Below are 48652 nucleotides of genomic sequence, written 5' to 3'. Positions count from 1 at the left end.
GGTGACGGGCATGGATGCCCGTCACCTCCCTCCGCAAGCCCTCTGCTCGGCCTCCTGAAGTCGCAATCGGCGGCGCCTGAACTATCGCGCGCTTAGAAGCAAAAGCAAAAGCAACGACAGTTGGATGGCTGCCGGGAACCTGGCGAATATCGCCGACCTCTCAGTTCCATAGGCCCTGTTAGGAGGACACCGCCCATGAAACACCTGATGCCTTGGTTATTGGCCGCCAGCCTGACTGCCTGCGGCGAAACCGCGCGGCTGGATGTACTCGATGGCAGTGGCCCAACCCCCCAGTTGCCTGCTCCGGTCAAGACTACCCTCCCCACCGTGAATATCGCTCCAGCAGTGGGCTGGCCCAAGGACGTCAAGCCCGAAGCAGCACCAGGCACCCAGGTGAAAGCGTTCGCCAGCGGGCTCGACCACCCTCGCTGGCTATACCTGCTGCCCAACGGCGACGTGCTGGTAGCCGAAACCAATGCCCCGCCCAAGCCCGAAGATGGCAAGGGCCTGCGCGGTTGGGTGATGAAGAAGGTGATGAAGCGGGCAGGCGCAGGCGTGCCCAGCGCCAACCGGATCACCCTGCTGCGTGACGCCGACCACGACGGCGTGGCTGAAATCCGCACGACCTTCATCGAAGAGCTCAACTCACCGTTCGGCATGGCCCTCGTCGGCAAGGACCTCTTTGTCGCCAACACAGACAGGCTGCTGCGCTTTCACTACGAGCCCGGAGCCTTGCAAATTCGCAATGAAGGCCAGCCGGTGGTCGAGTTGCCCGGCGGACCGCTCAACCACCACTGGACCAAGAACGTGATCGCCAGCCCCGATGGCAAGAAGCTTTTCGTGACGGTCGGCTCCAACAGCAACGTCGGCGAAAACGGCCTGGACAAGGAACAGGGGCGCGCCGCGATCTGGGAAGTGGACCCCACCAGCGGCCAGCACCGCCTGTTCGCCACAGGCCTGCGCAACCCTAACGGCCTGGCCTGGGAGCCAAACAGCGGTGCGTTGTGGACCGCAGTCAACGAGCGTGACGAGATCGGCAGCGATCTGGTACCCGACTACATCACCTCCGTGAAGGACGGCGGTTTCTATGGCTGGCCCTACAGCTACTATGGCAGTCACGTGGATGAGCGCGTGCAACCACCAGCGCCTGAAAAAGTGGCCCAGGCGCTGGTGCCCGACTATGCCGTGGGCCCACACACGGCATCGCTGGGGTTGGCATTCGCCGAACCGAATGGACTACCAGCGCCCTTCGACCAAGGGGCATTCGTGGGCCAGCACGGGTCGTGGAACCGCAAGCCACACAGTGGCTACAAGGTTATTTTCGTGCCGTTCGACCCGTCAGGAAAACCCTCGGGCAAGCCTGTGGACCTGCTTACCGGGTTTCTGGATGAGCATGGCAAGGCCAAGGGTCGCCCGGTCGGCGTAATCAACGATGGGTGTGGTGGCGTGCTGGTGGCCGATGATGTCGGTAATGTGGTCTGGCGAGTGAGCAAGGCGCCATGAGCCCGGCCAGCGCGCGCCCTGTGGGAGCGGGTTTACCCGCGAAGCGGACACCGCGGTGCATGGCACCGGCATTGCCGATGTTCGCGGCTGAAGCCGCTCCCACAGGAATATCCGTCAGGGGTTCTGCGCCAGATGCCCTTGCGGAATCACGCGCTTGGCCTGCAGGTAAGCCTTGGCCCAGTAGCTGTTGGACAGGTAGTCCAGGCGCACCGTGCCACCGCTGGAAGGGGCATGCACGAAGCGCCCTTCCCCGACATAAATGCCGGCGTGGCTGACCTGCGAGCCGCCACTGGTGGCGAAGAACACCAGGTCACCGGACTGCAGCGACTTGGCATCCACGGTCGGCGCGCGCATGACGATCATCTCCCGCGTCGAACGCGGCAGGCTTATGCCGGCAGCATCCCGGTAGACGTACTTGATCAGGCCACTGCAATCGAAACCGGAGTCCGGGGTGTTGCCGCCCCAGCGATAAGGCGTGCCCACCAGGCCGATGGCTCGCATCAACACGTCATCGGCAATCGGTGAAGGGCTGGGCTGGCTATAGGTAACCTGCGGCTGTACCACAGGGGCCGGCGCAGGAGCACGGCTGGAACAGGCAGCCAGCAAGGCTGCCAAGGAGATAAATGCGAAGCGCGCCATCTTTACCATGGCCAGAACATCCTGTCTGAGACCGCTGGGCCGCAGCCGAAAAGAGTTGAGAAATTAGATTAGACGCTTTCTATAAATGCGCACGGCGGCGAGCTTTTTTCAAAGCATCGCCGCCGCGGCAGGATATATCATTTTGCTATTAGTTGCGCGCGATATTGGTGGTCGGCGCCATGGCCAAGGCACGCTTGGCTTCGATGAAGGTCTTGCTCCAGTAACGGTCACCGAGGCTGTCGATGCGCACGCCACCGCTGCGGCGGCTGCTGGAGTGGATGAACTGGTTGTCACCCAGGTAGATGCCGGCATGGCTGACGCGGCCGCGGCCGTTGGTGCTGAAGAACAGCAGGTCACCTGGCTTGAGCTTGTTGCGGGCCACTTTCGGGGCATCGACGTTGATCATTTCACGCGTGGAGCGCGGCAGGGTCACACCCGCCTCTTCGCGGAACAGGTAGCCGATGAAGCCACTGCAGTCAAAGCCGGACTGCTCCGAGGTACCACCGAAGCGGTAGCGGGTGCCGATCAGCGACATGCCGCGCTCGAGAACGCTGTCAGCCAGAGCTGGCAGCTGGTAAGGCTTGCTGCTGGAGAAGGCCTCCAGGTCATCTTCGGTGGCCAGTTCTTCCGGCTCGCCGAATACCGACGAGGACGAGGCTTTGGCCTTGAACGCCGATTGTGCGGCGATGGGGTTGTGATCCTGAGGCTGCTGCTCTGAATGAGAAGCCGGGCCTTGGGCCGCGCAGCCAAAAAGCAGGGTCACGAGTGCGAGTGGCACGAGGGGTGCGAAGCGCTTCAGCATGGGCACGACCGTGTCTGTAATCCTTTAGAAGGGTGAAACTATGCCCTCTATCATGGCCATTTGCAAATTTTATCGAAAAAGATGTGACTTTTTTGTTTTGCCGCTCTGGCCCCGCGTTTTCGGGGTTACCAGCCCAGGGTTTCCTTGAGGAAAGGAATGGTGAGCTTGCGTTGTGCCTGCAGCGAGGCCTGGTCGAGGCGTTCGAGCAGGTCGAACAACGCACTCATGCTGCGTGCACCGCGGGTAAGAATGAAGTGGCCAACTTCGTCGGTGAGGTGCAGGCCACGACGCGAAGCACGCAGTTGCAAGGCACGCAGCTTGTCTTCGTCGGACAGGCCGCGCATCTGGAACACCAGGGCGAGGGTCAGCCGCGACTTCAGGTCCGGCAGCTTGATTGGCAGCTCGCGCGGCGATGCCGAGGCAGCCAGCAGCAAACGCCGGCCGCTGTCACGCAGGCGGTTGAACAGGTGGAACATGGCCTCTTCCCAGTCTGCCTTGCCGGCGATCACATGCAGGTCGTCAATGCACACCAGTTCGTACTGGGCCAGGTAGTCGAGCAGCTCTACGCCACGATCGAGCAACTGCGCCAGTGGCAGGTAGACGGCTGGCTCGCCGCGTTGCTGGAAGCGGTGGGTGGCGGCCTGCAGCAGATGGCTACGGCCAACACCTTGCTTGCCCCACAGGTAGATAAGGCTCTCGGTCCAGCCGGCGTCGGCTTCGCATAGCCGCTCGACGTAGCCCAATGCCGCAGCATTGGCGCCCGGATAGTAGTTGATGAAGGTGGCGTCATCGCGCAGGCGCACACCCAGGGGCAACTGGATCGGTGGTTTCATGCTCGCGGGCGGTCGACAGGACCGCAGGGGGCCTTTGGTGAACAATCTGCAAAGTCTATACCCGCAACGCGGGGTGCACAATCACGGCAGCGGATAGCACAAGTAAAATCAACGAGTTGCGCTTTTTTTGCGCTGTTTTGGGGCTGCTTTGCAGCCCTTCCATCACAACTCCGGGTCGATATCCCCGGCATACATGTCCGATTCCTTGTACAGGTCATGCACATGCCGCAGCAGCACCATGATCACAGCCGCCACCGGCAGCGCCAGCAGCACCCCGGTAAAGCCGAACAGCTCACCGCCGGCCAGGATGGCGAAAATCACCGCCACCGGGTGCAGACCGATGCGGTCTCCCACCAGCAGAGGGGTCAGTACCATGCCCTCCAGTGCCTGCCCGACCATGAACACGGCGATGATGCCCAGCATCGGGTACAGGTCGCCGCCAAACTGGAACAGGCCCGCCACCAAGGCTGCGCCAATGCCGATGATGAAGCCCATGTACGGCACGATGGCAGCCAGCCCGGCGAGCATGCCGATCAGCAGCCCCAGTTCCAGCCCCACCAGCATAAGCCCGGCCGAATAGATGATGCCCAGGGCCACCATCACCATCAGTTGCCCGCGCACGAACGCCCCCAGCACTTCATGGCATTCGCCCGCCAGGCCCATCACCTGCGGCTCACGCTGGCGCGGCAGCAGGCCGCGCAGCTTGGCCATCATCAGGTCCCAGTCACGCAGCAGATAGAAACCCACCACCGGGATCAGCACCATGTTGGCCAGCCAGGCCATCAGCGCCAGGCCCGAAGCGGTGGCATGGGACAGCAGCACACCGACGATATCGGTGGTCTGCCCCATGTGCGTGCCGATGGCGGCCTTGATCTTGTCGAATTTCCAGAAGCCGTCAGCCAGGCCCAGGCGGCTCTGCACCCAGGGCAATGCCACGTGTTCGAGCCAGTCGAGCATCTGCGGCGCCAGCTCGTACAGGCGCACCAGCTGCTTGGCCAGCAGCGGAACGAGCACCAGCAGCAAGGCCAGCAACAGCAAGGTGAACAGGCCGAACACCACCACCACGCCCCAGGTGCGCGAAAGCCCCAGGCGTTCCAGGCGATCCACCAGCGGGTCGGCCAGGTAGGCCAGCAGGATGCCGACCAGGAACGGGGTAAGAATGTTGTGCAGGCTATAAAGAAGCACAGCGACCAGCAGGGCAACACCCAGCCAGATCCAGCGACGTACGTCGGTCACGGTGTGCTCCCCTTACCAGCGAAAACGCAAGCCGTCGAACGGCTTGGGTGCAGGCTGGGCCGGCACTGGTTGCCCGCCCCCGGCAGCGTCTGCCGGAGCTGGCGTGGCCGGCACCGCAGGCACCTGCTCTACCGGTACTTCCTGCAGCTTGGCCAGGCCGAGCTGGGCGCGCAGCTGATCGCGGTTGGCGGTGACACCGTAGGTCAGGGTGCCGCCTTCAGCCATTTGCAGGCGCGGGCCAAAGGGTTCGAGCACGCGGGCAAGCTCGGCGTAGCGCTGCAGGTTCATCCCCTGCACTTGCACCTGCAACTGGCTGCTGGCACCCGGGCGGGTGACGTAGCGCGGCGCCAAGCGGCTGCTGAGCGCCAGCATCACGGCGTCAGCCAGCGCTGCCGGATCGGCGCCTTCGGCAGTGCCTTGCTCACGCTGGTCGCCCAGCCACAGCTGCCAATTGCCCTGCCACTTGCCATCGGCTTCCCGGGCATGCACCGCCAGCAAGGCATCGGCCCCGTAGCGTTCGGAGGCTTCCCGTAACGGGGCCGGGTCGCTGCCGTCGATGTGCTCGGCATTGGCCACCAGTTGCTCCTGCAGGTCGGCCAGCGGCAGGCGCAACGGCAGGCCACGGTGCTGGGCGGCACGGCGCAGGGGTTGGGCGCTGGCCTGGCCGTCACCGACAAGGTTACTGCCCTCGGCACTGTCGTTCAGCCACCAGCCGAGGATCGAGGGGCGGTTGCTGCCCCACAAGGCCAGGCCGGCCTTGCGCAAGGCCCGCTCGGTACTGCCAGGGTCGAACTCGACCAGCACCGACTCGGGTGGCCCGGCTTCGCTGCCAACCTGGTTGATGATTTGCTGCGGGTCCTTGCGCAACCCGGCCAATGCCGGGCTTTGCGCCGCCCTGGGGTCGCCGGTCAGGCGCGTTACCAGGGTATCGAGGGCCTTGGCGGTGGCCTCGGCACGGGCTTCGGCGCCCTGCCCGGTGACCGGCTCGCGCACCTGGTAAAGGCCGGAGACACTTTCAGCCTGGGCAGTGGCCGAGATCAGGGCCAGGCAACCGACCGCCAGAATATTGAAGAGACGCATGGAGGATTCCTGTCCACTTACCGCAATGCCTATACCTTATACACGGGGGCGCAAGGTAACCAGTCGCGAGGATGAAAGATTGGTTGCGGAGATTGCCGGGAAGTTGTGATGGATCTGGCAGGTGTCGCCTGCATGACGCAGCCCTTGTAGCGAGCACTCCCAACTTTTTACCCATTTTCATGCCCTGCCCGTCGGCCTGAGGATGGCCGCTGCCCGGCAACCCTGATAAAATCGCGCGCCTTCACAGACCACTGACGTTTCAGGCAGCCGCCGCTTACCAGCCGGCCTTGGCCGTCATGGTCGTTTTTTAAGAATCCCTCCCTCCTAAAGGCCTGGATCAATGAGCAAGCAACCCTCCCTGAGCTACAAGGACGCCGGTGTAGACATCGACGCCGGCGAAGCACTGGTCGAACGCATCAAGGGCGTGGCAAAACGCACCGCACGCCCTGAAGTCATGGGTGGCCTGGGCGGCTTCGGCGCCCTCTGCGAGATCCCGGCCGGCTACAAGCAGCCGGTGCTGGTCTCCGGCACCGACGGCGTCGGCACCAAGCTGCGCCTGGCACTGAACCTGAACAAGCACGACAGCATCGGCCAGGACCTGGTCGCCATGTGCGTCAACGACCTGGTCGTGTGCGGCGCCGAGCCGCTGTTCTTCCTCGACTACTATGCCACCGGCAAACTGAACGTCGACGTGGCCGCCACCGTGGTCACCGGTATCGGTGCCGGTTGCGAACTGGCCGGCTGCTCGCTGGTCGGTGGTGAAACCGCCGAAATGCCAGGCATGTACGAAGGCGAAGACTACGACCTGGCCGGCTTCTGCGTCGGCGTGGTGGAAAAGGCCGAGATCATCGATGGCTCCAAGGTTGCCACCGGTGACGCACTGATCGCCCTGCCGTCCTCGGGCCCGCACTCCAACGGCTACTCGCTGATCCGCAAGATCCTCGAAGTGTCCGCCACCGACATCGAGAACACCCAGCTGGACGGCAAGCCACTGACCGACCTGCTGATGGCGCCGACCCGCATCTACGTCAAGCCGCTGCTGCAGCTGATCAAGAACACCGGCGCGGTCAAGGCCATGGCCCACATCACTGGTGGCGGCCTGCTGGACAACATCCCGCGCGTACTGCCGGCCAACGCCCAGGCGGTCATCGACGTGGCCAGCTGGCAGCGCCCGGCGGTGTTCGACTTCCTGCAGGAAAAAGGCAACGTCGACGAGCATGAAATGCACCGCGTGCTGAACTGCGGCGTCGGCATGGTCATCTGCGTGGCCCAGGATCAGGTAGAAGCCGCCCTGAACGAACTGCGCGCCGCTGGCGAGCAGCCATGGGTGATCGGCCACATCGCCGAAGCCGCCGAGGGCGCTGCCCAGGTCGAGCTGCAGAACCTCAAGGCACACTGATGCCAAGCAAGACCTGCAATGTAGTGGTACTGCTGTCGGGCTCCGGCAGCAACCTGCAAGCGCTGATCGACAGCTGCCAAGGCCAGGACAGCCAGGTGCGCATCCGTGCGGTGGTTTCCAACCGTGCCGATGCCTACGGCCTGCAACGCGCCGCGGCGGCCGGCATCGACAGCGTCGTGCTCGAGCACACCCAGTTCGACGGCCGTGAAGCCTTCGATGCCGCGCTGATGGCGCGCATCGACGGTTTTGCCCCGGACCTGGTGGTGCTGGCCGGTTTCATGCGCATCCTCAGTGGCGACTTCGTGCGCCACTACCAGGGCCGCCTGCTCAACATCCACCCGTCGCTGCTGCCCAAATACAAGGGCCTGCATACCCACCGCCGGGCACTGGAGGCAGGCGACGCCGAGCATGGCTGCAGCGTACACTTCGTGACTGAGGAACTCGATGGCGGCCCACTGGTCGTACAGGCTGTGGTACCGGTGGCGTCTGACGACACCATCGAAAGCCTGGCACAGCGGGTACACCGCCAGGAGCACCTGATTTACCCGCTGGCGGTGCGCTGGTTCGCTGAAGGGCGCTTGCGTCTTGGCGAACAGGGTGCATTACTGGATGGCCAACCCCTGGCGGCCAGCGGTCACTTGATTCGATCCTAGGAGAATTTATGCGTCGCGCCCTGCTCTTGGCTCTCGCCGTGCTCGCCCTGCCCCTCCAGGCAGCTGATCTGAAGCCTTTCTCGGCCAGCTATACCGCCGACTGGAAGCAGCTGCCCATGAGCGGCACCGCCGAACGCAGCCTGGTCAAGAATGCCAACGGTACCTGGGACCTTAACTTCAAGGCCTCCATGATGATCGCCAGCCTGACCGAGCAAAGCTCCCTGCGCATGGACAACGACACCCTGCTGCCGCAGAAGTACCACTTCGAGCGTGGCGGCCTGGGCAAGGCCAAGAAGGTCGATCTGACCTTCGACTGGAACAGCAAGAAGGTCACCGGCAGCGACCGTGGCGACGCCGTCAGCCTGCCGCTGAACCGCGGCGTGCTGGACAAGTCGTCCTACCAGCTGGCCCTGCAGCATGACGTGGCCGCCGGCAAGAAGAGCATGACCTACCAGGTGGTCGACGGTGACGAGATCGACACCTACGACTTCCGCGTGCTGGGCACGGAGAAAGTCACCACCAAGACCGGCCAGGTCGATGCGGTGAAGGTCGAGCGCGTGCGCGACCCAAGCCAGAGCAAGCGCATTACCGAGCTGTGGTTCGCCAAGAACTGGGACTACCTGCTGGTGCAACTGCGCCAGGTCGAGACCGATGGCAAGGAGTACGTGATCGTGCTGCAGGATGGCACGGTCGATGGCAAGCCGGTGAAGGGCAACTGAGCCAGCGCTGCCAGCAGTACCCGAAGCCCCGCCTGGTGCGGGGCTTTTTTCTGCACTGGAGAAGGCGCACTCCCACATTTGACTGCGCTCCGGCTTCCATGAAACTTGTTTCATGCCCGTTTTATTTACTTAGCCTGCTAACAAACTCTATAAAGAGGTTGTGCGACACAGTGTCGCAGCCAACTGAAGCAGTGGAGTTTAGCGATGACAGTCCAAGTAACCGAACGCGACGAATCGAAAATGTCCCACGAAGGCCTGGCCGCTGGCGTGCGGATCTGGGATGTGCATCAACAAGGCCAGCTGGTAGGGATGTTCCACAACGAACACGAAGCGCACCAGTACCGTATAGAGCTGGAAAACCTGGAAAACCAGCGCGCCACGCAATAACTCGATCTTCAAATGAAAAACCCCGCCAAAGCGGGGTTTTTCGTGTTTACCACATCAGATCATCAGGGATCTTGTAGGCCGCGTACGGGTCGTCCTCGTCCGCTTCCTCGACATGGGTATTCAGCAGCAGGATACGGTTAGGGTCGCGCTCCTGGATCTTCAGCGCCGCCTCACGAGGGATCACCTCGTAGCCACCGGCAAACGACACCACGGCCAGCGCGCCATTGCTCAGCTTGGTGCGCATCAGGGCATTGACGGCAATGCGCTTGACCTTCTTGTCGTCGACGAAGTTGTAGTAGTCCTCGGTGCTCAGCTTCGGCAGGCGAGTCGCTTCGATCAGTTGCTTGATCTGCGCGGCCCGCGCCTTCTGTTCGGCTTTTTCCTGCTGTTGGCGGTTCAGTTCCTGGTCACGCTTGGCTTTCTCGGCCATGGCTTCCTTGGCCATGCGCTGCTGGCTGTCGTCCACCTCGACCTGGCCTTTGTGTTCCAGGCGTTTCTGTTTCTTCTCGGCCTTGTTGGCCTGGGAAACCTGTTTCTGGTTGACCAGACCGGCTTTGAGCAATTGGTCGCGAAGGGAAAGGCTCATGAATGTTCACTCACTTATGCAACAGCTCAGCCGCAGCTGGGCAGGTTCTTTTCCTGACGTTTGGCTTCCCCCCAAAGGGCATCCAGTTCGTCAAGGTTACAATCTTCGATGGGTCGGCCACTGTCGCGCAATGCCTGTTCGATGAAGCGGAAACGCCGCTCGAACTTGCGATTGGCACGGCGCAGGGCATGTTCCGGATCATGCTTGAGGTGGCGGGCCAGGTTGACGGTGGCGAACAACAGGTCGCCGATTTCATCCTCGAGCGCATCGGCATCGCCGTCGGCCATGGCCTGCAGCACTTCATCCAGCTCTTCGCGGATCTTGTCCAGCACCGGCAATGCCGCAGGCCAGTCGAAACCGACCGTGGCCGCGCGCTTTTGCAGTTTGGCTGCCCGCGACAACGCCGGCAATGCTGCCGGCACGTCGTCGAGCAGCGACAGCTGTTCGGGCTGGCTCTTTTCCGCGCGCTCTTCGGCCTTGATCTCTTCCCAGCGTGACTTGACCTGGGCCTCACTCAGGCTGGGGGTGTCTACCGGCGCGTACAGCTCGCCGGTGGGGAACACGTGCGGGTGACGGCGAATGAGCTTGCGGGTGATGCTGTCGACCACGCCATCGAACTCGAAACGCCCCTCCTCGCGGGCCAGCTGGCTGTAGTAGACCACCTGGAACAGCAGGTCGCCCAGTTCACCTTGCAAGTGCTCGAAATCGCCGCGCTCGATGGTGTCGGCAACCTCGTAGGCCTCTTCGATGGTGTGCGGGACGATGCTCGCGTAGTTCTGCTTCAGGTCCCACGGGCAGCCGTACTGCGGGTCGCGCAGGCGGGCCATGAGGTGCAGCAGGTCTTCGAGGGTGTAGATCATGTAAGCAGGTCCTTCGGCGGTTGCTTCTTCGCGGGTGAACCCGCTCCCACAGATAAAGTGCACATCTGAAGATTTGCACCATCCCTGTGGGAGCGGGTTTACCCGCGAAGCAGGCACCGCGGTCTCAAGGGGTACGATTACGCCGCGTCTCGATGATGTTCGGCAACTGCGAGATCCGCCCCAGTAGGCGCCCCAGCGCGTCCAGGCCCGGAATCTCGATGGTCAGCGACATCAGCGCGGTGTTGTCTTCCTTGTTCGAGCGGGTGTTCACCGCCAGCACGTTGATCTTCTCGTTCAGCAATACCTGCGACACGTCGCGCAGCAGCCCCGGGCGGTCGTAGGCACGGATGACGATGTCGACCGGGTAGGTCTGCACCGGGATCGGCCCCCAGCTCACCTGGATCATGCGCTCCGGCTCCTTGCCCGCCAACTGCAGCACCGAGGCGCAGTCCTGGCGGTGGATGCTCACGCCGCGGCCCTGGGTGATGTAGCCGACGATGGCGTCGCCCGGCAGCGGCTGGCAGCAGCCGGCCATCTGCGTCAGCAGGTTACCGACCCCCTGGATCTGGATGTCACCACGCTTGCCGGTACGCGGCCCGGTAGGTTTGCGCGGTACCAGTTCGATCTGCTCGATGCGCTCGGGCTCCAGCAACTGCTGGGCGGCGTTGACCAGATGCGCCAGGCGCAGGTCGCCGGCACCGAGCGAGGCGAACATGTCCTCGGCGGTCTTGACGTTGGTCTTCTCGGCCAGGCGCTCGAAATCCACCTGCGGCAAGCCCAGGCGGCTGAGCTCGCGTTCGAGCAAGGTCTTGCCGGCGGCGACGTTCTGGTCGCGTGCCTGCAGCTTGAACCAGTGCACGATCTTGGCCCGCGCCCGCGAGGTGGTGACGTAGCCCAGGTTGGAGTTCAACCAGTCACGGCTGGGGTTACCGTGCTTGCTGGTGATGATCTCGACCTGCTCGCCGGTCTGCAGGCTGTAGTTGAGCGGCACGATGCGCCCGTTGATCTTGGCGCCGCGGCAGTTGTGGCCGATTTCGGTATGCACGCGGTAGGCGAAGTCCAGCGGCGTGGCCCCCTTGGGCAAGTCGATGGCGTGGCCGTCCGGGGTGAATACGTAGACCCGGTCCGGCTCGATGTCGACCCGCAGTTGCTCGGCCAGGCCACCAATGTCTCCCAGCTCTTCGTGCCATTCCAGCACCTGGCGCAGCCAGGAGATCTTCTCTTCGTAATGGTTGGAGCTGGACTTGACGTCGGTGCCCTTGTAGCGCCAGTGGGCGCAAACCCCAAGCTCGGCTTCCTCGTGCATGCCGTGGGTACGGATCTGCACCTCCAGCACCTTGCCCTCGGGGCCGATCACTGCGGTGTGCAGCGAGCGATAGCCGTTCTCCTTGGGGTTGGCGATGTAGTCGTCGAACTCCTTGGGGATGTGCCGCCAAAGGGTGTGCACGATGCCCAGTGCGGTGTAGCAGTCGCGGATTTCCGGCACCAGCACGCGTACCGCACGCACGTCGTAGATCTGGCTGAATTCCAGGCCTTTGCGCTGCATCTTGCGCCAGATCGAATAGATGTGTTTCGCCCGGCCGCTGATGTCGGCCTTGACGCCAGTGGCCAGCAGCTCGTTCTGCAGCTGGTTCATCACCTCGCTGATGAAGCGCTCGCGGTCCAGCCGGCGCTCGTGCAGCAGCTTGGCGATCTGTTTGTACTGGTCAGGCTCCAGGTAGCGAAAGGACAGGTCCTCCAGCTCCCACTTGATGTGGCCGATACCCAGACGGTGCGCCAGCGGCGCATAGATGTCGAACACCTCGCGCGCGACACGCAGGCGTTTTTCGTCGTCGGCGGCCTTGACCGCACGGATCGCACAGGTGCGTTCGGCCAGCTTGATCAGCGCCACGCGCACGTCGTCGACCATGGCCACGAGCATCTTGCGCAGGTTCTCGACCTGCGCCTGCGAGCCCAGCACCAGCGACTGCCGTGGGCTGAGGCTGGCACTGATGGCGGCCATGCGCAGCACGCCGTCGATCAGCTTGGACACCACCGGACCAAAGTGCTGGCTGACCTCGGCCAGGGTGACCTTGCCCTCGCGCACCGAGCGGTAGATGACCGCCGCCACCAGGGAGTCCTGGTCGAGCTTGAGGTCGGCGAGGATTTCGGCGATCTCCAGGCCCGCCTGGAAGCTGGACGTACCGTCCGCCCAGGAATGCTTGGCCGGGTTGCCCTTTTTCTCGACCTCATGGGCAAACTCGCAGGCCTCTTTCAGCGCTGCGCGATCCAGTGCCGAATCGACGCTTACCACATGGTCCAACCATGCTTCGAGATTGATACTGCCGTCGGTGTTGACCGGCTGGTGCACTCTCACCTGTACCATCTTTGTTTTACCTTTCCATACAGCACACCACGCGGGTGCGCTGGCAATCACCGTGCGGCCACCATTCCGTGCAAGCCGCACCAAGGGGCCAGTCAGCTAGCCCGCTTCGAATAACGCCATGGCCTCGACATGCGCCGTCTGAGGAAACATGTCGAGAATCCCGGCCCTTTTTAACCGGTACCCCTGGCCGACCAGCACTTGGGCGTCTCGCGCCAGCGTGGCCGGGTTGCACGATACATAGACCAGCCTTCTGGCCTTGAGGCGGGCGATGCCTTGCACCACCTCGAAAGCACCGTCGCGCGGTGGATCCAAGAGTACCGCAGAAAAGCCCTCGGCGGCCCATCCGGCGCCTGCCAAAGGCTGCGATAAATCGGCCTGAAAAAACCGTGCGTTATGCACATTGTTGTTCCGGGCATTGGCCGCGGCCCGATCGACCATGGCCTGCACACCTTCCACTGCTACCACTTCACGCGCCTGGCGAGCCAGTGGCAGGGCAAAGTTGCCCAGGCCGCAGAACAGGTCCAGCACGCGCTCGTCGGCCTGCGGTGCGAGCCAGGCCAGGGCCTGCTCGATCATCGCCGTGTTGACCTGGGCATTCACCTGCACGAAATCACCTGGGCGCCAGGCCAGGTCCAGCTGCCACGGTGCCAGGGCAAAGCCCAGTTGCGCGGCCGGGTCCACTGGCGCCGGCTCACCTTCGCCCTGCAGCCACAACTGGGCATTGGCCTGCTCGCAGAACGCCTGCAGCCTGGCCAGGTCTTCGGCCGGCAGCGGTGCGACATGGCGCACCAACAGCGCCTCGGCGGTGCCGCTGAACAGCTCTACATGGCCCAGAGCCTGCGGCTTGCTCAGCGAGCGCAGCACAGTCGGCAGGTGGCGCAGAATCGACTGCAAGGGCTGTACCAGCACCGCGCAATCGTCGATGGCAATGATGTCCTGACTGGCTTCGGCGCGGAAGCCGACCTCCAGCTGGCGCGCCTTGACGTCCCAGCGCACGGCCACGCGGGCGCGGCGCCGGTAACCGAATTCCGGCCCGCTCAGCGGTGCAGCCCACTCGTCGGGCTGCACACCGGCCACCCGCTGCAGCTGTTCGGCCAGGGTGCGCTGCTTGAGCGCCAGCTGCGCCTGGTGCGGCAGGTGCTGCAGGTTGCAGCCACCGCAGCGCTCGTAATACCGGCACGGTGCCTGACGGCGCTCGGGGCTGGCCTGCAACAGGCGCTCCAGGCGGGCCTCGACCACTTTGCCACGGGCATTGAGCACCCGCGCCTCCACGGCCTCGCCGGCCAGGGCGCCACTGACGAACCAGGTGCGCCCCTCGTGGAAGGCTATACCCCGGCCGTCACCGGCCAGGCGCTCGATTTCCAGGCGCTGCTTCTTGCCCACGGGGACCTGGGGGCTGCGGTTGCCGCTGGCCGGCTGAAAGCGCAGGCCGCTGTTGCTTTTCTTCTTGGACATTTAGCTCGGGTCGAACAGGCCGGTGGACAGGTAACGGTCGCCGCGGTCGCAGATGATCGCGACCATCGTGGCATTTTCCACCTCGCGAGACAGGCGCAGCATGGCCGCGACTGCACCACCGGAAGACACGCCGCAGAAAATGCCCTCTTCACGGGCAAGGCGGCGGGTGGTTTCCTCGGCTTCCTGCTGCGACATGTCGACCACGCGGTCGACGCGGCTGGCGTCGAAGATTTTCGGCAGGTATTCCTCGGGCCAGCGGCGGATGCCTGGAATGGCAGAACCTTCCATTGGTTGCAGGCCAATGATCTGCACCGCCGGGTTCTGTTCCTTGAGGTACTGCGAGCAGCCCATGATGGTACCGGTGGTACCCATGGAACTGATGAAATGGGTGATGGTGCCCTGGGTCTGCTGCCAGATCTCGGGGCCGGTGCTGTTGTAGTGGGCGATCGGATTATCGCCGTTGGCGAACTGGTCCAGTACCAGGCCACGGCCTTCGGCTTGCAGCTTCTCGGCCAGGTCACGGGCGCCTTCCATGCCCTCTTCCTTGGTCACCAGGATCAGCTCGGCGCCGTAGGCGGTCATGGCGGCCTTGCGCTCGGCGGTGGAGTTGTCGGGCATGATCAGGATCATCTTGTAGCCCTTGATCGCCGCCGCCATCGCCAGGGCGATGCCGGTGTTGCCGGAAGTGGCTTCGATCAAGGTGTCGCCGGGCTTGATCTGGCCGCGCAGTTCGGCGCGGGTGATCATCGACAATGCCGGGCGATCCTTCACCGAGCCGGCGGGATTGTTACCTTCGAGCTTGAGCAGGAGGGTGTTGCTGGTTTCGCCAGCGATACGCTGCAGGCGAACCAGGGGCGTATTGCCGACGCAATCGGCGATGGTTGGGTACTGCAAGGTCATGGCGTATTTCACAATCCGGACGGCAGGGGTGCCTATCATACCGGCAAACCCTTCGTCGCCATATCACGCAATCTGTGGTGGATATAGCTACAAGCTATATCGATAGCCTGTACCGGCCCTTTCGCGGGTGAACCCGATCCCACAGGGACTCCACTGGCCTCAAGAGTAGTGATGAACCTGTGGGAGCGGGTTCACCCGCGAAGGGGCCGGCACATGTAATGGCAAGCGCATCCACAGTCGCAGCCCGCGCTTGCCATTCTGCGCCCACAAGGTGCCACCCTGGCGCTGGATGGCACTGCGGGCGATGCTCAGCCCCAGACCGAAACCGCCATCCCCTGGGCGCGAACCGTCCAGCCGCGAGAACGGTGCAAAAATCCGCTCCAGGTCTTCTTCGGCCACACCTCCGCCCTCATCCTCCAGCCACAGCCACCAATAACTGCCCTCACGCTGCCCACCAAGGCGCACCACACCCTCGGCCGGCGAGTGACGAATGGCATTGCGCAACATGTTCTCCAGCGCCTGGGCCAGGTGGTTGAGGTTGCCCTGCACCCAGCAGTCGGCCGGCACTTCGCAGCGCAGCCGCGCCGGTGCCCAGCCGCTTTCGTAGCTGGCATTCTCGGCCAGCAGCTCCCACAGCGCCTGCACCTCGATCGGCTCCAGGTTCATCGGCGCACGTTCGGCATCCTGCCAGGCCAGTTGCAGGGTATCCTCGACCAGTTGCTGCATGCAGTCCACCTCCCGTGTCAGGCGTTCGCGCAGGCGCTGCAGGTCGGTTTCGCCATCGCAGGCCACCCGCAGCCGACTGAGTGGCGTCCGCATTTCGTGAGACAGGTCACGCAGCAACTGCTGCTGCATGGCTACCGTGCCCTGCAGCCGCTCGGCCATCTGGTCGAAGGCACGGGCCAGTTCGCCCAGCTCGTCATGCCGGGCGATGGTGCGTGGGTCGAGGCGAGCGGACAACTGGTCGGCGCGCCAGGCATTGGCCTGCTCGCGCAACTGGTTCAACGGCACGATCAGCATGCGGTACAGCCCCACGCACAACAGCAGGGTGAACAGACCGGGGATGATGCCGTTGGTGACGATACGCCACAGCACCCGGTACTGGCCGGGGTTGAAGCGCTGCGGCAGCTCGATCACCAGCATGCCCTGCTCCGGTGCCCCCGGGAACGGTATGCGCAGCCACGGCTGCTCGACGCTGCGCCGGCTCATCGGCCAGTCGACACCGCGCAGGCGGGTCAGCCGCTGCATGGTCTGTGGGCCGACGCTGGCGCTGTCAAGCGGCCGCAGGTTGAGGTCGAGCACACCAATCCAGCCGCGTTCGCGCTGGTGCATCGCCGCCACCCAGCGGTCCAGCCCTGCCCGCCCACCACTGCGCCAGGCCTGCTCGGCTTCGGCGGCATAGCCACGCAAGGCCTGCCGCGCAGGCTCCGAGAGGAAGGCATTCTGGGTCTCCATGTGCCGGCCCCAGGTGTAACTGAGGCCGATCATCAGCAGGCAAAAGCCCACCAGCAGGATCGCCAGCTTCCAGAACAGCGAGTGGCGGTCGAGCATGGGTTACTCCGCCTCGCTGGCGCTGAGCACGTAACCTTTGCCCCACACGGTACGAATCTGCCGCTCGTGATAGCCGATACCCTTGAGCTTGCGGCGTATCTGGCTGACGTGCATGTCCAGGCTGCGGTCATGCCGCGAATAGCCTCGCTGCAGCACTTGCTGGTAAAGGAACGGCTTGCTCAGCACTTCGTCGAGGTTGCGGTTGAGGATATCGAGCAGGCGGTATTCGCTGGGGGTCAGGCCGGCCAGGCGGCCATCCAGGCGCACGTCGCACAGCGTCTCGTCATATTGCAACTCACCATTGGCGGCCTGCACCTGCGGGGCTTGATGGCGCCGCTCGAGGGCCACGCGGCGCAGGATAGCCTCGATGCGCACCTGCAGCTCGGCCATGCTGAACGGCTTGGGCAGGTAGTCGTCGGCACCGCGCTGGAAACCGCTGATGCGGTCGGCCTCGGCGCCCAGCGCCGACATCAGGATCACCGGCGTGGCGCTGCGCTTGCGCAACTGTGCCAAGGCATCCAGACCGTTGAGCCCGGGCAGCAGGATGTCCAGGAGCACTACATCGAAAGCCTGGCGCCCTGCCGTTTCCAGGCCCTCCAGGCCATTGCGGCACCAGGTCACCCGGAAACCGCCGCGCTGCAACTCTTCGTGCAGGTAGGCACCCAGGACCGGGTCATCCTCGATGGCAAGAATATTGGAGCTGTGAATAGATACAGGATTCATTGGCAACTGCCATACATTCTCAATTACGCAATTATTGAGCATGCAGCGCCTGCCAGGCAACCGCCCTGCGACCAATGCCCCTGCAAGGGCGCAAAACATGTACTTAAAAGGTGCAATAGCACGGCAGGCGGAGTAACTTCCCGGCTTGGCCGTCATCGCTTGACGGCGTCCAGGCACATGACAGGAGGCGAGTGTGCTCGATCGCTTGGGAATTCGCAGCCGGGTCCTGCTGCTGGCCCTGCTGCCGGCCGGCCTGATGGCCGTGGTGCTGGGTAGTTACTTCACCTGGCTGCAACAGAACGACCTGCGCACCCAGCTGCTACAACGCGGCAAGATGATCGCCGAGCAACTGGCGCCGCTGGCCGCGCCCGCCATGGCCAAACTGGCACCGGCGCAGCTGGAGCGCATTGCCGCGCAAACCCTGGAGCAGGCCGATGTGCGCGCCGTCGCCTTCCTGGGCCCGGACCGCACGCGCCTGGCCCACGCCGGCCCGAGCATGCTCAACGAGCCGCCCAGCGGCGGCACCGGCACCCAGCTGTTGCAACGCAGCGGCAATGACGCCACCCGCTACCTGATGCCGGTATTCGGCCACCACCGCGACCTGGCCACCGATGCCGTGCCGGCCGAAGCCGAACGCCTGCTGGGCTGGGTCGAGATCGAGCTGTCCCACGACGGCACGCTGCTGCGCGGCTACCGCAACCTGTTCACCAGCCTGCTGCTGATCCTTGCCTGCCTGGTGCTCAGCGGCCTGCTGGCACTGCGCATGAGCCGCACCATCAACGACCCTATCAAGCGCATCAAGCACGCGGTCAACCAGCTAAAGGACGGCCACCTCGAAGAACGCTTACCGGCCATGGGCAGCCATGAGCTGGACGAACTGGCGCGCGGTATCAACCGCATGGCCGAAACCCTGCACAACGCCCACGAAGAGCTGCAGCACAGCATCGACCAGGCCACCGAGGATGTGCGCCAGAACCTGGAAACCATCGAGATCCAGAACATCGAGCTGGACATGGCGCGCAAGGAGGCCCTGGAGGCCAGCCGCATCAAGTCGGAATTCCTGGCCAACATGAGCCACGAAATCCGCACCCCGCTCAACGGCATCCTCGGTTTTACCCACCTGCTGCAGAAAAGCGAGCTGACCCCGCGCCAGCTGGACTACCTGAGCACCATCGAGAAGTCCGCCGACAACCTGCTGGGGATCATCAACGAGATCCTCGACTTCTCCAAGATCGAGGCCGGCAAGCTGGTGCTCGACAGCATCCCGTTCAACCTGCGCGACCTGATCCAGGACACCCTGACCATCCTCGCCCCGGCCGCCCACGCCAAGCAGCTGGAGCTGCTCAGCCTGATCTACCGCGATACTCCGTCGTCGCTGATCGGCGACCCGTTGCGGCTCAAGCAGATCCTTACCAACCTGGTCAGCAACGCCATCAAGTTCACCCGCGAAGGCACCATCGTCGTGCGCGCCATGCTCGACGACGAGCACGAAGACAGCGCGCAGCTGCGCATCAGCGTGCAGGACACCGGCATCGGCCTGTCGCCGCAAGATGTGCGTACCCTGTTCCAGGCCTTCAGCCAGGCCGACAACTCGCTGGCCCGCCAACCTGGCGGCACTGGCCTGGGGCTGGTGATTTCCAAGCGCCTGATCGAGCAGATGGGCGGCGAAATCGGCGTCGACAGCACCCCGGGCGAGGGTTCGCAGTTCTGGATCAGCCTCAACCTGCCCAAGGCCCACGACGGTGTCGAGGAGATGCCGCTGCAACCGCTGCTGGGCCGACGCGCGGCCATCGTCGATGGCCACGAACTGGCGCGCCAGGCACTGGAACACCAACTGGAAGACTGCGGCCTCAGCGTCAGCCTGTTCGCCTCCTACGACCAGTTGCTGCAGGGCGTGCAGGCCGCCAGCCAGGCCGGCCAGCCGTTCGAGTTCGCCGTGCTCGGGGCCAACCTGGGCAACCTGTCACCCGAGCAACTGGGCCATTACCACCAGCAGCTCGAACGCTACCATTGCCAGTGTGTGGTGCTGTGCCCGACCACCGAGCAGGCGCTGTACCACCCTTACCTGCCCAACGGCCATGGCCAATTGCTGTCCAAGCCGACCTGCACACGCAAACTGCGCCGCCTGTTGCTGGAACTGGTGCAACCGCGCCGCCCGCATGGCGAGGCGAACAGCGTCAACGGCCAGCGCCAGCCGAAAATCCTCTGCGTCGACGACAACGCCGCCAACCTGCTGCTGGTGCAGACCCTGCTCGAAGACCTGGGCGCCGAGGTGCTGGCGGTCGATAACGGCTATGCGGCGGTGCAGGCGGTGCAGAGCGAGCCGTTCGACCTGGTGCTGATGGATGTGCAGATGCCCGGCATGGACGGCCGCGCCTGCACCGAGCAGATCCGCCTGTGGGAAAACACCCAAAGCGGCAACCCGCTGCCGATCGTCGCCCTCACCGCCCACGCCATGGCCAACGAGAAACGCGCATTGCTGCACGGTGGCATGGACGACTACCTGACCAAGCCGATCAGCGAGCGGCAGTTGGCCCAGGTGGTGATGAAATGGACCGGCCTGAGCCTGGGAGCACCGCAGCAGGAGCGGCTGGGCGAACAACTGGCCAACGGCGAAGAACTGAAGGTGCTTGACCCCGAGGAAGGGCTGCGCCTGGCCGCTGGCAAGGCGGACCTGGCGGCCGACATGCTGAGCATGCTGCTGACCTCGCTGGAGGCCGACCGCCAAGCCATACGCGCCGCCCGCGAGGCCGACGACCGCAGCAGCCTGATCGAGCAGGTGCACCGCCTGAACGGCGCCTCGCGTTATTGCGGCGTACCGCAGTTGCGGGCCGCCTGCCAGCGCAGCGAAACCTTGCTCAAGCAGGAGAACCCGCAGGCACAGCAGGCGCTGGATGAACTGGATGCGGCAATCAATCGCTTGGCGGCGCAGGCCAGATTGAGCGCCTGACACAGTTCCCTGTGGGAGCGGGCGAAGCCCGTGCCATCCACCGCGAAGTCTTCTTCGCGGGCACGCCCGCTCCCACAGTGGCCCGCGCCATATTCAAGGTATGCTGTACCTCCTGCAGTGGAAAAAGGAACCCACCATGCGCGCCCTGTTGTTCAGCAGCCAGCACTACGACCAGGAAAGCTTCACCCGAGCCGCCAGCGGCACCACCCTGGACCTGCACTTCCAGCCCGCCCGCCTGACCCTCGATACCGCTGCCCTGGCCGATGGCTACGAGGTGGTCTGCGCCTTCATCAATGACGAACTCGACGCCCAGGTGCTGCAACGCCTGGCCGCAGGCGGTACGCGCCTGGTCGCCCTGCGCTCGGCAGGCTACAACCATGTCGACCTGGCCGCCGCCCGGCGCCTGGGCCTGACCGTAGTGCGGGTGCCGGCCTACTCGCCACACGCCGTGGCCGAGCACGCCGTGGCGCTGATCCTGGCCCTCAACCGGCGCCTGCACCGGGCCTACAACCGCACCCGCGAGGGTGACTTCACCCTGCACGGTCTGACCGGCTTCGACCTGCACGGCAAGACCGTCGGCGTGGTCGGTACCGGCCAGATCGGCACCGCCTTCGCCCGCATCATGGCCGGTTTCGGCTGCCAGTTGCTGGCCTATGACCCCTACCCCAACCCCGAGCTGCTGGCCCTGGGCGCGCGCTACCTGCCATTGCCCGAGTTGCTGCGCGAAGCCCGCGTCATCAGCCTGCACTGCCCGCTGACCGAGCACACCCGGCACCTGATCAATGCGCAAAGCCTGGCCCAGCTGCAGCCCGGCGCCATGCTGATCAACACTGGCCGCGGCGCGCTGGTCGACACCCCGGCGCTGATCGACGCGCTGAAGAGCGGCCAGCTCGGCTACCTGGGCCTGGACGTCTACGAAGAAGAAGCCCAGCTGTTCTTCGAGGACCGCTCCGACCTGCCGCTGCAGGACGACGTACTGGCCCGCCTGCTGACCTTCCCCAACGTGATCATCACCGCCCACCAGGCTTTCCTTACCCGCGAGGCACTGGATGCCATCGCCGCGACCACGCTGGACAACATCAACTGCTGGGCGGCAGGCAATCCACAGAATCTGGTGACGGGTTAGTGCTAGGATACGCGGCATTTCTGGAGGACCCATGGTCGAGCACGATTTCCGCTACACCCTTTTCAACCCGCAACACACCCTGATCGAGTGCCGTGCACTGGTGCCGGGCCGTTACCAGGTCACCGGCAATGGCGGTTCGATGCACAAAGGCGACACCCTGCTGGTCACCCTCAAGGGCAGCAAGGACTTGTCCATGCGCCTGACAGTGGAGAGCGTGCGTCACCTGATCAACCCGCGCGGCCAGTGGGTTGCCGTGGCCAGCGGCCCGGTGTTCAACGAACTGGAAATCCTCACCTGGCAGGTCGCCTGCGACAGCTGCGACGCCGTGCTGGACTTCGAGTTCGCGGTAGACGCCAAGCTGGGCAAGAAAGCCCGCCAGCCGGCCGCCAGCGCGCGCGTTGCCGAGCTGGGCTGGGCCAGCCGTGGCGAGAAGCACCTGTGCCCGCGTTGCCAGGAGAGCGCCGAGTGAAGAATCTGCTGACCGGCGTGCTGATTGCCACCGGCCTGCTCGGCTGCGCCGCGGAACCTCCCAAACTGCAGCAGGAGCGCAGCTACGTGCTGGAGTGGATCGGCGAACGGCCGCTGATCGACTACAGCCACCTGACCCTTACCCTTGCCAGCGATGGCCGTGCCTATGGCAATGGCGGCTGCAACCACTGGTTTGCGCCGTACACACTGGACGGCGAGCACCTGAGCTTCGGCAAGGTCGGCAAGACCCGCAAGCTGTGCGCACCGGCGTTGATGGAGCAGGAGAAGCGCTTCCTGCAGACGCTGGAAACGGTACAGCGCTGGGATGTGTCGCCTATCGAGCAGATGCGTTTCTGGCCGGCCGAAGGCAAGCCGCTGCGCTTCTGGCCTGAGGAAGGCTGAATATTGCCGGGGCCGCTTTGCGGCCCCAAAATGCATCAGGCGCCCTTCAGGGCCTTGATCCTCGCCTGTAGCCCTTCCCGGGTCTGCTCGCCCATCAGCTGTTCCCGCACCTTGCCCTTGTCATCGATGATGTAGGTCACCGGTAGCGCCTCGCTGCGCGGCAGGTCATAGCGCTCGGCCGGGTCCTGCGCCAATACGGTGAAAGCGATACCCAGGGTTTCGGCAGCCTGTTTCAGCTCCTGCCCCTGCAAGCCATCGAAGTTCACCCCCACCACCTTGATACCGTCGGCCGCCCACTGCTTGGCTGCCGCGTTCAGTTCAGGGATTTCGGTACGGCACGGCCCGCACCATTCGGCCCAGTAGTTAAGCACCAGCCAGTGCCCGTCGATCTGCTCGGCCTTAACCGTATTACCGTGTTGGTCCACGCCATAATCGGCACCGCAACCACCGAGCAACAAGCTCGCGGTGATGGCCAGTACTGCTGCCAGACGCCTTGCCATGGGTCAATCCTTCTCGAGTTTTAAAGCAAATTGGTCAGTCGCTGCGGTTAGAATAGCCGCCACACCCTGCTGGATGCGACCCGACATGACCGACCTCACGCTCTATCATAACCCGCGCTGCTCGAAATCCCGCGGCGCCCTGGAACTGCTCGAGGCTCGCGGCCTGGCGCCGACCATCGTGCGTTACCTGGAAACCCCGCCCGACGCCGCCACCCTCAAGGCCCTGCTCGGCAAGCTGGGCATCGCCCCGCGCCAGCTGCTGCGTACCGGCGAGGACGAGTACAAGGAACTGAACCTGGCCGACCCGGCGCTGACCGACGCACAACTGATCGAGGCCATGGCCCGGTACCCCAAGCTGATCGAACGGCCGATCCTGGTCGCCGGTGACAAGGCCGTGGTCGGCCGCCCGCCCGAGAAAGTCCTGGAGATCCTGCCGTGAACCAGCCCTACATCCTGGTGCTGTACTATAGCCGCCATGGTTCGACCAGCGAGATGGCCCGGCACATCGCCCGCGGCATCGAGCTGGCCGGCATGGAGGCCCGCCTGCGCACCGTGCCGGCGATTTCCACCGAGTGCGAAGCGGTAGCCCCGGACATCCCGGCCAGTGGCGCGCTGTACGCCACCCTGGACGACCTGCGCCACTGCGCCGGCCTGGTACTGGGCAGCCCGACCCGCTTCGGCAACATGGCGGCGCCGCTCAAGTACTTCCTGGATGGCACCAGCAGCCTGTGGCTGGGCGGTGAACTGGTCGGCAAGCCGGCGGGCGTATTCACCTCCACCGCCAGCCTGCACGGCGGCCAGGAAACCACCCTGTTGTCGATGATGCTGCCGCTGATGCACCACGGCATGCTGGTGATGGGCCTGCCGTACAGCGAATCGGCATTGCTCGAGACCCGTGGCGGCGGCACACCGTATGGCGCCAGCCATCATGCTGGCGCCGATGGCAAGCGCGAGCTCGACCAGCACGAGATAGCCCTGTGCCGCGCCCTTGGCCAACGCCTGGCGACCACCGCCAAGGCCCTGGAGGCAGCACGTGGCTAAGAAGCCCAAGGTATTGCCGGCGCTGGAGTGGCTGGCACCGCGCCTGCGCCTGACGCGGGCGTTGAGCCTGGCGTTCTTCTTCGGCCTGATCGCCCTGCTGGTGGTGAACAACCTGTGGTTCGCCAACCTGCACGGGGCACGGGTCGAGGTGATCCTGGCGATCGAACTGGTACCCTTGCTGCTGTTGCTGCCGGGCATGCTGACGGGCAGCGCCCGGGCTCATGCCTGGACCTGCTTCGTGGTGAATATCTATTTCATCAAAGGCGTGCTGGCGGCGTTCGACCCGGCGCGGGCACTGTTTGGCTGGGTTGAAGTGCTGGTAAGCCTGGGGCTGTTCATTGCCGGGCTGCTGTATGTACGCTGGAAGTTCCAGCATGAGCGGCGCATGGCGGGCGAAGGCAGTTAGATTCTTCGCGGGCTTGCCCGCCCCCACAGGGATCGCGCCACACTTGAGGCCTGCGCTGTACCTGTGGGAGCGGGCATGCCCGCGAAGAGGTCGACACAAATCTCAATGGTTGACGGTATGCGCCAGCATCACCGACAACTGGCACAGCGGTCGCCCACTTTCTGCATGCCACTGGTTGAACGCCTGCTGCACCAAGGCCAGATCCCGCTGGCTGGTCGGCGGCTTGTCGATCACCTTCTGCGCAATAAGCGCCGCCGCCATGTCATCGGTAGGGATGAACGTATCCTTGCCGACCATGCGCAAGAAGCGCGGTGCAGACAAGCCGCCCAGCTGGTTGCCGTGCCTGGCCAGGTACTTCCACAAACCGACGATATCGGTCACCGGCCAGTCGGCGATGAAGGCACCAAAACTGCCCTTCTCCTTCGCCACGTCAAGGACCATCTGTGCATTGCGCGGCACGCTCTTGAGCTTGCCCAGGTGGCGGATGATGCGCTCGTCGTGCATCAGCCGCTCGAGGTGCTCGGCGCCCATCAGCACCACCTTCTGCGGGTCGAAGCCGAAGAACACCTGCTCGAACGCCGGCCACTTGGCATCCACCAGGCTGTGCTTGAGCCCGGCGCGGAACACCCGCAGGGCCAGGGTCGACAGGTAGCGGTCGTCGCTGATATCGCGCAGTTGCGCCGGCGTGCGCGGCTGCGGCAGGAAGGCCTCCAGGGCCTGGGCCGAGCCGAAGCGGTTCAGGCAGTACTCATGCAGCCACTGGTAATCGCGCATGGGCTCAGATGTTCAGCACGTCAAGGAAACGCGGGGTGGCGTTTTCGTCGATCTTCAGGCTGGTGAAGTCGAACAGGTTGCGGTCGGCCAGCTGCGACGGTGCCACGTTCTGCAAGGCGCGGAAGATGCTCTCGGTACGGCCCGGGTGCTTGCGCTCCCACTCCACCAGCATGTCCTTGACCACCTGGCGCTGCAGGTTTTCCTGCGAACCGCACAGGTTGCACGGGATGATCGGGAATTCCTTCATGTCCGAGTAGGCCTGGATATCCTTCTCGCTGCAGTAGGCCAGCGGGCGGATCACCACGTTGCGGCCATCGTCGGCGCGCAGCTTCGGCGGCATGCCCTTGAGCGCGCCATTGAAGAACATGTTGAGGAAGAAGGTTTCGACGATATCGTCGCGGTGATGGCCAAGCGCCATCTTGGTCGCACCGATTTCGTCGGCGAAGGTGTAAAGGGTGCCACGGCGCAGGCGCGAACACAGCGAGCAGGTGGTCTTGCCCTCAGGGACCAGTTCCTTGACCACCGAGTAGGTGTCCTTCTCGACGATGTGGTACTCGACGCCCAGTTCCTTCAGGTAGGCCGGCAGCACATGCTCGGGGAACCCCGGCTGCTTCTGGTCCATGTTCACCGCGACGATCTCGAACTTGATCGGTGCCACCTTCTGCAGGTGCAACAGAACGTCGAGCATGGTGTAGCTGTCCTTGCCGCCGGACAGGCAGACCATGACCTTGTCGCCATCCTCGATCATGTTGTAGTCGGTGATGGCTTCGCCGGCGAGACGACGCAGGCGTTTTTGCAGTTTGTTCTGGTTGACCGAGAGGGTGCCCATAGCGCTTGGATCCGCGAGGTGTGACAAAAGCCGGCTATTTTACGCACAAACGCGGCGCCGCTGTAGGCATTCCGATAAAGACTTCAATGTAATCAGCAGCTCGCCTTACAGCGCAATTTGCTCTAAAAAGCGTGGTTTATGCGGGTAACGGCTTCCTATACTGCGACATAAGGCCACATTACCGCTTGCATCGGTGTTCGGGCCTCGGGCCGCTTGCGCTCCATCTGGGGGGCGTTTGGCAACATTGAGAGGAGTGACCGGCATGATTCATCACGTTGTGGGGCTGTTTACCCATCCCGACCAGGAATGGCGGGAAATTCGTGGCGAAGAAGAAACCATCAGCCACATGTACCTGACGCACACCCTGATCCTGGCTGCGATCCCCGCCGTTTCGGCGTTCATCGGTACCACCCAGGTCGGCTGGGTGATCGGCGACCGGCCAGCGGTGATGCTGACCATGGAAAGCGCCATCTGGATGAGCATCATGTCGTACCTGGCGATGCTTGCCGGGGTGGCGGTAATGGGGGCGTTCATCCACTGGATGGCCCGCACCTACGATGCCAACCCATCCATGGCACAGTGCATCGCCTTTGCCACCTACACCGCCACCCCGTTGTTCATCGGCGGCCTGGCGGCGCTGTACCCACACCTGTGGCTGGGCATGCTGGTTGGCACCGCCGCCATCTGCTACACGGTGTACCTGCTGTACGTCGGCTTGCCGACGTTCATGAACATACCGTCCGACGAAGGCTTCCTGTTCTCCAGCTCGGTGCTGGCGGTGGGCCTTGTGGTACTGGTGGCGATCATGGCCGCCACAGTGATCATCTGGGGACTGGGCGTGGGGCCCGTCTACACCAACTAGAACAGACTCGACCAACACTGGGGCATCAACCTGAGGCCGCCGCAAGGCGGCCTCTGGCTGTGCTGACCAGTGGCTCGCAGGCTGCCCGGGGTTGCGGCATAATGCCCGGTCAGGAGAACCACCCCGCCATGCCCGAGCTGCTCAGACAACGCGTCGAAACCTGTTACCAGCAAGCCGAAACCTTCTTCAAACGCCCCTTCCCGCGCCCGGAAGTCAGCTTCAAGCTGCGCGGGCAAAAAGCCGGTGTCGCCCACCTGCACGAGAACCTGCTGCGCTTCAACCTGCAGCTTTACCGCGAAAACCAGGAAGACTTCCTGCGCCAGACCGTGGCCCATGAAGTGGCGCATCTGGTGGCCCACCAGCTGTTCGGCGACCGTATCCAGGCCCACGGCGAGGAGTGGCAGCTGATCATGCGCGGGGTGTATGAACTGCCGCCCAACCGTTGCCACAACTACGAAGTGCAACGGCGCGTGGCCACTCGCTACATCTACCGTTGCCCGTGCCCGCAGAGCGACTTCCCGTTTACCGCCCAGCGGCACAAGCTGGTGCGCCAGGGGCGGCGCTACCTGTGCAAGCGGTGTCGGGAAATATTGGTGTATAGCGGCGAGACGCGCGTCGAGTAGATTGTGCCTTGCCTGTTCCGGCCTCTTCGCGGGTAAACCCGCTCCCACAGGGATATCTCAAGCCCTGAGGTCAGTGGTACCCCTGTGGGAGCGGGTTTACCCGCGAAGAGGCCGGTGCTGGCGATACATGACTCACAGGCACAAGAAAGGCGACCCAAGGGTCGCCTTCTTTGCCTCAGCCTGTGCCTTACTTCTCGACGAATGCACGCTCGATCAGGTAATCACCCGGCTCACGCATACGCGGGGAGATCTTCAGGCCGAAGCTGTCCAGCACTTCGCTGGTCTCGTCGAGCATGCTCGGGCTGCCGCAGATCATCGCGCGGTCGTCCTGCGGGTTGATCGGTGGCAGGCCGATGTCGCTGAACAGCTTGCCGCTGCGCATCAGGTCGGTCAGGCGGCCCTGGTTCTCGAACGGTTCGCGGGTTACGGTCGGGTAGTAGATCAGCTTGTCGCGAACCGACTCACCGAAGAATTCGTTCTGCGGCAGGTGCTCGGTGATGAACTCGCGGTAGGCCACTTCGTTCACGTAGCGCACACCGTGCACCAGGATCACTTTCTCGAAGCGCTCGTAGGTTTCCGGGTCCTGGATGACACTCATGAACGGCGCCAGGCCAGTACCGGTGCTCAGCAGGTACAGGTGCTTGCCCGGGTTCAGGTCGTCGAGCACCAGGGTACCGGTAGGCTTCTTGCTGATGATGATCTCGTCGCCTTCCTTCAGGTGCTGCAGCTGCGAGGTCAGCGGGCCGTCCGGCACCTTGATGCTGAAGAACTCCAGATGCTCTTCCCAGTTTGGCGACGCGATGGAATAGGCGCGCATGAGCGGACGGCCGTTGTCCTGTTGCAGGCCGATCATCACGAACTGACCGTTCTCGAAGCGCAGGCCCGGGTCACGGGTGCACTTGAAGCTGAACAGGGTGTCGTTCCAGTGGTGAACACTGAGGACACGTTCGTGGTTCATGTTGCTCATCTAATGGGGCTCCTGAAGAAAGACGCGGCGCGCGCAAGACGCGCAGTTGCGCGATAGTTTAGGGGCAGCGACAATATCTGTTAACTGGATTATCAAGATATGTGTTATCGGTTATATCGATATGCGATTTACACTTCGTCAGCTGCAAGTCTTCGTTGCCGTGGCCCAGCACCAGAGCGTTTCCCGCGCCGCCAGTGTGCTGGCCTTGTCGCAGTCGGCCGCCAGCACCTCGATCACCGAGCTTGAGCGCCAGTCCAGCTGCCAGCTGTTCGACCGCGCCGGCAAGCGCCTGAGCCTCAATGCCCTGGGCCAGCAACTGCTGCCCCAAGCCGTGGCCCTGCTCGACCAGGCCAAGGAAATCGAAGACCTGCTCAACGGCAAGTCCGGTTTCGGCTCGCTGGCAGTCGGTGCCACGCTGACCATCGGCAACTACCTGGCCACCCTGCTTATCGGCAGTTTCATGCAGGTGCACCCGGAAAGCCAGGTGAAGCTACATGTGCAGAACACTGCGCACATCGTGCAACAGGTCGCGCACTACGAAATTGATCTGGGTCTGATCGAAGGCGATTGCAACCACCCGGACCTGGAAGTGCAGCCCTGGGTCGAGGACGAACTGGTGGTGTTCTGCGCGCCGCAGCACCCGCTGGCCAAGCTGGGCCGCGCCGATGTACAGACCTTGTCCCAGGAAGCATGGATCCTGCGCGAACAAGGCTCAGGCACGCGCCTGACCTTCGACCAGGCCATGCGCCACCACCGCACCAACCTCAACATCCGCCTGGAGCTGGAACACACCGAAGCAATCAAGCGCGCGGTGGAGTCGGGCCTGGGCATCGGCTGCATCTCGCGCCTGGCCCTGCGCGACGCCTTCCGCCGCGGCAGCCTGGTAGCAGTGGAAACCCCGGAGCTGGACCTGATGCGCCAGTTCTACTTCATCTGGCACAAACAGAAGTACCAGACCTCGGCCATGCGCGAATTTCTCGAACTGTGCCGCAACTTCACTGCGGGCTTCACCCGCAGTGACGAGATCGTGTTGCCACCAATCGCTTAAAGCAGGATCACACCCCACACCAGCGCCACCATGGTCAGTGCCACCAGTTGCGCGGCGCTGCCCATGTCCTTGGCGTTTTTCGACAGAGGGTGGCGCTCCAGCGAAATGCGGTCGATGGCTGCCTCCACCGCCGAGTTGAACAGCTCGACGATCAAGCCCAACAGGCATACGGCGATCATGATCGCCCGCTCCGCACGGCTGACCGGCAGCCAGAAGGCTATCGGCACCAGCAGCACGTTGAGCAGCACCAGCTGGCGGAACGCGGCCTCGCCCTTGAAGGCGGCGCGCAGGCCGTCCAGCGAATAGCCGGCGGCGTTGAGAATACGTTTGAGACCGGTCTGGCCCTTGAATGGCGATGTCATGTGAGTCACTTCACAACAGAAAGGCCAGCAGACTAGACCGGCACGGGTCAAAAAAGCGTGAAGCCACGCGCATTCAGTTACTGGCAACCGATTCAAGTTGTTGCAGCAGCAACGCGGCCTGGGTGCGGGTACGTACACCCAGCTTGCGGAAGATCGCGGTCACATGGGCCTTGATGGTCGCTTCCGACACGTTCAGCTCATAGGCGATCTGCTTGTTCAGCAAGCCTTCGCAGACCATGGTCAGCACGCGGAACTGCTGCGGCGTGAGGCTGGCCAGGCCTTCGCTGGCGGCCTTGGCCTCGGCCGAGACATCGACCTTTTCGAACGCCTGCGGCGGCCACCAGACCTCGCCGTCGAGCACCTTGCGCACCGCATCCTGGATCACTTCCAGGGTGCTGGACTTGGGAATGAAGCCACTGGCGCCGAACTCGCGGGACTTGACCACTACTGCCGCCTCTTCCTGCGCCGATACCATCACCACGGGTATCTGCGGGTATTGCCCGCGCAGCAGCACCAGCCCGGAAAAACCGTAGGCACCCGGCATGTTCAAGTCCAGCAACACCAGGTCCCAGTCGGCTTTTTCGCTCAGGCGGGTTTCCAGTTCGGCAATGCTGGCGACTTCAACCAGGCGTACATCCGGGCCCAGGCCGAGGGTAACGGCCTGGCGCAAGGCGCCACGGAACAGCGGGTGGTCATCGGCAATCAGGATTTCGTAAGTGGCCATCGATCTGGGGATCCTGTTCTGTGTCGGGCACTCGGGTAAGGGTCATTATGAACCAAAGCAGGGGTTGTGCCCCTTGGACTATAGGAAGGTATGCAAACGCTGGTGGGTGTCGTCCTGCTCGTCCAGCGGCAGGCGTCGCTTGCCGCTCAGGTAATGAAGGCTGAACACATCCAGGTAGGCGTCCAGCGCCTGCGAGGCCTGGGTATCACCGGCCAGGTCCAGGCACATGGCCGCAACTTCCGCGGTGCAGAAGTGATCATCGCGCTTGGAGCGGCGCAGGCGATAGCGGGACATCTGCTCGGCCTGCAGGCTCAACACCGGGAAGCGGTCGAGGTACGGGCTTTTGCGGAACATCTTGCGCGCTTCGGTCCAGGTGGCATCCAGCAGGATGAACAGCGGGCGCTTGCCCGGTTCACGCACCACCTCGCTGACCACCCGCTCCTGGGCGACGAATTCGCCGGGGAAGACGATGTAGGGCTGCCAACGTGGGTCGTCCAGCAAGGCCAGCAAGCGTTCGTCGACCGACGTGCGCAGCCAGCCGAAGGCCGAAGTGTCCTCGATCAGGTCAGCGATCAACCAGCCGGTATTGGTAGGCTTCAGCGGCTCGGTGTCATGCATCAGCAGGCACACACCGGACTCGGCCTGCACCCGGGGCTTCCAGGCGCACAGGCAATGCGTGGCGATGACCCGGCAATCGGGGCAGCGTTCGGCACGCGAACCACGGGCGATGAAGGGCTTGTTGCTGCGGGCCAGGCGTTCGGCGCGCAGGCGCGCTACCGCATGGCTCATGCCGGCAGGCCTCTGGAAAGGTTGGGAATGGACACAAGGATGACTCAGAGAAAACAAGGTTGCCAGTCTACCAGAACGGGGGACAATTGCTGTGCAGGTGGCGGCGCGGACCCTATAATCGCTGTTTTTACCGTACCCCAGCCTCGCGCCTGCGCGATTTTCAGGGAACGCCGTCGACCGGCGCATGTCAAAGCGCCAGTCATCGAACCAGGAGAGATTCATGCTGCGCCGTATCGTCCCCGCCCTGAGCCTGTTGCTTGCCCTTCCCTTGGCAGCCCAGGCGGCTTCCAAGCAGGAATACGACCTGAACAACATGCTGCAGAAGGTTGCCAAAGAGAGCAGCGTCGGCACCCCGCGAGCCATCAACGAGGATATCCTCGACCAGGGTTATACGGTGGAAGGCAAGGCACTGGTCAACCATCTCAGCGTGCGCCAGGACCATGCCGTGCGCATGCAGGCCAACCCCGAACAGGTACGCAGCCAGCTGGGTGACAGCGTCTGCCGCAACAGCGGGTTCCGCAACCTGATGTCCAAAGGCGCGGTCATGGTCTACCGCTTCACGGTCTACAAGACCAACCAGCCGATCATGGACCAGGCGTTCGACAATGCCAGCTGCCTGGCCGGCAACAAGAAGAAGTAACCAAGCTACACCTTCTCGTCTTCACGGGCGCGCCAGCGCCCTTCAGCGGCGTCGGCGCGGATCTCTGCCAGCAGCGCCTGCAAGTAGCGCGACTGGCATTCATGCCCAGACAGCCTGCGCCGGCACTCGGCCTCCAGGCTCAGGTGATGCACCTGCGCCGCATTCTCCAGCTGCTGGTAAAGCTGCCGGTCCACTTCGATGATCAAGCGATGCATACCGCCACCTCCTGCATCGACACGTTTCGCTTTACCCAGTTAACCAAACCCGCATCACCCGTGGTTGCATGCCGACGGGCGGCTGTGCCGAACACCCCCGGCACGATTGGGCCCAAGGGTCTAGATTGAGGTCAGAGGTATTGGTGCAGAAGGAGACGTTGCATGCCTTACCAATCGAGTGAACTGCTGTTCAGCCACTTCCGCGACAACAACATCGACCTGAGCAACATCGACGCACAACTGCAACTGGTAGCACCGAACAGCCCCAACCTGCCGCTGTACCGCGACATGATGCTGACCATCCTGCGCATGGCCCATGACGACACCGACCGCTGGAGCGCCAAGATCACCCTGCAGGCCCTGCGCGAACTGGACCATTCGTTCCGCACCCTGGAACGCTACAAGGGCCGGCGCAAGGTGACCGTGTTCGGCTCGGCGCGCACCCCGCTGGAACACCCGATGTACGCCCTGGCCCGCGAACTGGGCGCAACCCTGGCGCGCTCCGACCTGATGGTCATCACCGGTGCCGGCGGCGGTATCATGGCTGCAGCCCATGAAGGCGCCGGCAGCGACCACAGCCTGGGTTTCAACATCACCCTGCCCTTCGAACAACACGCCAACCCCACGGTGGACGGCACCGACAAGCTGCTGCCGTTCCACTTCTTCTTCATCCGCAAGCTGTTCTTCGTCAAGGAAGCCGATGCCCTGGTACTGTGCCCAGGCGGTTTCGGCACCCTGGATGAAGCGCTGGAGGTGCTGACCCTGATCCAGACCGGCAAGAGCCCGCTGGTGCCGGTGGTGCTGCTGGATTCGCCGGGCGGCAGCTTCTGGCGCGACTGCCTGGACTTCATCAGCCGCCAGCTGGAGGAAAACCGCTACATCCTGCCCAGCGACCTGAAATTGCTGCGCCTGGTGCACAGCGCTGACGAGGCAGTGGAGGAAATCAACCAGTTCTACAGCAACTACCACTCCAGCCGCTGGCTGAAGAGCCAGTTCGTGATCCGCATGCACCACCCGCTCAGCGAGGCGGCGCTGTATGACATCCAGGAAGGCTTTGCCGACTTGCGCCTGAGTGGCAAATATCACCAGCAACCTGATAGCAGTGCCGAGCACGAAGTGGGCAATTTCAGTCACCTGACCCGTTTGTCATTTGCCTTCAATGGCCGGGATCAGGGCAGGCTGCGCGAGCTGGTGGATTTCATCAACCTGCCAGAGAACTGGGCCAAGCCGCAGCCCATGCATACCACGCAGCGGGCCAGGGAGGCGTTGAAGGTCAGTTGATTCCGTGCCCAACGTCAGGGGCGCAATTCACCCTGTGGGAGCGGGTTCATCGAGGCGTCGAACCGCCGCGAAGAATCCAACGCGGTGCATGGCACCGGCTACGCCGGTGTTCGCGGGTAAACCCGCTCCCACAGGGTCCGTGCCAGACCGCAGCCTCAGCCTTCAGTAATCGTCAAGATCACGCCCACTGAGCAGGCGGCCGATCATGTCCATGGGGAAACCCCGGTAAGCCAGAAACCGGGTCTGCTGGGCACGGCTGCGCGGATCTTGCGGGCGCTGCCCGGCAAATTTGCGCTGCCATACGTCACGCATGCGCTCGCCCCAGTCCACCTCGCTCTCGCGTAGCGCCTGCTCGATATCAGCACGCGCCAAACCGCGCTGGCCTAGCTCTTCGCGAATACGCGCAGGGCCGTAACCGGAGCTGGAACGGTACCGGATGAAACTTTCCAGGTAGCGGGCTTCGCTAAGCAGCCCTTCTTCGGCGAGCCGGTCGAGTTCAGGCTCGATCAGCTCGTCCGAAGCGCCGCGCTGACGCAACTTGCGCGTCAGCTCGACGCGACCGTGCTCACGTCGCGCGAGCAGGTCCATGGCTGTCCGACGGATGGCGACGGGGGTGTCGAGTACGGCGGACATGTTCGGCTATCTACCGAGCAATCAATAGCCGGCGTCAGCATCGGCCATGTCGTCGGCATCAGCTTCGACAGCAGCAGCCTTACCAGCAGCCGCAACAGCACCAGCAGTCAGCAGCTTCTCGCGAATCTGCTTCTCGATCTCGGCACCAATAGCCGGGTTCTCAGCCAGGTACTTGGCAGCGTTTGCTTTGCCTTGACCGATCTTGTTGCCCTGGTAGGCGTACCAGGCACCGGACTTCTCGACCAGGCCCTGGGAAACACCCAGGTCAATGATCTCGCCGTTACGGTAGATGCCCTTGCCATAGAGGATCTGGAACTCGGCCTGACGGAACGGCGGCGAGACCTTGTTCTTGACGATCTTGACGCGGGTTTCGCTACCGACCACCTCGTCGCCTTCCTTGACCGCGCCGGTACGGCGGATATCCAGACGCACCGAGGCGTAGAACTTCAGGGCGTTACCGCCGGTGGTGGTTTCCGGGCTGCCGAACATCACGCCGATCTTCATACGGATCTGGTTGATGAAGATGACCAGGCAGTTGGCGTTCTTGATGTTACCGGTGATCTTGCGCAGCGCCTGGGACATCAGGCGCGCCTGCAGGCCCACGTGCATGTCACCCATCTCGCCTTCGATCTCGGCCTTGGGTACCAGGGCAGCCACGGAGTCGACGATGATCACGTCAACAGCGTTGGAACGCACCAGCATGTCGGTGATTTCCAGGGCCTGTTCGCCGGTGTCCGGCTGCGAAACCAGCAGGTCGTCGACGTTGACGCCCAGCTTGCCGGCGTATTCAGGGTCGAGGGCGTGTTCGGCGTCGACGAAGGCGCAGGTGGCGCCGTTTTTCTGGGCTTCGGCGATGACCGACAGGGTCAGCGTGGTCTTACCCGACGATTCCGGACCGTAGATCTCGACGATACGGCCTTTTGGCAGGCCGCCGATGCCCAGGGCAATGTCCAGGCCCAGCGAGCCGGTGGAGATGGCAGGGATAGCCTGGCGCTCGTGGTCGCCCATGCGCATGACCGCGCCCTTGCCGAATTGGCGTTCGATCTGACCCAGGGCCGCAGCCAAGGCGCGCTTCTTGTTGTCGTCCATTGAAATCCTCACGTGTTCGACTTGGCCCTGACGGCCGGAATACCTGTATAAGTAGCCAGTATTATTCCACAGGCAAGCGCCCGCGCAAACCCCTGTCTTCGATTTACTCGGCACCAAGCTGTAACAAGCCGTCTAACGCGGCGATCACCGTCTGTCGGCGTACCGCTTCGCGGTCGCCATCGAACTGGCGCCGCTCGCTGAACACGCGGCTACCGTCACCCCAGGCCAGCCACACGGTACCCACCGGTTTGGCCGGCGAACCACCGTCCGGCCCGGCAACCCCGCTCACCGCCACCGCAAAGCGCGCGCCGCTGGCTGCCTGGGCACCACGGACCATGGCCTCGACCACTTCCTGGCTGACTGCGCCAACCTCGGCGAACAGCGCCGCAGGCACGCTCAGCTGGCGAGTTTTCTGGGCATTGGAATAGGTCACATAGCCAGCCTCGAACCAGGCAGAGCTACCGGGCACGCGGGTGATGGCTTCGGCTATGCCTCCGCCGGTGCAGGACTCAGCAGTGGTGACCTGCGCGTTGAAGCGGCGCAAATGTTCGCCGAGGCGGGTGGCGAGGACAGTGATCGGGTCCATGTCGGGGTTCCTTGACGGGAGTGGGACACCGTAGCATTTTTGCGGCTTTCGAGTGCAAGCCTTACAGGCGCCAGACGCGTCGAGACAGGCACTAAAGCTCACCACGCACCTCCCGCACATAAGCCTGGCAGGCCCGTAACGCAATCAATCCCCGGTCCCCCTCATCGGTGATGGCGATAATTCGTCGAGCATGCGTCGGCTCAAGTCCGGCACGTACGGTTGCATGATCCACGCCGCCGGCGCTGGCGGCGGCAGACACTGTGTCGAGGAGGGTGTCGCGTTCGACCAGGACCGACAGGCGCAGATCGGCAGTAGCAAGGCGATCACGCAGGCGAGCCTGAGACTGCTGAACATCGGCAAGTTCCTTGAAATGACGGGTTTCACTTTCTTCCAGGCGTCGTTCGAGCATCTGACGCCGCTCACGTTCGGCGAGCAGCCTGGAAGCCTCGGCGTCCGCCTGGGCTTGCGCCTGTTGCGCCAGCTGCTGGCCATAGCGCCAACCCTGAACCTGCCAGGCCAGCGCTGCGGACAGCAGAAGCAAGCCCCCGCCCAGCCCCAGTTGCCACCGGCTCAACACAACACCTCGCGGGCCCGCGCCCAAAGCTTGAGGCGATCATCCAGCCCATTGAGCCCACCATTGATATGGCGCGTGATGCGATTGAACTCGCCCCGGTCAGCCAGGGCATTGAGCCCGCGCGAATGCCAGAACCATGCCGCTGATTCACAGGCCCAGCGTGGTTGTTCGAGCAGTTGCGGTTGCGCCAGCAAGCGCTGATCGCCAAACAACGCGCGGCTGCAGGCCAGGTAATTATTGCGCCCGGTAACCTGGATCAGACCGCGCCCGCAATACAGCTGGCCATCGCCATCAGCCTGGGGTGTATTACCCAGGCGCAGGGCCAGGCTGCCGGTGTCATAGCGGGCCAGGTAGCGGTCATTGCCCAGCTCCTTCACATGACGGAACTGGCCTGACTCATGGCCGACCTGGGCGATGAACGCCGCCACGCGCTTGGGGTTGTCAATTTCCCAACGTGGCAGGCTTAGGTTCAGTGCAGAAAGAAAAACGCCCGCTACAGGGCGGGCGTTCGGCAAAATGTGTAGCAATTGCGCTTCAGTGAGCATGTCTGACACTCCTTTGCATCACCCTCAAGCCTTGATGGCGGCCTGGCGGTGGGGCGCTGCGCCCTTGGTCTTTACCTTGCCTGACTTGCCGCCATTGCCTTGCACGGTGGTGCGCCAGCCCGAGCTGGTGAACACGTGCTCCACCGAGTCGATCTGGTACTGCCCGTCGAGGCCATCGACAAAACCTTGCAAGTCGATGCTGCGCTCGGCGAACAGGTCGGTGCGCCCAGGCAAGTCCAGGCGCACATGGGCGGTATCGCGGTTGAAACTGGCCAAGCGAGCCCTGGCTGCCTGCTCGGCGGCAGCACGGTTGGGGTAAAGGTGACGGTCGGTATGCACCGGCCGTTGCCCCTCAGCGGCCTCATCGTTGACCAGCTCGATAGTCCGCACCTCGCCACTGGCTACGTCAAGATGACGGGTGCGCACAGCCTTGCGCGCAGCCTTGTCATCGAGGCGGAAGTACCATTGGCTGACCTCGCCACGGGCAATGCCGACCACGCCCAGGGATTTGCCACTGGCGCTCTGCCCGCTCTGGCGCGGCAGCACCAGCAATTGGCCATTTGCCACCTTGGCGGTGCTGTCGAATTGGCGCGCCAGGCGGGTGATGAAATTGAAGTCCGATTCGTTGACCTGATCCACCCGCGGCACCAGCGTGGACACCGGGCAGATTGCCTGCCAGCCATTGCGTGCACCGATTTCGGCGACGATGCGCTGCAAGGGTACGGCCTCCCAGCTCCCGTTGCGGATGGTCCGGCCACTGCCGCGCAGATCGCTGGCCTTGCCACGGATCACCAGGGTGTCGGGTGGGCCGAGCAACTCGACTTCATCGACGGTGTAACGCCCCAGCCGGGTCAACGGCTGGCCGGCGTAACCCAGATGCACCTCGATCAGGGCGCCACGAGCCGGCACGGCCACAGTGCCGTCTCGTGCATCGATGCGCAGCTCGAAGTCATCCGATTCCATGCCCGGCCTGTCAGTGGAACGCAGCAGCAACAGGCGATCGTTGATCAGCGCAGTGATGTCCTTGCCGTCGGCGTGGATGCGAAATTGTGGCTGCATGGCATCAGCCCCACAGGTGTATGGCGTTGGCCGGTGACAGCGCCAGCGCCGGCAAGCGGAGCGTCACGCCGCTGCGAAATGGCTGAGACTCATCGGCCAACCCCTGGTTGGCTTGCAACACCGCTTCGACGCTGCCATCGAGATGCCCGTAATAATGGTGACAGAGGGTGTCGAGCAGATCGCCCTCAGACGTTTTGCAAGTCTTGTCCATAACTGACGAACTCCAGTGAGAAACCTTGTTTGCGCGCAATGCCGCCAGCCAGCAAGGCGCCCTGCTCTTCCTCGATGCGGGTCAGGCACCAGGTGCCAAGCACTTCGCCATAGCCGGTGGTCAATGACAGGGGCAGCAGTTGGCGGCCGATGCCACGCAGGGCCTGCAACTGGCCCAGTCCGCCCTTGAAGCCCGGGAAGATCGCGCCACGGATGTTGATGGTCTCTTCCCCCAGACCCACCGCCTGCTGGGCATTCTCGCGGCTCAAACGTTCTTGCCCAGCCCAGCGAAAGCGCGTTTGCCGGCGCAGTTGATCGAAGGCTGCGGTGTCGAGGTTGAAGTAATACGGCGCTGCGTTGGCCTTCAGCGGCTGCAGTACCAGCAGGTGCGGGAACGGCGTGATCGCTTGCGCCGCAGGTGTGGCGTCAGGCGCGAGGCCAAAGGTCGACAGTACACCGCTGGCGACCGAACGCACATCACCAATCACCCGCCGCACTGCCGCTCCGGCCTTGCCCAGCTGTTCGGTGAAGGCCCCAACGCGATCGCGCACCTTGCGCACCACATCGAGGGTCTGGTCGTACTTGGCGATCACCTTGTCGACGCGCTGCCTGGCCGAGTCCATGGCGCGCAGGGTGCGTTGCAGGCGCTCGCCGATCACCGGGCCGATCCATGGCAGGGCTTCGAGCTCAGCGGCCGCCTCCCTGGTGTGGCCGACCGCCTGGTTCATCGGCTCGAGCATGGCGTCGGCACGCCGACGCCCCGCCTCGCCCGCCTTGACCAGTGCATGCAGGCCACCTTGCAGCTGTTCCAGGTAGGTCATGGGTTCTCCTCATGGCTGTGGTTGATCGACCATCTGCACCGCGCGCGCCTGACGCATCAAGTCGTCGAGCACGCGCCGGGCGATGGCTTCCAGTTGTTGCAGGGTGGTCGGGTCATCGAAACTGTTGTTGAAGGTCACCGGCATGTTGGCGGTGAAGGTGAATTGCTGGTTGATGGAGGGCGTAGCCACAGCCGGTGATGGCGGTGTCGAAATAGCTGGCGGTGCAGGCGTGACGCTTTTCTGCAATCGGCTTGCCTGGTCGGGGAAACCGGCAACGTCCTGGCTCGCCCCAGTCGCATCGAAGCCGGAGACGAATGCCAGGGACTTGCCTGACGCGCCCCCAATCACTGTTCCCATACCCGGTATCACCGAACCGATCATGGCGCCCGCTGCCGCACCACCGAGCCCACCGACCGATGAACCGGCCAAGCTGCCGACCCGTTGCGCGCTCGAAGTCGCAGTCAACGCTGCCGGAGTGCTGACATTTTTCTGCAATCGGGCTGTCTGGTCAGGGGAGCCGGTAACGCCCTTGCTCATCCCTGGCGCATCGGAGCCGGCCACGGATGCCACAGCCTTGCCTAACGCGCCGCCGACGAATTCACCGCCCATGCCGCCCAGATAACCACCACCCAGGCTCCCCAGCAGGCCGCCGATGGCGCCGCCGATCACTGTTCCTAAACCGGGCACCACCGAACCGATCATGGCACCGGCTGCCGCGCCACCGAGCCATCCGGCCGAAGAGCCGGCCAAGCTGCCACCCAGCCCGCCTAAAGCCTCGCCATAGCCTTCCAGCTTCTCTTCGGGCGTGGCGTCGCCCTGGTAGATATCGGCCACCTGCAGCGAGGTATCCAGCACTGCCGTCAGTGGCGCGCGCTTGAACAGCGTTCCTGCCAATGGCAGCTGCCTGCCTGTGGCGATCAAAGGTAGCGAAGCCCCCCTCTCGGAAGCAGCTTGCGCCTCGGCCGCCAAAGGCGTTCCTTTGCTGTGTGGCGTGGGCTCATCCTCCTGCGCAAACCAGTTGAACAGCGCACCGCCGACCTGATCACCCGCAGCCTCGCCCACCTGGCCGCCAAACCTGGCCCACTGCTCTTGCGCGGTCTCTTCCTCCTTCTGCTCTGCCGCCTGTTGAGCATTCTGCTTCCGTGCAGCTTCTTTTTGCGCCTTGATTTGAGCCTTGCGCCGGCTTTCACGTCTGCTCTGACGTTTCCCTCTGCTTGTACCTGTGCTCGAGGTTCTGCCTATCGCTTTACCTTTGCCTTTGAACAGCAGAGGTGCCATCGCGCCCAGCACGCGACCGCCGATTTCGCCGACTGCAGCGCCGACGCCGCGTGCCCTTTCTTCGCCGTCCTCAGCGCTGATTAGCACCTTGGCCAGCTTGCCGAAGGTTTCGACACGGTTGTCCCGCCACTCCTTCGAAACACGCTCGCGTATCGCACGCTGTCGTTCCGGCGGCAGCTTGCGCATGACGCCAGCGATAGCAACCCCACCCCCCCCGGCGGCCATCGCGAGGGCCTTGCCGAGGTTGCCCGAGTCGTCACCTGCATCCGTGCCGGGTGCCTGCCCGGGAGCCTGCGCGAGGGCCTGCGCAGGCGCTTGCAGCTTGCCGGGTCCCACTGGCCCCTGCACGACCGAGTGCCACTGCTGAAAGACATTGACCGTCATCTGGCCCTGCAGCGGCTTGAGCTGCGCCAGCCCGGCAATCACCTGGTCCAGCATCAGGTAATGCTGGCGTAAACGCTCAACGGCATCGGCCTCATCGCCCAACCCGGCGATGGGCCCTTCCTCTTGCTGTGCCTGGTCCAGCGCCAGCTGGCGTTCGACCTGACGTACTTTGCCGAGCTCCAACCCCAGCCGGATCACTTCGCCGATGAGCCGGCCAAGCCGGGTGCCGTCAGCCTGCCGGCGCAGGCGTTCGACGTCCCGGCGCAGCATTTCGATGGCCTGGCCCACAGGGTTCATGACGGTGACGCCGAGCCCGAGCGAGAACACCTCTGTGTTCGCCATAGGTTCCTCCTTGTCACGGGGCGAGCCACCAGACCATGTCGCTGTACGACATGGTCATGATCTCGCTCGCAGAAAAATTCAGCTCCTTGGCCAGCCGCCGGGCGGCGGCCTTTTGCCGGCCCGGGTCAAAGTTCGTCGTCCTGCACCAGGCGAAAATAACCGCTTTGCAGACGGCTATAGTCCTTCAGGGCCAGGCCTTCGAGGTCCTTGATGCCAACCTCGGCCAGCGACGCGAACAGGTTCAGTTCGCGCTGCTCGTCATCATCCACACCCCCGGCATGGGCGTTGCGGATGTCCCGCACGGTCGGTGCCCGCAGCGACAGGCTGTCGACCTGAACACCATTGGCTTCGCTGGGGCGCGACAGGCGCACGGTGACGCGATCGGCGCTCAGGGTCAGCCATTGAGGCTGCTTCTTCACTTGAGCCATGGTCATCTCCTTACAAGCCGAGCGCGGCACGCTGGGCAGCCAACTGGTCGACGCCATCGATCACGCGCTTCATGCCCAACGCGTCGATTTCATAGATCAGGCGGCCATCGACTTCGAGCTTGTAGTAGGTCAGGCCGACGCTGTGCTTGATCTCGGCCTTGTCACCGGACTTCCAGTCACCCATGTCGATTTCCTTGAGCGTGCCACGCAGGGTCACCACTACCGGGTTGATCTTGCCCTTGAGGCCCTTGAAGGCGCCGCGGAACGTACCGTTGAAGCCACTGCCGTCGGCCAGGCCGAAGAACTTCAGCGCTTCGCGGCGCACACCGGTGGTGGTGAAGGCCGCTTCCTGCTTTTCCATGCCCAGGTCCATTTCGACCGGCATGTCCATGCCGCCGGGGCGGTGTTCCTCCATCTTCAGGGTGAGTTTGGGCAGGGTCAGGCTAGGTACATCACCCTGGAAGCTGACGCCATCGACGAACAGGTTCAGGTTGGCCAGGGTTTCGGGAATCATTGCCATGTAAATGCGCTCCTTAAGCGGCGGAATCGAGGACTTCGGTCAGCCACTGGTTGGTGACTTCGACACGGAAATTGGGGTTTTCGGCAGGCGGCACGTCGGTGAAACGAATGTTCCAGTACACCTTGCCCTGCTCGAGCTGGCTGGCGGTGTTCAGCTCCGGGTCGGCGAAGACCTCGAAATTGATGATCGCGCCCTGGTTCTTCAGGTCACGCATGAAGGCCTGCAGGCCCTCGGTGACGTCCTTGACGTAGGTGGCGGTGATGGCGCGGTCGACGGCCCACTTGTGGCCGTAGAGGATCGCGTCCATGACGATGTCCATGGTCCGTACTCGGGTGACGAACGCCCATTTCGGGTCGCTCGACAGGGTGCGGTTGCCCCACAGGCGGAAGCCGTCATCGCGGATGATGGTGGCGATGTTGGCGTTGTTCAGCAGGTTGGCGCGGCAGCTGTCATCGCCATCGAGAAACTCCACCGGGCGAGTGGTGCCGGTGATGCCGACGAATTCCTTGTTCGAGGGCGAGGCCCAGAAACCGTATTCGCGATCGGTCCAGGCGAACAGGCCGGCGACCCAGGCCGAACCGGGTGCATCGACGGTGGCTTCCTCGCCGTTGTCCCAGTACTGCACGCCCGGGTCGACCAGGAAGGCGCGTTTGGCGCCGAAGTTCTTCGCGTAGTCGATGGCCGCCTGGTCGGTGGTGTTGGGGCCGTCGATGATGGCGATGCCGCGCAGCTTGTCGGCCAGGGCCACCAGTGCCGTGCCCACCGCCTGGGTAGCGCTGTGGCGCGGGGCAGCCAGCAGGCGTGGCTGGGCGTTGAAACGGCTCTTGCCGTCGAGCAGCGCCTGCAGGCCGGTGCGTTTGCCGTCGGCTTGCACCGTGCCGATGATCGCGGCGGTCTGCTCCGCTGCATCGTCCAGCCTGGCCACGCCGCAGGCGACGATGACCGCCTTGGCACGGGTGTAGATGGCGCGGCAGGCCTTGGTGATGGCGGCGTTTTCGCCAAAGGCCGCAACGGCTTCACGCTCGCTGGTGATCAGTACCAGATCGTTGGCCTTGGCGGTGGCGCCAGCGCCCTCGGTGAAGGTGTCGACCAGACCGATGATCGAAGAGGAAGGCAGCGCGATGCTGCGAGCGCCGGTGTCGACGTTTGTTACGGTGACGCCGTGGAAGAATCCACTCATGTAGGTTTACTCCGGGTTCAGGTATGAAAAGACCCTGCGGGTGCAGGGCCTGAAGGGTGCTGCCAGAAAAGAAAACGCCCCGGCGGTGCGGGGCGTTATTGGGTAAACTGGACGAGCCAGTCGGGTGCCGACGGGCGGCTCTGCGTAAAGGTGGGAAACGCTTCAGCCTGGGGCCAATTGCGCAGGCTTTGCCGATACTCAAGAAGCTTCGAAAACTGCTCGCTGTCCAGGGTAGTAAGCGCGCCGATATCGTGTTCGTCACGGTGACGGGTCACCATACCATCGGTAGCCAGCAACCGCTCATCACGCCAGCGGCGCTCAATCGTTGCCAGCTCATCAGGGCTCGGCGGCGGCGGGTCGATCAGGAACGGAACACCGTCATCGCCCCAGGCGATCACCCGCCCAGAACGCTCACCCTTGAGCAGTTCACTTTTGAGTTCCGCCGATATCTCGATGGCATCACTCGGAATATTTGAATTTTCCGCGCTGCTGTAAAAGCCCCGCGTAGACTTGCAAGCGAAAACCTGAATTTCCATAACTCAGTACCCAATAAACATAGCGGTGTATCCAACGATGCCCGTTGGAATGATGATGTTCCCCGCGCTGACTGTGCGGGGAATAATGTCTATCCCACTCGGACTTGCGTTCTGCCCGGTTACCCAATGCCCAGCGTTGGCAGTGCCCAAGGAATAGGCCACCAGACTGGTGCTGAATGCCTCGGGCAACGTAATTCGGGCCGAACTTTGGTTCGCAGCAATTTGACCATTGCACCACTGGACAACGATGCCGCTCGGATGCTTCATGTAGCCATTGCTGCCCTTGAGGAACCCAAACAGCGCGGTGTCTTGAGTTAGCGAAGCGTTACCCGCGATAAACCAGATGCCGCCTGCAGAAATCAGGGTGATGTTACTGTTGCCTCCAACGTCTACAGAAGATTCTGCAGTTTTAGCGGTACTTACATAGATTACGTCGGCCCCTTGAGCCTTGATCGTGGCAAGGTTACTCGCTCGAATATAGACGCATGAGCCAATTGGCACACTCGAAAGCAGCGGGAGCGTGATGTTAGACGCTGCCGTATTCAAGTTGATAAGACAGTTGACCCGCGAAGGGGGAATAGTTTGGCCCGCCGTGGTGTAGGCATAGCCATTCTGGAAGCCGCCGATTGCCCGTTGGACAAACTCAGTAGTTGCAATCTTCGTCGTTACGTCGAACTGAGCCGGTGTAGGTGCCGCCGGAGCGCCAGTGAACACCGGACTTGCTAAAGGCGCAGCGCCGATGGCCAGCAACGCGGCAGGTGCCGTGGCGGCCTCCAACAGGCCCTTGATGGACGCCGATACGTTCGCATTGGTGTAGGTCGTAACCCAGGGCGTCCAGACATTCTGATAAAGGCTACGGGTTTTAGTGCCGCTGACCAATGTCCCAGACGCATACGGGTAGGCCACCTGAGTAATGCTGCCGCCGGCGTAGGCCAGGGTAAGGCAGTACCAGTAAGAAACTTCCGTACCTGGGCTGTTCGGCACGACACGTGACAGAATTTTCGGATACCAGCCCGCCGCCAGAATGCTGTCCCAGTCGGTAACTTCATCGGTGTTGCTGAACATCGGGCCGGCCGCAGCAAGGGCGGCTTGCACAAATGCCGTATTGGCCAGCTGGGCGGTGTTGGTCCCGATCGCCGCTGTCGGCGCCGTCGGAACCCCCGTTAATGCTGGGCTGGCCAAGTTCGCCTTGAGCGCCAGAGCCGTGTCGATCTGAGTCTTGGTGTAGACATCGGTCAGGCCATAGCCCGCCACCGTCGTCGGGTTGGTCGCAGCGGTCACCCGGCCATAGGCATCGACCGTGACGCTGCGGTATGTGCCAGCGGCCACGCCGCTGCGCCCGAACGCCATTTCGTACGCCAGGGCAGTCACCCCCAGGGTAATTGGCGCATCGGTCAGCAGCTGCCAGGCGCTTTCCGCGTTGACCGTGCCGCGCTCGACCAGCACCAGCATGCCAGGGGTTACCTTGGCGCTACTATCCGCATCGGAACAGCGGGTCCAGGCGCCGCCGGCCACCAGATACAGGCCATTATCCTTGGCTGCAGTCTGGTTCTTCACCAATACCCGCGCCCCGGCAGTCAGCGCCACGCCATCAACCGTCTGCAACCCGGTCAAGGCAATGTTCGCCGTAGTCGCCGCCAGCACCGAATGCTTGAAGTCCTGCCTGGCCAGTTCCTCGGTAACCCACTCCCGAGTCGCCAGCACCACTGCCGGATCGATCTTCAACTGCACATTGCTGGCGCTGCTGACCACCAGGTTCATCCGCACCACCTGGGTACGTCCCGACCCCTGGCTCAGCAGCGGCTTGTAGGTCGGCGCGCAATTGGCCACGGCAACCATGTCACCATCGGCATCGTAAAGCGCAATTTCGCGAATCCACTTGCCGCCAACGTCGGCCGGGATGACCTGCTCGGCAATGATGATCGCGCTGTTCTTGTCATCCACCTTCAGCTGGTTCAACGGCGCCCGGCGCCATTCGTTGATCAGGCTGGTCTGGGTGGCATTGGGGGTAGGATCGGTGCCTTTGGCATCGCCGACACCCATCTGGGTGATTTTCCAGGCAATGCCCAAGGCATCGGCATTGGCCTGTTTCGCCGCGCCCACGTTGGTGAGGATGGCGTAGAACTGAGAAGTCTGGTCAACCATGTGCAATGTCCAAGGTATCGATTGTGTGTTCGCGGCCACCGCGCCCCATCACGCCGATGACTTCGATGTCACGGGGCGCCAACGGGTAGATGTCCAGTTCGTCGCCGTCCTGGATCGCGCAGCCGAAATGAAGGGCGCCACGGCTTTCGAGGCTGATCACCAGGCCGGTCAGGTGGCGGCTGACCGGCCGGGCGTCGTCGATCAGGGCAGACAGTTCCTGATAGGTGCTTTCACTGATGCCCGTATCGGAAACGCCGATCTTCAGGGCGAACGTGCCCGCCTGAGCAGGCGGCGTTGTCTGCCACCACTCCTGCACCTCGATCAGGTAGCCGAAGGGCTCCACCACCCGCCGGAGCGCACCCAGGGTGCCTTTGTGGGCATGGACGAAGAACGCCGAGCGGATCACCGAGCGTTTGATCTCATCGCTCCAGCTGTCCTCCCAACGGTCCACCGACCAGGCCCAGGCCAGCTGATAAAGAAGATGCGCCGGGCAGGTATCCGGGTTGTAGAGTTGGCGCAGGCTGACCTTGAGGTCCTCGTCCGCAGCCACTTCGATGGCCCGCTCCAGCGCGGTGCGGTTGAGCGGCAACAGGCTCTGCATATCAGCTACCCCGCTTCAAGGTGAAGCCGCTGCACCAGGCCGCCTGCGCCTTGCTCGGGCGAATGTCGGCCCAGCCATTCAACTCGACCCGGCTGACTCCATCGATGTGCAGTTGCGCATCGATGCCAGAGCGCGCCACTTCCACGCCCAAACGCCTGCGCGGGTTGATCCAGGCCTGCAGGCGGCGCTGGCATTCGGCGAGAATCGCTTCGTACTCCGGGCCGTTGTCGGCCAGATACAGCACGGCATCGATGCGGTAGGGCAACACCTCGGCGCTGCGTACGGTGACCCGGTCGGCAACGGGGCGGATATCATCGTCATCCAGGTAGGTCGCCACCTGCGCCAGCAGTTCGGTACTGGCCTCGCCGTTGCCTTGCAGGCTCAGCACGGTGACATCCACCACGGCCGGCGACGGACTTTCGGCGGTGGCGTCAGCCACCTGTCCCGAAGCGTTGCGGGCATGCAGGATGTAACTGTTGCGCGGGCCGGCCGTGGTCAGGCCTTCATAAACCAGTTGCACCCGCTCGCGCAGGGCATCGTCCGATTCCAGCAACGCCTCGACTGGCGGGACGCTGGCTAGGTCTTCGGCCTCGATCACCAGGCGCTGCAGGCCGACATTGGCCGCCAGCTGGTCAAGGTCATTGCCCTGGGCGTAAGCCAGCAGCAGCGCCTTGGCGGCATCGTTGATGCGTGCCCGGTTGAGCAGTTTGCGGTAGGCGCCGACCTCGAGCAGCTTGGTCACCGGGTCGCTTTCCAGATTGGCGGTCCAGCCGTCGCCGAGGTAGCTGCGGAAAGTGTCCAGATCGGCCTGGTAGAGCGCTTCGTAGTCAAGGTCCTCCAATAGCTGTGGTGCTGGCAGTTTCGACAGGTCGACCTGGCTCATACGCTCACCTCCACCAGCGCGTCGTCGCCCAGGTAGCGGCCGATGAGCGCCAGGCTGACCTGGCCACCGATCACCGCGACTACCTTGACCCGCTGCAGCTGCAGGCGCGGCTCCCAGCGGCCCAGTGCGCGGGCCACCTCGGCCTGCACGGCGCTTTTCCAGCCCTCGTTGACCGGCAAATCGACGAAACGCCGCAGCTGGCTGCCGTACTCCGGTCGCATGCGCCGGCTGCCCAGCGGTGTAGTGAGGATGTCTTCGATGGACTGGCGCAGGTGATCGATGCCGGCCAAGGGCTGACCGGTGCGGCGGTCCATGCCGATCATGGTAAGCCTCCCTGTTCATGGGTATGCATGGCATTCTCCTGATATGAAAAAGCCCGCATGGGCGGGCTCGATTCAGTGTTTGTGGTTGGCCGTGTTGCCGGCGGTATCGATGATCCGCCCACCGCCGTTGATATCACCGCTGACCTGCAGCGGGCCATCGATCGTGACATTGCCGGAGAGGTTGATGGTTGCGGCCTGCAGGCTGATCGCACCGTCGCTGACCTGCACCGTGCCGGCGCCAACCTTGATGGTCGCGCTGCCAGCCGGCAGCTGGATGTCATAGTGGCTGGCCTGCCAGTCGTAGCTGATTGAACCGCCATCGGCGAAGCGCCACACTTCGGTATGCCCACGGTTGTCCGCTGCGCCACCGGCATTGCCATACAGGCCAGGCAGGAAGGTGCCCTGAGCCGGCTCGCCGCTGGGGCTGAGCAACACACCCTGCTCACCCAGACTGGGCGCCCGCCAGTGCCTGGCCTGGCCGGCCGCCTGGGCGTGCCAGCGCAACCAGGCGCTGGTCCAGCCGCTACCGTCGGACACCCGGACCCTGGCCGCGGCAAGGTCCAGCGCAACCACCCGGCAGGGGATGACCATGCACGCCAGCATGCGGTCATGCATTGCTGTGACGTAGCTCATGCCAGGTCCTCCGGCGCAACATAGTGTGCTTCGTTACCCTGCCCGGTATCGGGTGCAAAACCCAGTACCAGGCTACCGGGCGGCTGATCCGGCCAGTTCCAGCGCGGCTCGCCAAGCAGCACCGGCTGGTCCCAGCGCACAGTCCAGGCGTTACCCTGGAACTGCGCCTGCAGGTTGCGGCTGG

56 protein-coding genes (1 of these 56 only partly in view) are annotated in these 48652 nt (G+C 63.5%); 17 read left to right on the top strand and 39 right to left on the bottom strand.

All coding sequences use genetic code 11. The features are described from left to right. The first annotated feature begins 195 nt into the window (after positions 1-195). Positions 196-1503 (top strand): PQQ-dependent sugar dehydrogenase, encoded by a 1308-nt coding sequence (locus tag M2S36_RS16410; protein WP_333957475.1) that lies wholly within the window; start codon positions 196-198, stop codon positions 1501-1503. A gap of 114 nt (positions 1504-1617) precedes the next feature. On the opposite strand, the gene M2S36_RS16405 is transcribed toward M2S36_RS16410, so the two are convergent. The 5 genes from M2S36_RS16405 to M2S36_RS16385 all read right to left on the bottom strand — a co-directional run bounded on the left by M2S36_RS16405 (position 1618) and on the right by M2S36_RS16385 (position 6093). Beyond that, on the bottom strand, positions 1618-2151 hold the full coding sequence (locus M2S36_RS16405; RefSeq protein WP_207829325.1) for a C40 family peptidase: 534 nt from the start codon (positions 2149-2151) through the stop codon (positions 1618-1620). A 139-nt stretch (positions 2152-2290) separates the two neighbouring features. Then, positions 2291-2944 carry a C40 family peptidase gene (locus M2S36_RS16400; RefSeq protein WP_063911548.1) on the bottom strand — a complete coding sequence of 218 codons (654 nt, stop codon included), beginning with the start codon at positions 2942-2944 and terminating at the stop codon, positions 2291-2293. Positions 2945-3069: 125 nt separating this feature from the next. After that, positions 3070-3777 carry a DnaA regulatory inactivator Hda gene (hda, locus tag M2S36_RS16395; protein ID WP_003252443.1) on the bottom strand — a complete coding sequence of 236 codons (708 nt, stop codon included), beginning with the start codon at positions 3775-3777 and terminating at the stop codon, positions 3070-3072. A gap of 162 nt (positions 3778-3939) precedes the next feature. Further along, positions 3940-5013: an AI-2E family transporter gene (locus M2S36_RS16390; protein WP_207829327.1), complete on the bottom strand. Its 1074-nt coding sequence runs from the start codon at positions 5011-5013 to the stop codon at positions 3940-3942. Positions 5014-5025: 12 nt separating this feature from the next. Further along, complete coding sequence (locus M2S36_RS16385; RefSeq protein ID WP_241106338.1) at positions 5026-6093, bottom strand: DUF2066 domain-containing protein; 1068 nt, start codon at positions 6091-6093, stop codon at positions 5026-5028. Positions 6094-6433: 340 nt separating this feature from the next. Here M2S36_RS16385 and purM point away from each other — a divergent pair, with 340 nt between their 5' ends. The 4 genes from purM (at position 6434) to M2S36_RS16365 (ending at position 9251) form a co-directional block, all read left to right on the top strand. After that, complete coding sequence (purM, locus tag M2S36_RS16380) at positions 6434-7492, top strand: phosphoribosylformylglycinamidine cyclo-ligase (protein ID WP_013971366.1); 1059 nt, start codon at positions 6434-6436, stop codon at positions 7490-7492. Continuing rightward, positions 7492-8145, top strand: coding sequence for a phosphoribosylglycinamide formyltransferase (gene purN / locus M2S36_RS16375; RefSeq protein WP_063911546.1), 654 nt, complete (start codon positions 7492-7494; stop codon positions 8143-8145). Before purM ends, purN begins: the two co-directional genes overlap by 1 nt. A gap of 8 nt (positions 8146-8153) precedes the next feature. Continuing rightward, positions 8154-8864 (top strand): DUF3108 domain-containing protein, encoded by a 711-nt coding sequence (locus M2S36_RS16370; protein WP_063911545.1) that lies wholly within the window; start codon positions 8154-8156, stop codon positions 8862-8864. Between the two features lie 204 nt (positions 8865-9068). Next, complete coding sequence (locus M2S36_RS16365; RefSeq protein ID WP_063911544.1) at positions 9069-9251, top strand: hypothetical protein; 183 nt, start codon at positions 9069-9071, stop codon at positions 9249-9251. Positions 9252-9297: 46 nt separating this feature from the next. On the opposite strand, the gene M2S36_RS16360 is transcribed toward M2S36_RS16365, so the two are convergent. The 7 genes from M2S36_RS16360 to M2S36_RS16330 form a co-directional block, all read right to left on the bottom strand. Next, on the bottom strand, positions 9298-9837 hold the full coding sequence (locus tag M2S36_RS16360) for a DUF2058 domain-containing protein (protein ID WP_063911543.1): 540 nt from the start codon (positions 9835-9837) through the stop codon (positions 9298-9300). Positions 9838-9863: 26 nt separating this feature from the next. After that, positions 9864-10697, bottom strand: a complete 834-nt coding sequence (gene mazG, locus M2S36_RS16355; RefSeq protein WP_333957474.1) for a nucleoside triphosphate pyrophosphohydrolase — start codon at positions 10695-10697, stop codon at positions 9864-9866. A 124-nt stretch (positions 10698-10821) separates the two neighbouring features. Beyond that, positions 10822-13062 carry a GTP diphosphokinase gene (relA, locus tag M2S36_RS16350; protein WP_207829349.1) on the bottom strand — a complete coding sequence of 747 codons (2241 nt, stop codon included), beginning with the start codon at positions 13060-13062 and terminating at the stop codon, positions 10822-10824. 96 nt (positions 13063-13158) lie between these two features. Then, complete coding sequence (gene rlmD / locus M2S36_RS16345) at positions 13159-14517, bottom strand: 23S rRNA (uracil(1939)-C(5))-methyltransferase RlmD (RefSeq protein ID WP_333957473.1); 1359 nt, start codon at positions 14515-14517, stop codon at positions 13159-13161. Continuing rightward, positions 14518-15417, bottom strand: a complete 900-nt coding sequence (cysM, locus tag M2S36_RS16340) for a cysteine synthase CysM (RefSeq protein WP_043936067.1) — start codon at positions 15415-15417, stop codon at positions 14518-14520. It lies immediately after the preceding gene. Between the two features lie 159 nt (positions 15418-15576). After that, positions 15577-16968 carry a sensor histidine kinase gene (locus M2S36_RS16335; RefSeq protein ID WP_233693954.1) on the bottom strand — a complete coding sequence of 464 codons (1392 nt, stop codon included), beginning with the start codon at positions 16966-16968 and terminating at the stop codon, positions 15577-15579. A gap of 3 nt (positions 16969-16971) precedes the next feature. Beyond that, positions 16972-17691: a response regulator transcription factor gene (locus tag M2S36_RS16330; protein ID WP_333957472.1), complete on the bottom strand. Its 720-nt coding sequence runs from the start codon at positions 17689-17691 to the stop codon at positions 16972-16974. Between the two features lie 193 nt (positions 17692-17884). Between M2S36_RS16330 and M2S36_RS16325 the strand changes: the two genes are divergently transcribed. The 4 genes from M2S36_RS16325 (at position 17885) to M2S36_RS16310 (ending at position 22637) form a co-directional block, all read left to right on the top strand. Further along, entirely contained in the window at positions 17885-20641 is a 2757-nt protein-coding gene (locus M2S36_RS16325; protein WP_207829362.1) for a response regulator, read from the top strand. Positions 20642-20777: 136 nt separating this feature from the next. Further along, a complete protein-coding gene (locus tag M2S36_RS16320) occupies positions 20778-21767 on the top strand; it encodes a 2-hydroxyacid dehydrogenase (protein ID WP_233693953.1) in 990 nt (329 codons plus the stop codon). A gap of 31 nt (positions 21768-21798) precedes the next feature. Continuing rightward, positions 21799-22236 carry a hypothetical protein gene (locus M2S36_RS16315; protein WP_004375491.1) on the top strand — a complete coding sequence of 146 codons (438 nt, stop codon included), beginning with the start codon at positions 21799-21801 and terminating at the stop codon, positions 22234-22236. Beyond that, positions 22233-22637 (top strand): META domain-containing protein, encoded by a 405-nt coding sequence (locus M2S36_RS16310; protein WP_207829367.1) that lies wholly within the window; start codon positions 22233-22235, stop codon positions 22635-22637. Before M2S36_RS16315 ends, M2S36_RS16310 begins: the two co-directional genes overlap by 4 nt. 35 nt (positions 22638-22672) lie before the next feature. Here the strand turns inward: M2S36_RS16310 and M2S36_RS16305 are convergent, their stop codons facing one another. Beyond that, positions 22673-23137: a TlpA disulfide reductase family protein gene (locus tag M2S36_RS16305; protein ID WP_063911535.1), complete on the bottom strand. Its 465-nt coding sequence runs from the start codon at positions 23135-23137 to the stop codon at positions 22673-22675. A gap of 85 nt (positions 23138-23222) precedes the next feature. Here M2S36_RS16305 and arsC point away from each other — a divergent pair, with 85 nt between their 5' ends. Genes arsC through M2S36_RS16290 form a run of 3 tightly spaced genes read left to right on the top strand, consistent with a single transcriptional unit; the run spans position 23223 to position 24584 of the window. Next, positions 23223-23576: an arsenate reductase (glutaredoxin) gene (gene arsC, locus M2S36_RS16300; protein WP_333957471.1), complete on the top strand. Its 354-nt coding sequence runs from the start codon at positions 23223-23225 to the stop codon at positions 23574-23576. Beyond that, the gene (gene wrbA / locus M2S36_RS16295; RefSeq protein ID WP_063911533.1) at positions 23573-24178 is read left to right on the top strand and encodes an NAD(P)H:quinone oxidoreductase; all 606 of its coding nucleotides are present in this window, start codon (positions 23573-23575) and stop codon (positions 24176-24178) included. The genes arsC and wrbA overlap by 4 nt, the downstream gene beginning before the upstream one ends. Continuing rightward, on the top strand, positions 24171-24584 hold the full coding sequence (locus M2S36_RS16290; protein ID WP_207829369.1) for a DUF2069 domain-containing protein: 414 nt from the start codon (positions 24171-24173) through the stop codon (positions 24582-24584). The genes wrbA and M2S36_RS16290 overlap by 8 nt, the downstream gene beginning before the upstream one ends. 102 nt (positions 24585-24686) lie before the next feature. Here M2S36_RS16290 and M2S36_RS16285 read toward each other — a convergent pair whose 3' ends face one another. Continuing rightward, positions 24687-25358: a DNA-3-methyladenine glycosylase I gene (locus tag M2S36_RS16285; protein WP_233693952.1), complete on the bottom strand. Its 672-nt coding sequence runs from the start codon at positions 25356-25358 to the stop codon at positions 24687-24689. A 4-nt stretch (positions 25359-25362) separates the two neighbouring features. Further along, a complete protein-coding gene (gene ttcA / locus M2S36_RS16280; protein ID WP_012270926.1) occupies positions 25363-26187 on the bottom strand; it encodes a tRNA 2-thiocytidine(32) synthetase TtcA in 825 nt (274 codons plus the stop codon). Positions 26188-26449: 262 nt separating this feature from the next. Here ttcA and M2S36_RS16275 point away from each other — a divergent pair, with 262 nt between their 5' ends. Together M2S36_RS16275 and M2S36_RS16270 are read left to right on the top strand one after the other, a co-directional pair. Continuing rightward, on the top strand, positions 26450-27049 hold the full coding sequence (locus M2S36_RS16275; RefSeq protein ID WP_087501431.1) for a Yip1 family protein: 600 nt from the start codon (positions 26450-26452) through the stop codon (positions 27047-27049). A 128-nt stretch (positions 27050-27177) separates the two neighbouring features. After that, positions 27178-27672 (top strand): SprT family zinc-dependent metalloprotease, encoded by a 495-nt coding sequence (locus M2S36_RS16270; protein ID WP_085602071.1) that lies wholly within the window; start codon positions 27178-27180, stop codon positions 27670-27672. Between the two features lie 187 nt (positions 27673-27859). Here the strand turns inward: M2S36_RS16270 and fpr are convergent, their stop codons facing one another. Next, the gene (fpr, locus tag M2S36_RS16265) at positions 27860-28639 is read right to left on the bottom strand and encodes a ferredoxin-NADP reductase (RefSeq protein WP_003252381.1); all 780 of its coding nucleotides are present in this window, start codon (positions 28637-28639) and stop codon (positions 27860-27862) included. 121 nt (positions 28640-28760) lie between these two features. Between fpr and finR the strand changes: the two genes are divergently transcribed. Further along, positions 28761-29687, top strand: a complete 927-nt coding sequence (gene finR, locus M2S36_RS16260; RefSeq protein ID WP_004375481.1) for a LysR family transcriptional regulator FinR — start codon at positions 28761-28763, stop codon at positions 29685-29687. Here finR and M2S36_RS16255 read toward each other — a convergent pair. The 3 genes from M2S36_RS16255 to M2S36_RS16245 all read right to left on the bottom strand — a co-directional run bounded on the left by M2S36_RS16255 (position 29684) and on the right by M2S36_RS16245 (position 31562). Continuing rightward, positions 29684-30049 (bottom strand): diacylglycerol kinase, encoded by a 366-nt coding sequence (locus M2S36_RS16255; RefSeq protein ID WP_015269218.1) that lies wholly within the window; start codon positions 30047-30049, stop codon positions 29684-29686. The genes finR and M2S36_RS16255 overlap by 4 nt on opposite strands. A gap of 73 nt (positions 30050-30122) precedes the next feature. After that, positions 30123-30773: a response regulator transcription factor ErdR gene (gene erdR / locus M2S36_RS16250; protein WP_016715442.1), complete on the bottom strand. Its 651-nt coding sequence runs from the start codon at positions 30771-30773 to the stop codon at positions 30123-30125. A gap of 78 nt (positions 30774-30851) precedes the next feature. After that, positions 30852-31562 carry a tRNA-uridine aminocarboxypropyltransferase gene (locus tag M2S36_RS16245; RefSeq protein ID WP_013971344.1) on the bottom strand — a complete coding sequence of 237 codons (711 nt, stop codon included), beginning with the start codon at positions 31560-31562 and terminating at the stop codon, positions 30852-30854. A 220-nt stretch (positions 31563-31782) separates the two neighbouring features. Between M2S36_RS16245 and M2S36_RS16240 the strand changes: the two genes are divergently transcribed. Beyond that, on the top strand, positions 31783-32202 hold the full coding sequence (locus M2S36_RS16240) for a quorum-sensing-regulated virulence factor family protein (protein ID WP_333957470.1): 420 nt from the start codon (positions 31783-31785) through the stop codon (positions 32200-32202). Positions 32203-32207: 5 nt separating this feature from the next. Here the strand turns inward: M2S36_RS16240 and M2S36_RS16235 are convergent, their stop codons facing one another. After that, positions 32208-32417, bottom strand: a complete 210-nt coding sequence (locus M2S36_RS16235) for a hypothetical protein (protein ID WP_207829376.1) — start codon at positions 32415-32417, stop codon at positions 32208-32210. Between the two features lie 162 nt (positions 32418-32579). Here M2S36_RS16235 and M2S36_RS16230 point away from each other — a divergent pair, with 162 nt between their 5' ends. Then, positions 32580-33698, top strand: coding sequence for an LOG family protein (locus M2S36_RS16230; RefSeq protein ID WP_025337997.1), 1119 nt, complete (start codon positions 32580-32582; stop codon positions 33696-33698). 162 nt (positions 33699-33860) lie between these two features. On the opposite strand, the gene recX is transcribed toward M2S36_RS16230, so the two are convergent. The 19 genes from recX to M2S36_RS16135 all read right to left on the bottom strand — a co-directional run. Beyond that, entirely contained in the window at positions 33861-34331 is a 471-nt protein-coding gene (gene recX, locus M2S36_RS16225; protein ID WP_046616639.1) for a recombination regulator RecX, read from the bottom strand. Between the two features lie 21 nt (positions 34332-34352). Next, positions 34353-35420, bottom strand: coding sequence for a recombinase RecA (recA, locus tag M2S36_RS16220; protein WP_085626456.1), 1068 nt, complete (start codon positions 35418-35420; stop codon positions 34353-34355). Between the two features lie 103 nt (positions 35421-35523). Beyond that, positions 35524-36006: a CinA family protein gene (locus M2S36_RS16215; RefSeq protein WP_233693951.1), complete on the bottom strand. Its 483-nt coding sequence runs from the start codon at positions 36004-36006 to the stop codon at positions 35524-35526. A gap of 91 nt (positions 36007-36097) precedes the next feature. Beyond that, complete coding sequence (locus M2S36_RS16210; RefSeq protein WP_442969527.1) at positions 36098-36547, bottom strand: lysis system i-spanin subunit Rz; 450 nt, start codon at positions 36545-36547, stop codon at positions 36098-36100. Positions 36548-36576: 29 nt separating this feature from the next. Then, positions 36577-37125, bottom strand: a complete 549-nt coding sequence (locus M2S36_RS16205) for a glycoside hydrolase family 19 protein (RefSeq protein WP_207829389.1) — start codon at positions 37123-37125, stop codon at positions 36577-36579. Between the two features lie 24 nt (positions 37126-37149). After that, complete coding sequence (locus tag M2S36_RS16200) at positions 37150-38184, bottom strand: phage late control D family protein (protein WP_233693950.1); 1035 nt, start codon at positions 38182-38184, stop codon at positions 37150-37152. A gap of 4 nt (positions 38185-38188) precedes the next feature. After that, entirely contained in the window at positions 38189-38395 is a 207-nt protein-coding gene (locus M2S36_RS16195; RefSeq protein WP_233687932.1) for a tail protein X, read from the bottom strand. Continuing rightward, complete coding sequence (locus M2S36_RS16190; protein WP_333957469.1) at positions 38370-39215, bottom strand: phage tail protein; 846 nt, start codon at positions 39213-39215, stop codon at positions 38370-38372. Before M2S36_RS16190 ends, M2S36_RS16195 begins: the two co-directional genes overlap by 26 nt. 9 nt (positions 39216-39224) lie before the next feature. Beyond that, positions 39225-41219 (bottom strand): hypothetical protein, encoded by a 1995-nt coding sequence (locus M2S36_RS16185; RefSeq protein WP_333957468.1) that lies wholly within the window; start codon positions 41217-41219, stop codon positions 39225-39227. 125 nt (positions 41220-41344) lie between these two features. Beyond that, entirely contained in the window at positions 41345-41647 is a 303-nt protein-coding gene (locus M2S36_RS16180; protein WP_207829405.1) for a phage tail assembly protein, read from the bottom strand. 10 nt (positions 41648-41657) lie between these two features. Continuing rightward, on the bottom strand, positions 41658-42167 hold the full coding sequence (locus tag M2S36_RS16175) for a phage major tail tube protein (protein ID WP_027920000.1): 510 nt from the start codon (positions 42165-42167) through the stop codon (positions 41658-41660). 13 nt (positions 42168-42180) lie between these two features. After that, positions 42181-43347: a phage tail sheath subtilisin-like domain-containing protein gene (locus M2S36_RS16170; protein WP_207829406.1), complete on the bottom strand. Its 1167-nt coding sequence runs from the start codon at positions 43345-43347 to the stop codon at positions 42181-42183. A gap of 95 nt (positions 43348-43442) precedes the next feature. After that, positions 43443-43883 (bottom strand): phage tail assembly chaperone, encoded by a 441-nt coding sequence (locus M2S36_RS16165; RefSeq protein WP_233687936.1) that lies wholly within the window; start codon positions 43881-43883, stop codon positions 43443-43445. 3 nt (positions 43884-43886) lie between these two features. Continuing rightward, positions 43887-46028 carry a phage tail-collar fiber domain-containing protein gene (locus M2S36_RS16160; RefSeq protein WP_333957467.1) on the bottom strand — a complete coding sequence of 714 codons (2142 nt, stop codon included), beginning with the start codon at positions 46026-46028 and terminating at the stop codon, positions 43887-43889. Continuing rightward, positions 46021-46629: a phage tail protein I gene (locus tag M2S36_RS16155; RefSeq protein WP_207829412.1), complete on the bottom strand. Its 609-nt coding sequence runs from the start codon at positions 46627-46629 to the stop codon at positions 46021-46023. The genes M2S36_RS16160 and M2S36_RS16155 overlap by 8 nt, the downstream gene beginning before the upstream one ends. Before the next feature lies 1 nt (position 46630). After that, positions 46631-47512, bottom strand: coding sequence for a baseplate assembly protein (locus M2S36_RS16150; RefSeq protein ID WP_207829414.1), 882 nt, complete (start codon positions 47510-47512; stop codon positions 46631-46633). Further along, positions 47509-47835 carry a GPW/gp25 family protein gene (locus tag M2S36_RS16145; RefSeq protein ID WP_207829416.1) on the bottom strand — a complete coding sequence of 109 codons (327 nt, stop codon included), beginning with the start codon at positions 47833-47835 and terminating at the stop codon, positions 47509-47511. The genes M2S36_RS16150 and M2S36_RS16145 overlap by 4 nt, the downstream gene beginning before the upstream one ends. Positions 47836-47907: 72 nt before the next feature. Continuing rightward, positions 47908-48468 (bottom strand): phage baseplate assembly protein V, encoded by a 561-nt coding sequence (locus M2S36_RS16140; protein WP_207829417.1) that lies wholly within the window; start codon positions 48466-48468, stop codon positions 47908-47910. Continuing rightward, a protein-coding gene (locus M2S36_RS16135; protein ID WP_207829418.1) for a hypothetical protein crosses the window boundary here: on the bottom strand, positions 48465-48652 show its end. It continues 310 nt past the right edge of the window; only the last 188 of its 498 coding nucleotides appear in the window; its start codon lies off the right edge, out of view; the stop codon is at positions 48465-48467. Before M2S36_RS16135 ends, M2S36_RS16140 begins: the two co-directional genes overlap by 4 nt.

Origin of the sequence: Pseudomonas sp. SF2, assembly GCF_036858055.1 — a bacterium.
Taxonomy (GTDB): Bacteria; Pseudomonadota; Gammaproteobacteria; order Pseudomonadales; family Pseudomonadaceae; genus Aquipseudomonas.
The sequence above is the reverse complement of the archived record's forward strand: the minus strand, read 5'-3'. Positions and strand labels throughout refer to the sequence as shown.

Excerpts from the sequence above, each read along its gene's own strand:
- hda (WP_003252443.1), bottom strand. The coding sequence starts at position 3,777 with ATGAAACCACCGATCCAGTTGCCCCTGGGTGTGCGCCTGCGCGATGAC.
- M2S36_RS16185 (WP_333957468.1), bottom strand. The coding sequence starts at position 41,219 with ATGGCGAACACAGAGGTGTTCTCGCTCGGGCTCGGCGTCACCGTCATG.
- M2S36_RS16385 (WP_241106338.1), bottom strand. The coding sequence starts at position 6,093 with ATGCGTCTCTTCAATATTCTGGCGGTCGGTTGCCTGGCCCTGATCTCG.
- mazG (WP_333957474.1), bottom strand. The coding sequence starts at position 10,697 with ATGATCTACACCCTCGAAGACCTGCTGCACCTCATGGCCCGCCTGCGC.
- M2S36_RS16245 (WP_013971344.1), bottom strand. The coding sequence starts at position 31,562 with ATGAGCCATGCGGTAGCGCGCCTGCGCGCCGAACGCCTGGCCCGCAGC.
- M2S36_RS16315 (WP_004375491.1), top strand. The coding sequence starts at position 21,799 with ATGGTCGAGCACGATTTCCGCTACACCCTTTTCAACCCGCAACACACC.
- erdR (WP_016715442.1), bottom strand. The coding sequence starts at position 30,773 with ATGGCCACTTACGAAATCCTGATTGCCGATGACCACCCGCTGTTCCGT.
- M2S36_RS16360 (WP_063911543.1), bottom strand. The coding sequence starts at position 9,837 with ATGAGCCTTTCCCTTCGCGACCAATTGCTCAAAGCCGGTCTGGTCAAC.
- M2S36_RS16200 (WP_233693950.1), bottom strand. The coding sequence starts at position 38,184 with ATGCAGCCACAATTTCGCATCCACGCCGACGGCAAGGACATCACTGCG.
- M2S36_RS16175 (WP_027920000.1), bottom strand. The coding sequence starts at position 42,167 with ATGGCAATGATTCCCGAAACCCTGGCCAACCTGAACCTGTTCGTCGAT.
- M2S36_RS16330 (WP_333957472.1), bottom strand. The coding sequence starts at position 17,691 with ATGAATCCTGTATCTATTCACAGCTCCAATATTCTTGCCATCGAGGAT.
- M2S36_RS16285 (WP_233693952.1), bottom strand. The coding sequence starts at position 25,358 with ATGCGCGATTACCAGTGGCTGCATGAGTACTGCCTGAACCGCTTCGGC.
- purN (WP_063911546.1), top strand. The coding sequence starts at position 7,492 with ATGCCAAGCAAGACCTGCAATGTAGTGGTACTGCTGTCGGGCTCCGGC.
- M2S36_RS16165 (WP_233687936.1), bottom strand. The coding sequence starts at position 43,883 with ATGGAAATTCAGGTTTTCGCTTGCAAGTCTACGCGGGGCTTTTACAGC.
- M2S36_RS16235 (WP_207829376.1), bottom strand. The coding sequence starts at position 32,417 with ATGCATCGCTTGATCATCGAAGTGGACCGGCAGCTTTACCAGCAGCTG.
- M2S36_RS16230 (WP_025337997.1), top strand. The coding sequence starts at position 32,580 with ATGCCTTACCAATCGAGTGAACTGCTGTTCAGCCACTTCCGCGACAAC.
- arsC (WP_333957471.1), top strand. The coding sequence starts at position 23,223 with ATGACCGACCTCACGCTCTATCATAACCCGCGCTGCTCGAAATCCCGC.
- M2S36_RS16190 (WP_333957469.1), bottom strand. The coding sequence starts at position 39,215 with ATGACCTACCTGGAACAGCTGCAAGGTGGCCTGCATGCACTGGTCAAG.
- finR (WP_004375481.1), top strand. The coding sequence starts at position 28,761 with ATGCGATTTACACTTCGTCAGCTGCAAGTCTTCGTTGCCGTGGCCCAG.
- M2S36_RS16140 (WP_207829417.1), bottom strand. The coding sequence starts at position 48,468 with ATGAGCTACGTCACAGCAATGCATGACCGCATGCTGGCGTGCATGGTC.
- M2S36_RS16155 (WP_207829412.1), bottom strand. The coding sequence starts at position 46,629 with ATGCAGAGCCTGTTGCCGCTCAACCGCACCGCGCTGGAGCGGGCCATC.
- M2S36_RS16365 (WP_063911544.1), top strand. The coding sequence starts at position 9,069 with ATGACAGTCCAAGTAACCGAACGCGACGAATCGAAAATGTCCCACGAA.
- M2S36_RS16215 (WP_233693951.1), bottom strand. The coding sequence starts at position 36,006 with ATGGACCCGATCACTGTCCTCGCCACCCGCCTCGGCGAACATTTGCGC.
- M2S36_RS16160 (WP_333957467.1), bottom strand. The coding sequence starts at position 46,028 with ATGGTTGACCAGACTTCTCAGTTCTACGCCATCCTCACCAACGTGGGC.
- M2S36_RS16180 (WP_207829405.1), bottom strand. The coding sequence starts at position 41,647 with ATGGCTCAAGTGAAGAAGCAGCCTCAATGGCTGACCCTGAGCGCCGAT.
- M2S36_RS16405 (WP_207829325.1), bottom strand. The coding sequence starts at position 2,151 with ATGGTAAAGATGGCGCGCTTCGCATTTATCTCCTTGGCAGCCTTGCTG.
- M2S36_RS16305 (WP_063911535.1), bottom strand. The coding sequence starts at position 23,137 with ATGGCAAGGCGTCTGGCAGCAGTACTGGCCATCACCGCGAGCTTGTTG.
- M2S36_RS16275 (WP_087501431.1), top strand. The coding sequence starts at position 26,450 with ATGATTCATCACGTTGTGGGGCTGTTTACCCATCCCGACCAGGAATGG.
- fpr (WP_003252381.1), bottom strand. The coding sequence starts at position 28,639 with ATGAGCAACATGAACCACGAACGTGTCCTCAGTGTTCACCACTGGAAC.
- ttcA (WP_012270926.1), bottom strand. The coding sequence starts at position 26,187 with ATGGGCACCCTCTCGGTCAACCAGAACAAACTGCAAAAACGCCTGCGT.
- M2S36_RS16370 (WP_063911545.1), top strand. The coding sequence starts at position 8,154 with ATGCGTCGCGCCCTGCTCTTGGCTCTCGCCGTGCTCGCCCTGCCCCTC.
- M2S36_RS16320 (WP_233693953.1), top strand. The coding sequence starts at position 20,778 with ATGCGCGCCCTGTTGTTCAGCAGCCAGCACTACGACCAGGAAAGCTTC.
- cysM (WP_043936067.1), bottom strand. The coding sequence starts at position 15,417 with ATGACCTTGCAGTACCCAACCATCGCCGATTGCGTCGGCAATACGCCC.
- M2S36_RS16145 (WP_207829416.1), bottom strand. The coding sequence starts at position 47,835 with ATGATCGGCATGGACCGCCGCACCGGTCAGCCCTTGGCCGGCATCGAT.
- M2S36_RS16410 (WP_333957475.1), top strand. The coding sequence starts at position 196 with ATGAAACACCTGATGCCTTGGTTATTGGCCGCCAGCCTGACTGCCTGC.
- M2S36_RS16205 (WP_207829389.1), bottom strand. The coding sequence starts at position 37,125 with ATGCTCACTGAAGCGCAATTGCTACACATTTTGCCGAACGCCCGCCCT.
- M2S36_RS16150 (WP_207829414.1), bottom strand. The coding sequence starts at position 47,512 with ATGAGCCAGGTCGACCTGTCGAAACTGCCAGCACCACAGCTATTGGAG.
- M2S36_RS16170 (WP_207829406.1), bottom strand. The coding sequence starts at position 43,347 with ATGAGTGGATTCTTCCACGGCGTCACCGTAACAAACGTCGACACCGGC.
- M2S36_RS16195 (WP_233687932.1), bottom strand. The coding sequence starts at position 38,395 with ATGGACAAGACTTGCAAAACGTCTGAGGGCGATCTGCTCGACACCCTC.
- M2S36_RS16240 (WP_333957470.1), top strand. The coding sequence starts at position 31,783 with ATGCTGCGCCGTATCGTCCCCGCCCTGAGCCTGTTGCTTGCCCTTCCC.
- M2S36_RS16335 (WP_233693954.1), bottom strand. The coding sequence starts at position 16,968 with ATGCTCGACCGCCACTCGCTGTTCTGGAAGCTGGCGATCCTGCTGGTG.
- relA (WP_207829349.1), bottom strand. The coding sequence starts at position 13,062 with ATGGTACAGGTGAGAGTGCACCAGCCGGTCAACACCGACGGCAGTATC.
- rlmD (WP_333957473.1), bottom strand. The coding sequence starts at position 14,517 with ATGTCCAAGAAGAAAAGCAACAGCGGCCTGCGCTTTCAGCCGGCCAGC.
- M2S36_RS16270 (WP_085602071.1), top strand. The coding sequence starts at position 27,178 with ATGCCCGAGCTGCTCAGACAACGCGTCGAAACCTGTTACCAGCAAGCC.
- recX (WP_046616639.1), bottom strand. The coding sequence starts at position 34,331 with ATGTCCGCCGTACTCGACACCCCCGTCGCCATCCGTCGGACAGCCATG.
- M2S36_RS16255 (WP_015269218.1), bottom strand. The coding sequence starts at position 30,049 with ATGACATCGCCATTCAAGGGCCAGACCGGTCTCAAACGTATTCTCAAC.
- purM (WP_013971366.1), top strand. The coding sequence starts at position 6,434 with ATGAGCAAGCAACCCTCCCTGAGCTACAAGGACGCCGGTGTAGACATC.
- M2S36_RS16400 (WP_063911548.1), bottom strand. The coding sequence starts at position 2,944 with ATGCTGAAGCGCTTCGCACCCCTCGTGCCACTCGCACTCGTGACCCTG.
- recA (WP_085626456.1), bottom strand. The coding sequence starts at position 35,420 with ATGGACGACAACAAGAAGCGCGCCTTGGCTGCGGCCCTGGGTCAGATC.